General features: G+C 62.7%; 56 protein-coding genes and 2 tRNA genes (2 of these 58 cut by a window edge). 32 read left to right on the plus strand and 26 right to left on the minus strand.

Annotation, left to right across the window (positions count from 1 at the left end; all coding sequences use genetic code 11):
• The 6 genes from NKH23_RS10725 to NKH23_RS10750 form a co-directional block, all read left to right on the plus strand.
• Positions 1-64 carry the 3' portion of an enoyl-CoA hydratase gene (locus NKH23_RS10725; protein WP_352714780.1) on the plus strand. Its footprint begins 758 nt before the window's first position, so the window shows 64 of its 822 coding nt (coding positions 759-822); the start codon falls outside the window, past its left edge; it ends in the stop codon at positions 62-64.
• A 9-nt stretch (positions 65-73) separates the two neighbouring features.
• Positions 74-496, plus strand: a complete 423-nt coding sequence (locus NKH23_RS10730) for a VOC family protein (RefSeq protein WP_352910857.1) — start codon at positions 74-76, stop codon at positions 494-496.
• Between the two features lie 11 nt (positions 497-507).
• Positions 508-1,284, plus strand: a complete 777-nt coding sequence (locus NKH23_RS10735) for an AAA family ATPase (protein ID WP_353025886.1) — start codon at positions 508-510, stop codon at positions 1,282-1,284.
• Positions 1,281-1,802, plus strand: coding sequence for a CoA-binding protein (locus tag NKH23_RS10740; RefSeq protein WP_292654186.1), 522 nt, complete (start codon positions 1,281-1,283; stop codon positions 1,800-1,802). The genes NKH23_RS10735 and NKH23_RS10740 overlap by 4 nt, the downstream gene beginning before the upstream one ends.
• Positions 1,803-1,981: 179 nt before the next feature.
• On the plus strand, positions 1,982-3,262 hold the full coding sequence (locus NKH23_RS10745) for an O-acetylhomoserine aminocarboxypropyltransferase (protein WP_352714775.1): 1,281 nt from the start codon (positions 1,982-1,984) through the stop codon (positions 3,260-3,262).
• A 5-nt stretch (positions 3,263-3,267) separates the two neighbouring features.
• Positions 3,268-3,618: a cupin domain-containing protein gene (locus NKH23_RS10750; RefSeq protein ID WP_292654182.1), complete on the plus strand. Its 351-nt coding sequence runs from the start codon at positions 3,268-3,270 to the stop codon at positions 3,616-3,618.
• Positions 3,619-3,651: 33 nt separating this feature from the next.
• On the opposite strand, the gene NKH23_RS10755 is transcribed toward NKH23_RS10750, so the two are convergent.
• Entirely contained in the window at positions 3,652-4,899 is a 1,248-nt protein-coding gene (locus tag NKH23_RS10755; protein ID WP_353025860.1) for a cytochrome P450, read from the minus strand.
• Positions 4,900-4,995: 96 nt separating this feature from the next.
• Between NKH23_RS10755 and NKH23_RS10760 the strand changes: the two genes are divergently transcribed.
• Positions 4,996-6,099 (plus strand): NAD(P)/FAD-dependent oxidoreductase, encoded by a 1,104-nt coding sequence (locus NKH23_RS10760; protein WP_352910852.1) that lies wholly within the window; start codon positions 4,996-4,998, stop codon positions 6,097-6,099.
• 4 nt (positions 6,100-6,103) lie between these two features.
• Here NKH23_RS10760 and NKH23_RS10765 read toward each other — a convergent pair whose 3' ends face one another.
• Entirely contained in the window at positions 6,104-6,694 is a 591-nt protein-coding gene (locus NKH23_RS10765; RefSeq protein WP_353025862.1) for a hypothetical protein, read from the minus strand.
• Between the two features lie 348 nt (positions 6,695-7,042).
• Here NKH23_RS10765 and clpP point away from each other — a divergent pair, with 348 nt between their 5' ends.
• The 4 genes from clpP (at position 7,043) to NKH23_RS10785 (ending at position 12,415) form a co-directional block, all read left to right on the plus strand.
• Positions 7,043-7,672, plus strand: coding sequence for an ATP-dependent Clp endopeptidase proteolytic subunit ClpP (gene clpP, locus NKH23_RS10770; RefSeq protein WP_352516802.1), 630 nt, complete (start codon positions 7,043-7,045; stop codon positions 7,670-7,672).
• A 306-nt stretch (positions 7,673-7,978) separates the two neighbouring features.
• The gene (gene clpX, locus NKH23_RS10775; protein WP_006332719.1) at positions 7,979-9,253 is read left to right on the plus strand and encodes an ATP-dependent Clp protease ATP-binding subunit ClpX; all 1,275 of its coding nucleotides are present in this window, start codon (positions 7,979-7,981) and stop codon (positions 9,251-9,253) included.
• A 280-nt stretch (positions 9,254-9,533) separates the two neighbouring features.
• The gene (lon, locus tag NKH23_RS10780; RefSeq protein WP_352491903.1) at positions 9,534-11,945 is read left to right on the plus strand and encodes an endopeptidase La; all 2,412 of its coding nucleotides are present in this window, start codon (positions 9,534-9,536) and stop codon (positions 11,943-11,945) included.
• 197 nt (positions 11,946-12,142) lie between these two features.
• On the plus strand, positions 12,143-12,415 hold the full coding sequence (locus NKH23_RS10785; RefSeq protein WP_006201846.1) for an HU family DNA-binding protein: 273 nt from the start codon (positions 12,143-12,145) through the stop codon (positions 12,413-12,415).
• Positions 12,416-12,489: 74 nt separating this feature from the next.
• Here NKH23_RS10785 and NKH23_RS10790 read toward each other — a convergent pair whose 3' ends face one another.
• Complete coding sequence (locus tag NKH23_RS10790) at positions 12,490-13,512, minus strand: aldo/keto reductase (RefSeq protein ID WP_353034646.1); 1,023 nt, start codon at positions 13,510-13,512, stop codon at positions 12,490-12,492.
• Positions 13,513-13,698: 186 nt separating this feature from the next.
• On the opposite strand from NKH23_RS10790, the gene hxlB reads away from it, so the two are divergent.
• Both hxlB and NKH23_RS10800 read left to right on the plus strand, forming a co-directional pair.
• A complete protein-coding gene (gene hxlB / locus NKH23_RS10795) occupies positions 13,699-14,265 on the plus strand; it encodes a 6-phospho-3-hexuloisomerase (protein WP_352977416.1) in 567 nt (188 codons plus the stop codon).
• 5 nt (positions 14,266-14,270) lie between these two features.
• Positions 14,271-15,014, plus strand: coding sequence for a creatininase family protein (locus tag NKH23_RS10800; RefSeq protein WP_352977417.1), 744 nt, complete (start codon positions 14,271-14,273; stop codon positions 15,012-15,014).
• A 49-nt stretch (positions 15,015-15,063) separates the two neighbouring features.
• On the opposite strand, the gene NKH23_RS10805 is transcribed toward NKH23_RS10800, so the two are convergent.
• From NKH23_RS10805 to NKH23_RS10815, 3 genes are all read right to left on the minus strand, one after another.
• Positions 15,064-15,981, minus strand: a complete 918-nt coding sequence (locus NKH23_RS10805) for a carbohydrate ABC transporter permease (RefSeq protein WP_352977418.1) — start codon at positions 15,979-15,981, stop codon at positions 15,064-15,066.
• Between the two features lie 26 nt (positions 15,982-16,007).
• The gene (locus NKH23_RS10810; protein WP_352977419.1) at positions 16,008-17,129 is read right to left on the minus strand and encodes a carbohydrate ABC transporter permease; all 1,122 of its coding nucleotides are present in this window, start codon (positions 17,127-17,129) and stop codon (positions 16,008-16,010) included.
• An 83-nt stretch (positions 17,130-17,212) separates the two neighbouring features.
• Positions 17,213-18,889 (minus strand): ABC transporter substrate-binding protein, encoded by a 1,677-nt coding sequence (locus tag NKH23_RS10815; protein WP_352491909.1) that lies wholly within the window; start codon positions 18,887-18,889, stop codon positions 17,213-17,215.
• Between the two features lie 294 nt (positions 18,890-19,183).
• Between NKH23_RS10815 and NKH23_RS10820 the strand changes: the two genes are divergently transcribed.
• Genes NKH23_RS10820 through rbsK form a run of 3 tightly spaced genes read left to right on the plus strand, consistent with a single transcriptional unit; the run spans position 19,184 to position 21,672 of the window.
• Positions 19,184-20,242: an ABC transporter ATP-binding protein gene (locus tag NKH23_RS10820; RefSeq protein ID WP_352977440.1), complete on the plus strand. Its 1,059-nt coding sequence runs from the start codon at positions 19,184-19,186 to the stop codon at positions 20,240-20,242.
• Between the two features lie 31 nt (positions 20,243-20,273).
• The gene (locus tag NKH23_RS10825) at positions 20,274-20,726 is read left to right on the plus strand and encodes an RbsD/FucU family protein (protein WP_352977421.1); all 453 of its coding nucleotides are present in this window, start codon (positions 20,274-20,276) and stop codon (positions 20,724-20,726) included.
• A 4-nt stretch (positions 20,727-20,730) separates the two neighbouring features.
• A complete protein-coding gene (gene rbsK, locus NKH23_RS10830; RefSeq protein WP_352977422.1) occupies positions 20,731-21,672 on the plus strand; it encodes a ribokinase in 942 nt (313 codons plus the stop codon).
• A gap of 227 nt (positions 21,673-21,899) precedes the next feature.
• Here rbsK and NKH23_RS10835 read toward each other — a convergent pair.
• Positions 21,900-21,976: transfer RNA gene (locus tag NKH23_RS10835), tRNA-Asp, on the minus strand.
• Between the two features lie 217 nt (positions 21,977-22,193).
• Here NKH23_RS10835 and NKH23_RS10840 point away from each other — a divergent pair.
• Together NKH23_RS10840 and NKH23_RS10845 are read left to right on the plus strand one after the other, a co-directional pair.
• Positions 22,194-22,269: transfer RNA gene (locus tag NKH23_RS10840), tRNA-Val, on the plus strand.
• 815 nt (positions 22,270-23,084) lie between these two features.
• Positions 23,085-23,408, plus strand: a complete 324-nt coding sequence (locus tag NKH23_RS10845; RefSeq protein ID WP_352714752.1) for a hypothetical protein — start codon at positions 23,085-23,087, stop codon at positions 23,406-23,408.
• A 195-nt stretch (positions 23,409-23,603) separates the two neighbouring features.
• Here NKH23_RS10845 and NKH23_RS10850 read toward each other — a convergent pair whose 3' ends face one another.
• The 14 genes from NKH23_RS10850 to NKH23_RS10915 form a co-directional block, all read right to left on the minus strand.
• Positions 23,604-24,251: a GNAT family N-acetyltransferase gene (locus tag NKH23_RS10850; RefSeq protein ID WP_352714750.1), complete on the minus strand. Its 648-nt coding sequence runs from the start codon at positions 24,249-24,251 to the stop codon at positions 23,604-23,606.
• Positions 24,248-25,033, minus strand: a complete 786-nt coding sequence (locus NKH23_RS10855; RefSeq protein ID WP_352714748.1) for an SDR family oxidoreductase — start codon at positions 25,031-25,033, stop codon at positions 24,248-24,250. The genes NKH23_RS10850 and NKH23_RS10855 overlap by 4 nt, the downstream gene beginning before the upstream one ends.
• The gene (locus NKH23_RS10860) at positions 25,030-26,025 is read right to left on the minus strand and encodes an ABC transporter permease (RefSeq protein WP_031193507.1); all 996 of its coding nucleotides are present in this window, start codon (positions 26,023-26,025) and stop codon (positions 25,030-25,032) included. The genes NKH23_RS10855 and NKH23_RS10860 overlap by 4 nt, the downstream gene beginning before the upstream one ends.
• Positions 26,026-26,189: 164 nt before the next feature.
• Complete coding sequence (locus NKH23_RS10865) at positions 26,190-27,230, minus strand: sugar ABC transporter substrate-binding protein (protein ID WP_292663104.1); 1,041 nt, start codon at positions 27,228-27,230, stop codon at positions 26,190-26,192.
• Positions 27,231-27,269: 39 nt separating this feature from the next.
• A complete protein-coding gene (locus NKH23_RS10870; protein WP_352714746.1) occupies positions 27,270-28,034 on the minus strand; it encodes an ATP-binding cassette domain-containing protein in 765 nt (254 codons plus the stop codon).
• A complete protein-coding gene (locus NKH23_RS10875) occupies positions 28,031-29,197 on the minus strand; it encodes an ROK family transcriptional regulator (protein ID WP_352465582.1) in 1,167 nt (388 codons plus the stop codon). Before NKH23_RS10875 ends, NKH23_RS10870 begins: the two co-directional genes overlap by 4 nt.
• Positions 29,198-29,316: 119 nt before the next feature.
• The gene (locus tag NKH23_RS10880) at positions 29,317-30,072 is read right to left on the minus strand and encodes an ABC transporter permease (RefSeq protein ID WP_352714744.1); all 756 of its coding nucleotides are present in this window, start codon (positions 30,070-30,072) and stop codon (positions 29,317-29,319) included.
• Entirely contained in the window at positions 30,069-30,842 is a 774-nt protein-coding gene (locus NKH23_RS10885) for an ABC transporter ATP-binding protein (RefSeq protein ID WP_352714742.1), read from the minus strand. Before NKH23_RS10885 ends, NKH23_RS10880 begins: the two co-directional genes overlap by 4 nt.
• Complete coding sequence (locus NKH23_RS10890; RefSeq protein ID WP_352715220.1) at positions 30,842-31,870, minus strand: ABC transporter substrate-binding protein; 1,029 nt, start codon at positions 31,868-31,870, stop codon at positions 30,842-30,844. Before NKH23_RS10890 ends, NKH23_RS10885 begins: the two co-directional genes overlap by 1 nt.
• Positions 31,871-31,960: 90 nt before the next feature.
• Positions 31,961-32,398, minus strand: coding sequence for a VOC family protein (locus NKH23_RS10895; protein WP_023717347.1), 438 nt, complete (start codon positions 32,396-32,398; stop codon positions 31,961-31,963).
• Positions 32,399-32,400: 2 nt separating this feature from the next.
• A complete protein-coding gene (locus NKH23_RS10900) occupies positions 32,401-33,141 on the minus strand; it encodes a FadR/GntR family transcriptional regulator (protein ID WP_352714741.1) in 741 nt (246 codons plus the stop codon).
• A complete protein-coding gene (locus NKH23_RS10905; protein ID WP_352714740.1) occupies positions 33,138-34,574 on the minus strand; it encodes an FAD-binding oxidoreductase in 1,437 nt (478 codons plus the stop codon). Before NKH23_RS10905 ends, NKH23_RS10900 begins: the two co-directional genes overlap by 4 nt.
• Before the next feature lie 221 nt (positions 34,575-34,795).
• Positions 34,796-36,076: a M23 family metallopeptidase gene (locus tag NKH23_RS10910; RefSeq protein ID WP_352714739.1), complete on the minus strand. Its 1,281-nt coding sequence runs from the start codon at positions 36,074-36,076 to the stop codon at positions 34,796-34,798.
• A 115-nt stretch (positions 36,077-36,191) separates the two neighbouring features.
• On the minus strand, positions 36,192-36,659 hold the full coding sequence (locus NKH23_RS10915; RefSeq protein ID WP_352977424.1) for a peroxiredoxin: 468 nt from the start codon (positions 36,657-36,659) through the stop codon (positions 36,192-36,194).
• A 96-nt stretch (positions 36,660-36,755) separates the two neighbouring features.
• On the opposite strand from NKH23_RS10915, the gene NKH23_RS10920 reads away from it, so the two are divergent.
• Positions 36,756-40,133 carry a hypothetical protein gene (locus NKH23_RS10920; protein ID WP_352977425.1) on the plus strand — a complete coding sequence of 1,126 codons (3,378 nt, stop codon included), beginning with the start codon at positions 36,756-36,758 and terminating at the stop codon, positions 40,131-40,133.
• 150 nt (positions 40,134-40,283) lie between these two features.
• On the opposite strand, the gene tyrS is transcribed toward NKH23_RS10920, so the two are convergent.
• Positions 40,284-41,537 (minus strand): tyrosine--tRNA ligase, encoded by a 1,254-nt coding sequence (gene tyrS / locus NKH23_RS10925; RefSeq protein ID WP_353034649.1) that lies wholly within the window; start codon positions 41,535-41,537, stop codon positions 40,284-40,286.
• Here tyrS and NKH23_RS10930 point away from each other — a divergent pair.
• The 3 genes from NKH23_RS10930 to NKH23_RS10940 all read left to right on the plus strand — a co-directional run bounded on the left by NKH23_RS10930 (position 41,524) and on the right by NKH23_RS10940 (position 42,879).
• Entirely contained in the window at positions 41,524-41,709 is a 186-nt protein-coding gene (locus NKH23_RS10930; RefSeq protein ID WP_352977427.1) for a hypothetical protein, read from the plus strand. The genes tyrS and NKH23_RS10930 overlap by 14 nt on opposite strands.
• A gap of 116 nt (positions 41,710-41,825) precedes the next feature.
• Positions 41,826-42,554: a glycosyltransferase family 2 protein gene (locus NKH23_RS10935; protein WP_352977428.1), complete on the plus strand. Its 729-nt coding sequence runs from the start codon at positions 41,826-41,828 to the stop codon at positions 42,552-42,554.
• On the plus strand, positions 42,547-42,879 hold the full coding sequence (locus NKH23_RS10940) for a lipid-A-disaccharide synthase N-terminal domain-containing protein (protein ID WP_023717355.1): 333 nt from the start codon (positions 42,547-42,549) through the stop codon (positions 42,877-42,879). The genes NKH23_RS10935 and NKH23_RS10940 overlap by 8 nt, the downstream gene beginning before the upstream one ends.
• Positions 42,880-42,920: 41 nt before the next feature.
• Here NKH23_RS10940 and NKH23_RS10945 read toward each other — a convergent pair whose 3' ends face one another.
• Positions 42,921-43,571, minus strand: coding sequence for an FMN-binding negative transcriptional regulator (locus NKH23_RS10945; RefSeq protein WP_352977429.1), 651 nt, complete (start codon positions 43,569-43,571; stop codon positions 42,921-42,923).
• Between the two features lie 6 nt (positions 43,572-43,577).
• A complete protein-coding gene (locus NKH23_RS10950) occupies positions 43,578-44,252 on the minus strand; it encodes an alpha/beta hydrolase (protein WP_023674683.1) in 675 nt (224 codons plus the stop codon).
• A 237-nt stretch (positions 44,253-44,489) separates the two neighbouring features.
• Here NKH23_RS10950 and NKH23_RS10955 point away from each other — a divergent pair, with 237 nt between their 5' ends.
• From NKH23_RS10955 to sufA, 7 genes are all read left to right on the plus strand, one after another.
• Positions 44,490-45,653, plus strand: a complete 1,164-nt coding sequence (locus tag NKH23_RS10955; RefSeq protein WP_352977430.1) for a cysteine desulfurase family protein — start codon at positions 44,490-44,492, stop codon at positions 45,651-45,653.
• Positions 45,654-45,840: 187 nt separating this feature from the next.
• Positions 45,841-47,358 (plus strand): Fe-S cluster assembly protein SufB, encoded by a 1,518-nt coding sequence (sufB, locus tag NKH23_RS10960; protein WP_352977431.1) that lies wholly within the window; start codon positions 45,841-45,843, stop codon positions 47,356-47,358.
• Positions 47,359-47,388: 30 nt separating this feature from the next.
• Positions 47,389-48,144 (plus strand): Fe-S cluster assembly ATPase SufC, encoded by a 756-nt coding sequence (sufC, locus tag NKH23_RS10965; RefSeq protein WP_352977432.1) that lies wholly within the window; start codon positions 47,389-47,391, stop codon positions 48,142-48,144.
• A gap of 43 nt (positions 48,145-48,187) precedes the next feature.
• Positions 48,188-49,456: a Fe-S cluster assembly protein SufD gene (gene sufD, locus NKH23_RS10970; protein WP_352977433.1), complete on the plus strand. Its 1,269-nt coding sequence runs from the start codon at positions 48,188-48,190 to the stop codon at positions 49,454-49,456.
• Positions 49,457-49,507: 51 nt separating this feature from the next.
• A complete protein-coding gene (locus NKH23_RS10975) occupies positions 49,508-50,749 on the plus strand; it encodes a cysteine desulfurase (RefSeq protein WP_353025871.1) in 1,242 nt (413 codons plus the stop codon).
• A 5-nt stretch (positions 50,750-50,754) separates the two neighbouring features.
• A complete protein-coding gene (locus NKH23_RS10980) occupies positions 50,755-51,147 on the plus strand; it encodes an SUF system Fe-S cluster assembly protein (protein ID WP_352977436.1) in 393 nt (130 codons plus the stop codon).
• A gap of 110 nt (positions 51,148-51,257) precedes the next feature.
• Complete coding sequence (gene sufA, locus NKH23_RS10985; RefSeq protein ID WP_006206001.1) at positions 51,258-51,638, plus strand: Fe-S cluster assembly scaffold SufA; 381 nt, start codon at positions 51,258-51,260, stop codon at positions 51,636-51,638.
• A 181-nt stretch (positions 51,639-51,819) separates the two neighbouring features.
• Here the strand turns inward: sufA and NKH23_RS10990 are convergent, their stop codons facing one another.
• Positions 51,820-52,317 carry a GFA family protein gene (locus NKH23_RS10990; protein WP_352978867.1) on the minus strand — a complete coding sequence of 166 codons (498 nt, stop codon included), beginning with the start codon at positions 52,315-52,317 and terminating at the stop codon, positions 51,820-51,822.
• Between the two features lie 90 nt (positions 52,318-52,407).
• On the opposite strand from NKH23_RS10990, the gene NKH23_RS10995 reads away from it, so the two are divergent.
• Positions 52,408-52,731 carry a TfoX/Sxy family protein gene (locus tag NKH23_RS10995; RefSeq protein WP_023717364.1) on the plus strand — a complete coding sequence of 108 codons (324 nt, stop codon included), beginning with the start codon at positions 52,408-52,410 and terminating at the stop codon, positions 52,729-52,731.
• Positions 52,732-52,765: 34 nt separating this feature from the next.
• Here NKH23_RS10995 and NKH23_RS11000 read toward each other — a convergent pair whose 3' ends face one another.
• Positions 52,766-53,698, minus strand: coding sequence for a carbohydrate kinase family protein (locus NKH23_RS11000; RefSeq protein WP_353025875.1), 933 nt, complete (start codon positions 53,696-53,698; stop codon positions 52,766-52,768).
• A 278-nt stretch (positions 53,699-53,976) separates the two neighbouring features.
• On the opposite strand from NKH23_RS11000, the gene recA reads away from it, so the two are divergent.
• Positions 53,977-55,074, plus strand: coding sequence for a recombinase RecA (gene recA, locus NKH23_RS11005; protein ID WP_023717366.1), 1,098 nt, complete (start codon positions 53,977-53,979; stop codon positions 55,072-55,074).
• A 259-nt stretch (positions 55,075-55,333) separates the two neighbouring features.
• Positions 55,334-55,489: the start of an alanine--tRNA ligase gene (gene alaS / locus NKH23_RS11010; protein ID WP_353034662.1), read on the plus strand. The gene runs 2,511 nt beyond the window's last position; 156 of the gene's 2,667 nt are visible here — the first part of the coding sequence; its start codon is at positions 55,334-55,336; its stop codon lies off the right edge, out of view.

Here is a 55,489-nt window from a genome sequence, read left to right on the forward strand (position 1 = left end):
CGATGCGGAAGAGGGCATTGGCGCCTTCATCGGCAAGCGCAAGCCGGAATGGCCGGAGGAATAGGAGGCGGATATGGAACCGCGCATCTCCATCATCACCATCGCCACGGACGATCTCGACCGCGCCACGCGCTTTTATGAGGCGATGGGCCTGACCCGCCACGCTGGGATCACCGACGGCGTTGCCTTCTTCCAGATGGGCGGCGCCATCCTTGCCCTGTTTCCGCGCCCAAGCGCCGAGGAGGATTCAGGCGTGACCTTCGGCAAAGCGCCGTCGGCCGTTTACCTTGCCTACAACACCCGCTCCGACGCCGAGGTCGATGCAGTGCTGGCGCTGGCCGAGACGGCCGGCGGCCGTATCGTCAAGCCGGCGCAACGCGCCTTCTGGGGCGGCTGGTATGGCTATTTCGCCGATGCTGACGGGCATGTCTGGGAAGTGGCGCACAATCCGGCTTTTCCGATCGCGGAAGACGGATCGATTTCGCTGCCGGCTTGACGAGGTTCCCTCTGGCTCATCGCAAGCAACTGACGCGGCTGAAGGCGCCCTATCTCAAGCGTATCCTGATCGAGCCCGGCCGGGTCGTCGATTGGGAAAAATATCCCTGGAACCTGCCGATCTTTCACGGCCACGAATTCGAGCTCGAATTCACCACGCCGATCACCATCATCGTCGGCGAGAACGGCACCGGCAAATCGACATTGCTCGAAGCGATCGGCGCGCTGGCCGGCTACGATGAAGCTGGCGGCGGCAAGGGCTACATGCCGGTCGACCACTCCCGAGCCATCGACAAGAGCGGCGCGGCGCTGGCGGCAACGTTGCGTGGCCACTGGCTGCCGAAGGTCACCGCAGGCTGGTTCTTTCGCGCCGAATCCTTCTATTCGGTCGCCCGCTATCTCGATCAGGCTGCCATCGACGCACATGAGGCGCCGCCCGACTTCCTGTCCTGGTCGCATGGCGAGGGCTTCATCAGGTTCTTCGAGGAGCGCTGCCGCCGGCAAGGCATTTACATCCTGGACGAGCCCGAAAGCGCCTTGTCGCCGACGCGCCAGATCGAACTTCTCAAGATGCTGCGGCGGATGGACCAGTCCGGCACGGCACAGGTGATCATGGCCACGCATTCGCCGCTGCTGATAGCCTGTCCCGGCGCGCGGCTGTTCAGCATCAGCCGGTCCGGGCTCGATCCCACCGATTTTAGCGATACCGACCATTTCCGCATGATGCGCAATTTTTGCAATGATCCAGATGGTTTTCTCGCCGAAGCGCTGTATGAGGACGAGGCATGAACCACGACGCCTACGACAACGCCTATATCGCCGGCATCCTCAATTCGGTGAAGACCATCGCCATGGTCGGCGCGTCGGCCAATGACGTGCGGCCGAGCTATTTCGTGCTGAAATATCTGCTCGGCAAGGGGTTTTCGGTGTTCCCGATCAATCCCGGCCAGGCCGGCAAGGAGATCCTCGGCCAGATGACCTACGCCAGGCTCGCCGACGTTCCGGGACCTGTCGACATGATCGACGTGTTTCGCGCTTCCTCTGCCGTGCCGGGCATTGTCGACGAGGTATTGCGGCTCGATCCGCTGCCGAAGGTCATCTGGATGCAGCTTGGCATACGCCATGACGAGGCAGCCGCACGCGCCGAAGCCGCCGGCATCAAGGTGGTGATGAACCGTTGCCCCAAGATCGAATATGGCAAGCTGTCCGGCGAGATCGGCTGGACCGGCGTCAATTCAGGCGTGCTGTCCTCCAAGAAGCCGCTGATGCGCCCGGGGTTCCAGAGTTTCGGCGTTCGCCAGAAGTAGGTAGTGAATGGTGAATGGTGAATGGTGAATAGAAGGATTTTTCTGGAAGGCGGGCAAGGCGGCATATGAGCCGCTTGCAATCAGGGTGGGGCTGGCCGACTTTGCCATTCACCATTCACCATTCACCATTCACCATTCACCATTCACCATTCACCATTCACCATTGGGGGAGGTTTTCGATGGCCCGCACGCCCGGTTTCAATACGCTCGCCGTCCATGCCGGCGCCAAGCCGGATCCGGCGACAGGGGCGCGAGCGACGCCGATCTACCAGACGACCTCCTTCGTCTTCGACGATGCCGACCATGCCGCCTCGCTGTTCGGGCTGAAGGCGTTCGGCAACATCTACACCCGCATCATGAACCCGACCCAAGCGGTGCTGGAAGAGCGCATCGCGGCACTCGAAGGCGGCACGGCAGGCCTTGCCGTCGCCTCCGGCCATGCCGCGCAGGTGCTGGTCTTCCACAACCTGATGCAGCCCGGCGACAATTTCGTTTCAGCGACAAAGCTTTACGGCGGCTCGATCAACCAGTTCGGCCACGCCTTCAAGAATTTCGGTTGGCAGGTGCGCTGGGCCGACACCAATGACATGTCGACCTTCGAGAGCCAGATCGACGACAGGACCAAGGCGATCTTCATCGAAAGCCTGGCCAATCCGGGCGGCGTCTTCGTCGATATCGAGAAGATCGGCGACATTGCCCGTAAGCACGGCCTGCCGCTGATCGTCGACAACACGCTAGCCTCGCCCTATCTGCTGCGGCCGATCGAACATGGCGCCGACATCGTCGTGCATTCGCTGACCAAGTTCATCGGCGGCCACGGCAATTCGATCGGCGGCGCCATCGTCGACGGCGGCACCTTCGACTGGTCGAAGTCGGGCAAATATCCGATGCTTTCGGAGCCGCGCCCTGAATATGGCGGCCTCGTCCTGCACGAAACCTTCGGCAATTTCGCTTTCGCCATTGCCGCCCGCGTGCTCGGCCTGCGCGATATCGGCGCCGCGATTTCGCCGTTCAACGCGTTCCTGATCCTGACTGGCCTGGAAACCTTGCCGCTCAGGATGCAGCGCCATTGCGACAACGCGGCGGCGGTCGCCGGATGGCTCTCCAACCACCCCAAGGTCGCCTGGGTGTCCTATCCCGGCCTGCCCAGTGACAAGAACAACGCGTTGCAGAAGAAGTACTCGCCGCTTGGCGCCGGCGCGGTGTTCACCTTCGGGTTGAAGGGCGGCTACGCGGCGGGCATCAAATTCGTCGAAGCGCTCGAACTGTTCTCGCACCTGGCCAATGTTGGCGACACCAAGTCGCTGGTCATCCACCCGGCATCGACCACGCATCGCCAGCTTTCCGACGAGCAGAAGATCAACGCCGGGGCAGGGCCGGACACGGTCAGGCTTTCGGTCGGTATCGAGGATGTCGACGACATCGTCGCCGATCTGGAACAGGCTCTCGCCAAGGTTTGATCGCCATGACCAGGCCGAAATTTCTTTCCGTCGGCGTCGACACCGTCGAACCGGAGCTTGGCGCACCGGCGCCGGATCGCCTGATTTCGGGCGATCCGAAATTCCGCACCTGGAATGTTGAGGAGCAGGACGGCGGCCTCTATGCCGGCATATGGGAAGCGACGCCAGGCAAATGGCGCATCGAATATGATGAGTGGGAGTTCTGCCACATCCTTTCAGGGGTCTCGGTGATCGCCGAAGACGGCGGCGATGCGCGCACTGTCGGGGCCGGCGATAGTTTCGTGCTGAGGCCGGGCTTCAAGGGCAGCTGGGAAGTGCTTGAAACGACTCGCAAGGAGTATGTGATCAAGCTTTGATCACCCTGCGGCTGAGCCTGCCGGATCGAATGCTCAAAAGCGTACCGCGAGCGTTTCCAGCCCGTGGAAATGATAGCTGTCGCGGAAGCGTGGCTGTTCGGCGAGATGGAGCCGCGGCAAGCGCTCGAACAGGGTTTTCAGCGACACCTGCAGTTCGAGCCGGGCGAGCGGCGCGCCGATGCAGAAATGGATGCCGGCGCCGAACGATACGTTCTTCTGGTCGGCACGGTCCGGCCTGAAGGCGAGGGGCTCGGCAAACGCAGTAGGGTCGCGATTGGCCATGCCGAGCAACAGCCCGATCGTCTCGCCCGGCTGGACGATGATCCCCGGCCCGGCCTCGACCTCCTGATAGGCGTAGCGCGTGAACATGTGCAGCGGCGCGTCGAAGCGCAGGCACTCTTCGACCGTCGCGGCTGTTGCTTCCAGTGAGGCGAAGAAGCGGCGCGGGTCGCCGCCTTGCGCAAGGATCGAGCGCACCGCATTGCCGGTCTGGTGGACAGTTGCCTCATGACCGGCATTGAGCAAAAGGATTGCCGAGGACACCAGTTCGTCCTCCGACAGTTTCTGGCCGTCCTCCTGTGCCGCAATCAGCAGCGACAGAAGATCCTCGCCCGGCCTCTTTCGCCGCTCGGCGACGTAGCCGCGCAGAAAATCGGAAAAGTCGCGCGCGGCGCGATTGGCCGTCTCTTCGGTCTCGCGGGTGCGGCCATGCATATACATGGCGACCATCCGATGCGACCAGTCGAGCAGCTGCGGCCCCATGTCGACCGGCACGCCGAGCATTTCCGCAATGATGGTAATCGGCAAGGGAGCGGCGAACGCCGGCAGCAGGTCGACTCCTCCTGGTTCGAAACGGTCAATCAGTTCGTTGGCCAGCGCCTCGACGCGCGGCCTGAGCCGCTCAACCTGGCGCGAGACGAAGGCGCGGTTGACCAGCGTTCTGAGCCGTGTGTGGACGGGCGGCTCCAGCTCCAGCATCGAATTGGCCTCGACGCCGTCGAAGGCGCTGAGATGCGTGCGGTCCTGGCCGATGCCCCGGCTGTCCGGAATGCCGGCCGGGTTCTGCCGGCCGAAGCGGCGATCGCGCAACAGACGGTTGACGTCGTCGAAGCCGCCAAAGCACCAGAAACCAAATTCTTCCCAGACGAAGGCGTTCGATGCGCCGTGCAGGAAGGTGTAAGCTTCGTAAGGGTCCTGGAAAAAAGCCGGCTCGTGCGGATCGAGCCGCAGGCGACGCGTGGCTGGATCAAAGGCAAGGTAGGGCGGCTTCAATTCGGTCATGCCAGATCATTAGCGCGGCTTGCCAGTCTGGTGCCAGACCGTGTGTTGGCCCTCCCGAGAGGTGAGCCGCCGAAGCGGTTGCGGAAGGACGGTTTCATGAATGTGATCGTGGTCGGTGCGGGCATTGCCGGGCTTTCCACAGCGTGGTCTCTGGTCAAGGCCGGTCACCTCGTCTCGATCGTCGAGCAGGGACCGATTCCCAATCCGCTTGCAGCGTCGGGCGACCATCATCGCATTATCCGCCGCGCCTACCGGGCCGGAACGGGCTACGGCCGGCTGATCACCGAAGCCTACGAAGCATGGGACGAGATGTGGGCCGATCTCGGCGAAAGCCATCTCGATCCGCGCGGCTTCATCTGTATTTCGCGGGAGCCGGGAGATGAGGCGGAGGAATACCGCGAAGGCATGGAAGCCGGGAATTATCCGTTCGAATTGTTCGAACCGGACGCCGCGGTCGAACGCTGGCCGTTCCTGCAGCCCGGTTCGTTCCGCTATGCGTATTTTTCGCCGGACGGTGGCGCGTTGCACTGCCGCAAGATCGCCTGGGGCCTCGCCACGTGGCTGCGCGCGAATGGCGCCAATGTCTACGAAAACAGCAAGGTGGTCGAGATCGACGCCGACGCCGGACATGTCGTGCTTGCGAGCGGCGAAACGATGCAGGCCGACCGGATCATCGTCGCTGCCGGCGCCTGGGTGCTAAAACTGTTCCCGGAGCTGGATGGCCAACTGAAAACCTGGCGCACCGCGCTCGCCTATGTCGAACCGCCGGCGGATCTGAAAGCAGCTTGGCAGGCTGCACCCGTTGTCCTCGACATCGGCGGCAGCGTCGACGGCTATGCAATCCCGCCGACAGGTGGCGCCAGCATGAAATTCGGCTCGGGCCTGCACAGGGTGCCGACCAGCGATGCCGACTGGAACCGCCAGCCGGTGCCGGGCGAGGGTGAGGCGATCCGCAACCTGTTTTCGCCGCCGATTGCCCGCATCGCGGAATACAAGGTCACCGAAGTGGTCACCTGCGCCTACACCTTCACCGCCGACGAGAAGTTCCTGGCCCACCGGAAAGGCAAATGCCTGGTTATCTCGGCCTGCTCCGGCCACGGCTACAAGTTCGGCGCGGCAGTTGGCAGAAGGGTTGCGGCCTGCGTCGGCAATGGCGATGTCGACGGCCTGAAGAAATGGCTCAGGGCCGAGGCGGCCTGAGCGCCTAGTATCGGCAATGCCTCGGAATATGCACGCGCCGCCAGCTCGACGAGCCCTCCCTGACCACCACGCGGCGAGCCACTGTCTGGTAGGACGCCGGAATGTCGATGATGCGCCGCTGCTCCGGCCGCACCAGCACCTCTTCGGCGACGCTCTCGTATTCGGCGGGGAGGACAACGCGCCGCCGGCGTTCCGGCTCAACCACGACGATTTCGGCCACGCGTTCATAGCGCGCCCTGTGCCTGACCTTGCACAGCACCTTGCGGCCATTGATGATGCGCCATTCCCAGGAATAGCCGCTGTTATCGACCCTCACGGAGCGGTGGATGGTGCGGGTGATGGCGGGCACGATCTCGTAGCTGACGCGCGCCGGCGCGATCTGGACCACGCGCTCGCGCGTCCCGTAGATTGGCGCCTCGTATTCCACCTGCTGGCCGGCTGGGCTGACGAGCACGTCCTCGTAGAGCGTGTCGTAGACGGCCGGCCGGTTGACCTGCTCGTAGCATTCGACCGCGCGTCCGCCGGCAGCCGCCTCGGACGCCATGCCGAGAACGGTGATGCCGGTAAGGGCCAAGGAAGCAGTTTTCCTGATCATCGCACTCCCCCTTATTTGAACTGCGTGAAGCGGGTTCAACGTTGGATTGTAGGGCAAGCCGCGGCCGGAAAAAGCGGTTTCACCACTTTTCGTTAAGCGATGCGGTTAAGAAACTGCTAAACAACGGCCAGACATGAGCGCCCCTTCCCACCGCAGGAGAGGGGCTGCCGGCACGGCGACAGGCGAAACTGGTTTGGAAACCTTGATTCGACTTAACCGGATGGCTAGGAGAGGCGGCCTTGCGCTAGGGTGAGCCGGCATCCTATTTACACAATAACGATCCAGAACCGATTCTGCCCGATTGCAAATCTCCGGCGCCGGAATCCCATCCTCAAAAAGGGATAGTCCATGAAGAACCCCGTCGAAACCTACATGAACCTCGTTCCGATGGTGGTCGAACAGACCAATCGCGGCGAGCGGGCCTACGACATTTTCTCGCGGCTCCTCAAGGAGCGCATCATTTTCATCACCGGTCCGGTCGAGGACGGCATGGCGACGCTGGTCTGCGCGCAGCTGCTGTTCCTCGAGGCGGAGAATCCGAAGAAGGAAATCAACCTCTATATCAACTCACCCGGCGGCGTCGTCACCTCCGGCATGGCGATCTACGACACCATGCAGTTCATCAAGCCCGCTGTGTCGACGCTGTGCATCGGCCAGGCCGCATCGATGGGCTCGCTGCTTCTCACCGCAGGCGAGAAGGGCATGCGCTTTGCCACGCCGAACGCCCGCATCATGGTCCACCAGCCTTCCGGCGGCTTCCAGGGCCAGGCCTCCGACATCGAGCGTCATGCCCAGGACATCATCAAGCTGAAGCGCCGCCTCAATGAGGTTTACGTCAAGCACACCGGCAAGAGCTACGATGAGATTGAAAAAACGCTCGACCGTGACCATTTCATGACTGCCGACGAGGCCAGGGATTTCGGCCTCATCGACAAGGTCATTTCGTCACGTGAGCCGGTCGAAGGTATTGCCTTATAGGTCCGCGGTGGCCCCGCGGTGGCAATGAGTGGCGGGATCACGCGCTTTTGGCGCAGCTTGCGGCATTTCGGCCACAATTGGCTGTTCCCTCGACGGGTGCAATTGCCTACGTTAAGGCTATGTTGATTTTCGACGGCTTAGCTTTGCGCGTGGGGTTGTTCGAATCATTGCCCCGTTTTCCGATTTGTGTTTCGTACGGAATGCGTTGCGGGAGCCGGGGCACTGGCGGCAGCGGATTCCCGCGATAGATTGAATATACGCCCTTTCAACCAGACCATCGGCGGGCGGCCATGAAAGGACAGGAAAATGAGCAAGGTCGGCAACAACAGCGGTGATTCCAAGAACACGCTTTATTGCTCGTTTTGCGGCAAAAGCCAGCACGAAGTGCGCAAGCTGATCGCCGGGCCGACGGTGTTCATCTGCGACGAATGCGTCGAACTGTGCATGGACATCATCCGCGAGGAGAACAAGACCTCGATGGTGAAGTCGCGCGAGGGCGTGCCGACCCCGCAGGAAATCCTAAAAGTTCTCGACGACTACGTCATCGGCCAGCCCTACGCCAAGCGCGTACTGTCGGTGGCCGTCCACAACCACTACAAGCGCCTCGCCCATGCCGGCAAGAACAACGACGTCGAGCTGGCGAAGTCGAACATCCTGCTCATCGGCCCGACCGGTTGCGGCAAGACGCTGCTGGCGCAGACGCTGGCCCGTATCATCGACGTCCCCTTCACCATGGCCGACGCGACGACGCTGACCGAGGCCGGCTATGTCGGCGAGGATGTCGAGAACATCATCCTGAAGCTGTTGCAGTCGGCCGACTACAATGTCGAGCGCGCCCAGCGCGGCATCGTCTATATCGACGAGATCGACAAGATCTCGCGCAAGTCGGACAATCCCTCGATCACCCGCGACGTGTCGGGCGAGGGCGTGCAGCAGGCACTTTTGAAGATCATGGAAGGCACCGTTGCCTCCGTGCCGCCGCAGGGCGGCAGGAAGCATCCGCAGCAGGAATTTCTGCAGGTCGACACCGCCAACATCCTGTTCATCTGCGGCGGCGCTTTCGCCGGCCTGGACAAGATCATCTCGGATCGCGGCAGGAAGACCTCGATCGGTTTCGGCGCCATCGTCGCTTCGCCCGAGGATCGCCGCACCGGCGATGTTTTCCGCCTGGTCGAGCCTGAGGATCTCTTGAAGTTCGGCCTCATTCCCGAGTTCGTCGGCCGTCTGCCTGTCTTGGCCACGCTGGAGGATCTCGACGAGCCGGCACTGATCCAGATCCTGACCGAGCCGAAGAACGCGCTGGTCAAGCAGTATCAGCGGCTGTTCGAGATGGAAAATGTCGACCTGACCTTCCACGAGAACGCGCTCTCGGCGATCGCCAAGCGCGCCATCGAGCGCAAGACCGGCGCACGCGGCCTGCGTTCGATCATGGAAGCGATCCTGCTGGACACCATGTTCGAGCTGCCGGCACTAGAAGGCGTGCGCGAAGTGGTTATTTCGGAAGAGGTGGTGTCAGGCAACGCCAGGCCGCTCTACATCTATTCCGAGCAGAAGGAAAAGAAGGGCAACGTCAGCGCCTGACGTGAGCCGGCAATGGATTTTTCTGAAACGGCGCCGCAGGGCGCCGTTTTGCTGTCGCACACCGCGTATGGCGCCGCGTAATGGCCGCGGATTGGAGGGACGGACCGTGTTGACCCTTGATCTTTACCCCCTGTGCCTCCAACTAATGGCAGAAGGCCGTGGTGCCGAATTCTGTGCTGTAAAACTCCCGTCACAAACGGTGGTAGGCGGAACGATCCCCGGTCGTTAATATGAGATTCGCGGTTGGCCGATTGGCGGCCGCGACATGAAAGGTTGGACAATGGCCAAATTATCCAAGGCTCCCAGCGACGGCGTCTTTGCAGTCCTCCCACTGCGCGACATCGTGGTGTTCCCGCACATGATCGTTCCGCTCTTTGTCGGGCGTGAAAAGTCGATCAAAGCGCTGGAAGAAGTGATGGGTCAGGAAAAGCAGATCCTGCTCGCGACCCAGATGAATGCCGCCGACGACGATCCGGAGCCCGATGCCATCTTTGACATCGGCACGCTCGCCAATGTGCTGCAATTGCTGAAACTGCCGGACGGCACCGTGAAGGTGCTGGTCGAAGGCGCCTCGCGCGCGAAAATCGTCGCGTTCACCGACCGTCCCGACTTCCATGAGGCCCGTGCTGCTGCGCTGGTCGAACCGGATGAGGAAGAGGTCGAGGTCGAGGCGCTGGCGCGTTCCGTGGTCACCGACTTCGAGAACTACGTCAAGCTGAACAAGAAGATCTCGCCCGAAGTGGTAGGTGCCGCCAGCCAGATCGACGACTATTCCAAGCTCGCCGACACGGTCGCTTCGCATCTTGCCATCAAGATCCCCGAGAAGCAGGAGATGCTCGCCACGCTGTCCGTCAAGGAACGGCTGGAGAAGGCGATGGGCTTCATGGAAGCCGAAATCTCGGTGCTCCAGGTGGAGAAGCGCATCCGCTCGCGCGTCAAGCGCCAGATGGAGAAGACGCAGCGTGAATACTACCTCAACGAGCAGATGAAGGCGATCCAGAAGGAGCTCGGCGAGGGCGAGGACGGCCGCGACGAGGCCGCCGAGATCGAGGCGCGCATCAAGAAGACCAAGCTCTCCAAGGAGGCCCGCGAAAAGGCGGAAGCCGAACTGAAGAAGCTGCGGACGATGTCGCCGATGTCGGCTGAATCGACCGTCGTGCGCAACTATCTCGACTGGCTGCTGTCGATCCCGTGGGGCAGGAACTCCAAGGTCAAGCAGGATCTGGCCTTTGCCCAGAACGTGCTCGATACGGATCATTTCGGCCTCGACAAGGTCAAGGACCGCATCGTCGAATACCTCGCCGTGCAAAGCCGCCAGAAGAAGCTGAAGGGGCCGATCCTGTGCCTCGTCGGACCTCCCGGCGTCGGCAAGACGTCGCTCGGCAAGTCGATCGCCAAGGCGACCGGCCGCGAGTTCATCCGCATGGCGCTGGGCGGCGTGCGCGACGAAGCCGAGATCCGTGGTCACCGCCGCACCTATATCGGCTCGATGCCCGGCAAGGTCATCCAGTCGATGAAGAAGGCGAAGAAATCCAACCCGCTCTTCCTGCTCGACGAGATCGACAAGATGGGCCAGGATTTCCGCGGCGATCCGTCATCGGCTTTGCTCGAGGTGCTCGATCCCGAGCAGAACTCGACGTTCATGGACCATTACCTCGAGGTCGAATACGACCTGTCGAGCGTGATGTTCGTGACGACGGCGAACACGCTGAACATCCCTGCGCCCTTGATGGACCGCATGGAGATCATCCGTATCGCCGGCTACACCGAGGACGAGAAGATCGAAATCGCCAAGCGTCACCTGATGCCCAAGGTGATCCGCGACCACGCGTTGCAGCCGAAGGAGTTCTCCGTCGGCGAGGACGCGATCCGCGGCATCATCCAGACCTACACCCGTGAAGCGGGCGTCAGGAGCCTGGAGCGCGAGCTGATGAAGCTCGGGCGCAAGGCGGTGACCGAGATCCTGAAGACGAAGAAGAAGACGATCAACATCACGGCGGACAATCTTGCCGATTACCTTGGTGTTCCGCGCTTCCGCTTCGGCCAGGTCGAGAGCGACGATCAGGTCGGCGTGGTCACCGGGCTCGCCTGGACGGAAGTCGGCGGCGAGCTGTTGACGGTGGAAGGCGTCATGATGCCCGGCAAGGGCCGCATGACCGTGACCGGCAATCTGCGCGACGTGATGAAGGAATCGATCTCTGCGGCGGCCTCTTACGTCCGCTCGCGGGCCATCGATTTCGGCGTCGAGCCGCCGCTGTTCGACAAGCGCGATATCCACGTCCACGTGCCAGAGGGTGCAACCCCGAAGGACGGACCGTCGGCTGGCGTGGCGATGGCGACGGCGATTGTCTCGGTGCTGACCGGTATCCCGGTCAGGGCCGATGTGGCGATGACCGGCGAGATCACGCTGCGCGGCAGGGTGCTGCCGATCGGCGGCCTTAAGGAAAAGCTGCTTGCCGCACTCCGCGGCGGCATCAAGAAGGTGCTGATCCCGGAAGAGAACGCCAAGGATCTGGCGGAGATTCCGGAAAACGTGAAGAGCGGCATGGAAATCATTCCGGTCTCACGCGTTGGCGAAGTGTTGCGCCATGCGCTGGTGCGCATGCCGGAACCCATCCAGTGGGTCGAACCCGTTAATGCGCCGGCCGTGGTCGATGTCGGAGACGAGGCTGGTAAATCGCTAGCGCATTAGCTCTTGCTAAAGTTGCAATGCACAAAGAGAGAGCCGGGCCTTGAGCCCGGCTTTTTCATGTGAAGAACCCCGGATTTCCGGGCTTTTTTCGACTTTCTTGACGCTTTTCGACTTGGTTGCCGGAGCGCTTCTTTCTAAAGTCCGTTTCCTGCCGGATTGAGTCGAGTGTTCCGGTTTTCTCATGGAAGGGAATTTTTATGAACAAGAACGAACTGGTATCCGCTGTCGCCGATGCCGCGAGTATTTCGAAGGGTGACGCGCAGTCGGCGGTTGATGCGGTGTTTTCCGTCATCACCGGCGAACTGAAAAAGGGCGGCGATGTCCGGCTTGTCGGCTTCGGAAATTTCACCGTGTCAAAACGCGCCGCGTCGACCGGCCGCAATCCGCAGACCGGTGCGGAAGTGAAGATCCCGGCGCGCACCGTGCCGAAGTTCTCGGCCGGCAAGGGCCTCAAGGACGCTGTCAACTAAGCGCCTCCTTAAGTCTTTCAGAGAAAAGAAAAGCCGGCATATCCGGTTTTTCTTTTCTGTTGGAAAGGGCGGCGCTATGCCGTCGGCGCGTCAGTGCGCATCAAGCCTTCGTTCTTGAGATCGGCCCACAGCGCCGATGGCAGCTTCGCGTCGAGCAGCGAGCGATTGCTTTCGACTTCGCCCGGCCGCTGGCCGCCGGGGATTACCGAGACGACGGAAGGATGCAGCAGCGGGAACTGCAGCGCCGCCTCGATCAGGCGCACGCCGTGGCGCTTGCAGACGGCCTCGATGCGGGTAACGCGGTCGATGATGTCCTGCGGCGCCTCCGAATAATTGTAGTAGGCGCCGGGCTTCGGCCCGGTTGCCAGGATGCCGGAATTGTACGGCCCGCCGAGAACGATGCCGATGCCGCGTTGCTGGCATAGCGGCAGGAAAGACTGCAGCGCTTCCTGCTCCAGCAGCGTGTAACGCCCGGCAAGCAGGAACAGATCGAAATCGCCGCGCTCGGCCAGCGTCTGGGCAACCGGCCACTCGTTGATGCCGCCGCCGAACGCCTTGATCACGCCCTGGTCGCGCAATGCCAGCAATCCGTAGTAGCCGGAGCTCATGAATTCCTGGATGCGCTGGTCCGAGGCTTCCTTGCTGCCATGGGTGAAGATGTCGACATCGTGCACGAAGAGGATGTCGATGCGGTCGACGCCGAGCCGTTCCAGCGAGGCTTCGAAGGAGCGCATGACGCCGTCATAGCTGTAATCGTAGACCTCGCGGCGCGATGGGGTGTCGAAGAATTTGCCGATGCCGGTGCGCTGTTCCGGCGGGCAGGCGCGCATGATGCGCCCGATTTTGTTGGACAGCACGTAGTCGTCGCGCTTCTTCGAACGCAGGAACGGATTGAGCCGCGTTTCGGCAAGGCCCAGCCCATAAAGCGGCGCGGTGTCGAAGTAGCGGCAGCCGACCCGCCATGCCGTCTCCAGAGTGGCATTGGCATCCTCGTCGGAGACGGCGCGGTAGAGATTGCCGAGCGGCGCGGTGCCGAAGCCGAGCTCGGTGAAGTTGATGCCGCCATTGCCGATGCGGTCGAAATGCCGTGTCTTCATATGCTGCCGTTTCCTCGTTTTTGCGATTTGCCATGACACTATCACGGTTGCGGCGCATCAAAAGCACTGCGTGTCGTTGGACACCGATTTTCGTGGTGATAGCATGAATGAAAACAAGCTGTTCGAGGCAAATGTGAGCGAGATATTCAAGTGGTTCCCCGGCACCGGCAAGCTGGTGCAAATGTCATGACGGACGCCGGCGAAAACCTGTTTGGGATTGCGCTGAGCGAGCTTGGCACCGTGCTGGAGCGTATCGACGAAAGCCGCATCGACGCCGCTTGCGCCATCTTGGCCGGAGCTAGAAAGATCGTCACCTATGGCTGCGGCCGCGAGGCGCTGCAGGTCAAGGGTTTTGCCATGCGGCTCTACCATCTCGGCCTGCCGGTGTCGGTTGTCGGCGACATGACCACGCCGCCGCTGGGCGCGGGCGATGTCTTCCTCGCCAGCTCCGGCCCGGGCGAGACCTCGACCGTGCTGACCTTGATGCGGGTCGCACGCGATGCCGGTGCCGCCGTCCTGCTGCTCACCGCGCAAGCCGACAGCACTGCCGCAAAGCTGGCAGACTTCACACTGCTTATTCCTGCTCAGACCATGGCCGACGACCAGGGCCCGGAAAAGACATCCGTGCTGCCGATGGGCTCGGTTTTCGAAGGCGCGCTGTTCGTCCTCTTCGAAGTGATGGTGCTGAAGCTCAGGGATCTGACCGGCGTCTCGCCGGAAGCGATGCGCGCCCGCCACACCAATATGGAGTAGGTGTCATGCGCTACGAATTGATGCTGCCGCACCAGATCCGCAAGGCGATCGCCGAGAACCGGCCGGTCGTGTTGCCGCTCGGTGTGCTCGAATATCATGGCGAGCACATGGCCGTCGGAATGGACACGCTGGCGGTGGTCAAGAGCCTGGAACTGTTCGAAAAAGAAGCCGAGATCGTCATTCTGCCGCCCTTCTATTACGGCGCGGCGAGCTATGCGGTTGCAGCACCGGAAGGCAGTGGTTCGGTGCAGGTCGGTGGCAATGTGCTGGCGCCATTTGCGGAAGAATTGTTCTACAGCCTGTTGCGCATCGGCTTCCGCAACATCCACGCCATCATTCACCACCAGACCGAAAATTTTGCCGCCGGCATGCCAACCGATCTCGCCTTCAAGGCCGCCGGCCGGCAGGCGATCTTCCGCTTCCTGGAGAAAGAACGCGGCGAAGGCTGGTGGGGCTCTGCGGCGATGGCCGACTATTATGCCGAGCACGCCGAGGGCAGCAATTTCTTCAACTGGGTGCAGGTGCATCCGCTGATGCCGGCTTCAATGCACAGCCAGTACCCGTTCGATCATGCCGGCATCGGCGAGACGTCACTGATGCTGGCGCTGTGTCCGGAAGCGGTGGACGCCGGCCGTTTCGCCGACAACACCGGCTGGTACACGGCAAGCGCCTCCGAAGCCTCGGCGGAATTGGGGCAAAAAGGGGTTGCCATGATTCTCGATCATTTGCGGGCAACACTTTCGGGTTAGCCCGGTTTTCCCTTCTCCCCTTATTGTGGAGAAGGGAAGGCTGGCGCAGTTATTTCACTGCGCCCGCTGTCATGCCCATGATCAGGTAGCGCTCGAGCGCGATGCCGATGACGGCGAGCGGTGTGATGGCGGCGGTGGCAAGCGCTGCCATCGACCACCAGTTGATGCCTTGCGAGCCGGTTTGGCTCGCCACCATGACAGGAATGGTCTTGGCGTCGGTCGAGGTCAGGAGCGCGGCGAAGAAATACTCGTTCCAGCACAGCACCATTGCCAGGATGAAGGCGGCGACCATGCCCGGCAGCGCGATCGGCATGACGATGCGGAAGAACGCGCCCCAGATCGACAGGCCGTCGACAAGGGCTGCTTCCTCAAGCTCGACGGGAATGGAATTGAACTGGTCGCGCATGATCCAGATGACGATCGGCAGCACCATCAGCGTATAGAGCAGGATCAGCCCGACGCGCGTGTCGAGCATGCCGACTTCCCGGTAAAGCACGAGAAAGGGCAGCGCCAACACGACCGGCGGCAGGATCAGCTGCGACAGGAAGAAGAACGAGATGTCCTCGTTCTTGAACCAGGCGAAATGGTAGCGATAGCGGGTAAGTCCGTAGGCGGCGAGGCTGCCGATGATGATGGCGAGGCTCGATGCGCCGACCGAGGTGATCACCGAATTCATGAAGCGCTTGAGGAATTCCTCGCGCACCGTCGAGGTCTGGAAGATCGAGTCCGGTGAAAGGCCGAGCGAGCGCCAGCCTTTCCAATCCGGCTGGAAATCGACGAACGGGATCAAATGACCTTGAGTGACGTCGACCGCGGTCTTGAACGAGGTGGTTATCGTCCAATAGATCGGGAACAGGCAGATGAACGCCCAGAAGGCGAGCGCGCCGTAGATGAAGACGCGACTGGCGACGAAGCTCGCCGGCGAGCGGATCTCCGAGGCGACATATTCGGTGGTCTGGACGCTCATCTTGTTTCAATTCACCCGATCTTGCTTCAATTGACATTGCGCACGAAGCGGTTGGCAAATTTCAACAGCCACGTGACGAACACAACGATGATGACCAGATAGGCCATCGCCAGCATCGTGCCGTAGCCGACATTCGAGCGGTCGCGATACTCGCGATAGATGAAGCTCGACACGGAATCTGTCGCACCGCCCGGACCGCCGGACGTCACCGTGATGATGATGTCGGCAAGCTTCAGCTTGAAGATGATGCGCAGGATCACCGCCGTCACCGACACCGGCAGCATCAGCGGGAAAGTGACCTGCCAGAAGGTCTGCCAGGCGTTGGCGCCGTCGACCCGCGCGGCTTCGAGCACCTCGCGCGACATCGCCTGCAGCCCGGCCAGCAGCATGATCATCATGAACGGAATGAACGTCCAGGCGTCCAGCACCATGATCGCGATGCGCGCGGTGATCGGATCGGAGAAGAAGGCGGGATTTTCCCAGCCAAGATGGCGCGCCAGCGTCGCGGCCGGTCCGAAGCGGTACTCCATCAGCGATTTGCCGATCATCCACGACACCGCGACGGGTGACAGCATCAAGGGCAAGAGGAAGACAACGCGGAAGAATTTTCGCGCCCGGATCTGCGCGTTGAGCAACAACGCCAGGCCAAAGGCAATGATATATTCGACCGACACCGCCAGCACATAGAGCGCCATGTTGAACAGCGCGTTGCGGTAGTAGGGATCGCCCAGCATCTGCCAGAAATTGGCGAGCCCGTTGAACGTGCGGCCGCTGAAGGAACTGAGGTTCCAGTCGGTGAGCGCGATGTAGAAACCGAACAGGGTCGGGAAGATCACCATGGCGATGGTGAACAGCAGCGCCGGCAGCAGGAACAGGGCACGCTGGCCGTCCTCGCCGCGGGTCAGCACCTGGCCGGCGCCAATCGCCAGGCCCCACAGAACATAGGCATAGACGACGGGCCGCCAGGTCTCGAAGCCGATGGTGTCGGCTTCGGTCTTGTACAGGATCTCCAGCGCGATTACCGCCAGCAAGCCAAGCGTCGCAACGGCCATCAGCCCCCAGCCGAGCCGTTTGCGGCGAGGGGAAATCAGATCGGAAGGGACGGCATCCGCCGGCCACGGGTTTACGGTCGAAGTCTGGTCAGCCACAAATTTCGCCCGTTTGAAGGCTCATCGAGGAGCCGGAGCTGTCTGGTGTGGTCCGGCGCCGCCGGACCACGGTTTCACATAGCCTACATGCCGAGCGAGGCCTTGTAGAGCTTGATCTGGTTGTCGCGGCCGATCTGGTCGGTCAGCTTCTCCCAGGCCGCCGCAATGGCATCGGCGCCTTCCTGTGCCTTCATCTTGCCGGCGAAGGTGTTGGCCAAAATATCCTCGGCGGCGCTGTAGTATTGGAAGATGCCGGGGATGCGTGGCTCGATCGCCGCGTTCGGATGGTTGTAGCTGTCGGATTCCGACTTGAGGTACGAGGTGATGAACGCCTCATCGTAGCCGGCCGCCACCCACTCCGGAATATCGAAATGGCTGTTGCGGTAAGGCTGGAAGCCCGACGGATACGCCGCGCACCACAGTGACAGGTCCTTGCCGCCGAGATGGGCGGCGGCGGACCAGGCTGCCTTCTTCTTCTTCTCGTCGCTGTCGACGCGGGCCATGACATAGACGCCCCAGCCGAGATAGGCGCAGTTTGGCGCATAGTTCGGGCCGCTGGCGAGCTTGTCCCACTTGCCGGTCTTGGAATTATAGACATCGTCCGAGCCCGGCAGGATCGAGAAGCCTGTGACGTCGCCGACGACCGAGGAGTCGTTAGTCTTCGCATTCGAGCCAGCGTCTCCCCACCAAGCCAGCATCGAACCAGTGCCGCCCAGGAATTGGGAGAAACAGGTCTGGTTCGGGTCGGCATTGATTTGATCCTGCGGTTCGAAGGGCAGCGCGTCGATCACGTCCTGGATCGCCCGCACCCAAGCCGGGTTGTTGACGCGCGGCTTCATCGTATCGGCGTCGAACAGCCACGCCTTGTCATCAGGGTGCTTAGCATAAGCACTGGCACGGCTGCCGAGGAAGTAGAAGCCGAATCCACCCCATGCCTTGGGCGCGTCGAGGTAGCCGTAGACGTCCTGGCCCTTCATCTGCTTGCCCTTGAGGAACTTGGTCACGGCCTGCACCTGCTGCCAGGTCTTCGGCACGCCCCATTCCGTCAGGCCTGCCTTGTCGCCGCTATCGGCTTTCCAGGCTGCTGCCAGATCAGAGTCGGAGAACACGTCGGTGCGGTAGTTGAAGTTGTGCGCGTCTCCGTCGACGGTCACGCGATACTGCTTGCCGTTCCAGGTGCCGACCGGCGGCTTCAGATAGGCCACCAGATCGTCCATATCGATCTGCTTCCTTACCCAGTCGGGCATCTCGGAAGTGAGGCCCTTGCCGCAGACATCGCCTTCGAAAGGAGCGCCCATCTCGACGATATCAAAGTCGATTGTGTTCGTGGCGATAGCCTGCTGCAGGCGCGGATTGTAGTCCGCCTGTGCAAGGTCGATCCAGTTGATCTTGGCGCCGGTATAGGCCTCCCACGGCTTCAGGAAGCCGCGGAAAAGCACATTGTGCAGGTTCTGGTTGTTGAGGCCCATGAAGGAGAGCTCGACGCCGGCGAATTCGCCTTCCTTAACGTTGGCCTTGGTGGCTTCGAGGCAAAGCTCGCCGACCTTCTGGAAGTCGGCATCGGTCGGCTGACCTTTGCCGACGCCAGGGATCTGCAGGATCTTGGTGCGCAGCTCGCTGGCAGCCGAAGCCGGCCGCGTCAGTGCGCCGAGGCCGGCGCCGGATGCCGCGGCGATCGCGGCCATGCTGGCCGCCCCCTTCAGCACGTCGCGGCGGGTGGCCCCGGCGCGGACAAGTTGGTTATAAAGGCTGATTTTCATCTCGTTCCTCCCAGAAGGTCAATTGTGAATTGGTTCAGATGGTGGAGCGCCGATTATGTTCCCCAACGACAGCGACTCCCGTAAATAGCGGCCCGAATTCTCCCTCCCGCGACGCTTGGCATTCAGTGCCGGACAAGCGTACCGGTGCGCCCGGAACAGGGTCATAAGCCGGGCAGTTGTCACTATTCGCACAACGAAGTGCGGTGTCAACGTGAATGGGTTTTTTATCTATAAGAGACTGACTTGCCCTCGCCGTTTGCGTTGTTTAGCTTCACGGCAAATGAAGGGGGAATGATGGCTCAAGTCGCGATCCGCAATGTGGCCAAGGCGTTCGGAACCGTCAAGGTTCTGCACGATGTCAGCGTCGACATCGCCGACGGGCAGTTCGTGGTGCTGGTCGGGCCTTCCGGCTGCGGCAAGTCCACGCTGCTGAGGATGGTGGCCGGGCTGGAAACGGTCTCCGGCGGCACCATTGCCATCGGCGAGCGCGTCGTCAACCATCTGCCGCCGGCCAAGCGCGACATCGCCATGGTGTTCCAGAACTACGCGCTCTATCCGCACAAGACGGTCGAGCAGAACATGGCCTTTGCTCTCAAGCTGCGCAAAACCGACCCGGCGGTGGTCACTGAGCGCGTCAAGCGCGCGGCCGACATCCTCGACCTCAACCCCTACCTCAAGCGCTATCCGCGCCAGCTTTCCGGCGGCCAGCGCCAGCGCGTCGCCATGGGCCGCGCCATCGTGCGCAACCCGCAGGTGTTCCTGTTCGACGAGCCGCTCTCCAATCTCGATGCCAAGCTGCGTGTCCAGATGCGCACCGAGATCAAGGAACTGCACCAGCGGCTGAAGACCACCACCATCTACGTCACCCACGACCAGATCGAAGCCATGACCATGGCCGACAAGATCGTGGTGATGCGCGACGGTCGCATCGAACAGGTCGGCGCGCCGCTGGAATTGTTCGACCGGCCGGCCAACCTGTTTGTCGCCGGCTTCATCGGCTCGCCCTCGATGAACCTGCTCAAGGGCGTCGTGCGCAAGGGCGACAAGCCCGTCGTCGAGATCGCCGGGACGCCGTTCCCGATTGCGGCGAACAGTGCCGTGGAAGATGGCCGCAATGTCGTCTACGGCGTGCGGCCGGAGCATCTCGAAATCCATCCCGATGGTGTTCCGGCGAAGATTTCGGTGGTCGAGCCGACCGGTTCCGAGACTTTGGTGTTCCTGCGCTTCGGCGAGGGCGAGATGGTGGCGCTGTTCCGTGAACGCCACGACTTCAAGCCGGGCGACACACTGCACCTGAAACCGCGGCTCGACCAGGTGCATCTCTTCGACGCAGAGACCGGCAAGCGTCTCTGATTTCGCCCCAGCAAACTTCGCGAGGAATACCATGCTCAAAGGAATCAATCCCCTGCTCAATGCCGATGTGCTGCAGGCGCTGCGGGCGATGGGCCACGGCGACGATCTGATTATCGCCGACACCAATTTCCCGTCCGATTCGGTGGCGCGCCAGACTGTGCTTGGGCGGCTGCTGCGCATCGATGCATCGGCGGCCGACGTGGTCAAGGCGGTGCTTTCGCTCTATCCGCTGGACACCTTCGTCGACGACGCGGCCGCGCGCATGGAGATCGTCGGCAAGCCGGGCGAAATCCCTGTCGTGCAGCAGGAAGTGCAAAATGAGATCGATGCCGCCGAGGGCAAGGCCTGGCCGATGATCTCGGTCGAGCGCTACGCCTTCTACGAACGCGCCAAGAAGGCCTATTGCGTCATCCAGACCGGCGAGCGCCGCTTCTATGGCTGTTTTGCCTTCCGCAAGGGCGTCGTGCCACCGGATGCGGAGTAGCGGCATGCCGGGAAGACCGATCGTCATGAAGCCTATTGTCATATTGGGCGTCTTCGTCGCCGACACCGCCTACCGCGCCGCCCGCCAGCCGCGCATGGGCGAGACGATCCTGGGCACGTCCTTTACGCTCGGCCCGGGCGGCAAGGGCTCGAACCAGGCAGTGGCGGCCGGCCGGCTCGGCGCCGACGTCACCTTTCTGACCCGCCTCGGCGTCGATCCTTTCGCTGACATGGCGAGGCAGACTTGGGCGCAGGCCGGCGTAAAGAGCGCCGTCATCGACACGCCGGAAAGCTACACCGGTGCCGCCTATATCTTCATCGAGGAGACGAGCGGCAACAACGCCATCATCGTCAGCCCCGGTGCGGCGATGCTGATCTCGCCCGTCGATATCGAGGCAAATGCCGGCCTGATCCGCGCGGCCGGCGTCTTCGTCACCCAACTCGAACAGCCGATCGAGGCGGCGCTGCGGGCGCTGGAGATCGCGCGCGGGGCAGGGGTGACCACCATCCTCAACCCGGCGCCGGCGGCCAAGCTTCCGGACCGTAGCTACACGCTTTGCGACTATGTAACGCCGAACGAGACTGAGGCCGAGGAACTGACCGGCATCAAGGTGTCCTCCATCGACGATGCCCGCCGTGCCGCCGACAGTCTGCTGGAGAAAGGCGTTGGCGCGGTCATCGTGACGCTCGGCGAAAAGGGTGCGCTGCTGCATGCGGCCGATCGTTCCGAGCATGTCGCGGCGGTCGCCGCCGGCCCGGTCATCGAGACCACCGGCGCGGGCGACGCCTTCAATGGCGGCCTGGCTGCGGCGCTGTCGAGGGGGATGGAACCTTTGCGGGCGGTGCGCTTTGCCTGCGCCGTCGCCGGCATCTCGGTGACGCGTCCAGGCACCGCCCCGTCCATGCCGACGCTGCCGGAAGTCGAGGCGCTGCTGGCGAGGGGGTGAGCCCGTCGCTGCGGGATGAGACTGTGGCGGGAGCGAATGGGTTAGACTCGGCGCCTGTCCGAGAGATTATCGTCTTCAGGCTGGACCACAACAGGCTGGCAGGTCGATGGATGACGATCGATGCCATTCGAAGCAATGAACCTGGACTGGGTCACGAAAGAAGATGGTTTTGACAAATCAACGTCGACATTTCTCCGACATCAAGGGGACGTGACCCCAAGGAGAAATGGCGCGAGTGACGGGGCTCGAACCCGCGACCTCCGGCGTGACAGGCCGGCACTCTAACCAACTGAGCTACACCCGCGCATGGACGAGCACGTGTCAGCCGTGTTCGTCGTTGGGGCGGTGGATAAGGGGTAAGCCACCGGGTGTCAAGCGGACCCGAACAGCATAACAGCAAACAGCAGAAGGTTTTTTGACAAGCAGAACTTTGTTGCCGAAACCGGCTCCCGGCCAAGCCGCTGGCCGCTCATTTGGCCTTGCGAAGCCGGTCCTAACTGCTTAAAGGTCCGGCCCGGAGCGGGCGATTAGCTCAGTTGGTAGAGCGCTTCGTTTACACCGAAGATGTCGGCGGTTCGAGCCCGTCATCGCCCACCATTTTCCGCCACGTGTTTCAACCAGGCATGTTCGTGCCACGTCAGGCTCATACGCCTGCACTGCAGGCGACTCGTCCAACTGGCGATTGGTAGACGCAACCATCTGGTATCCTTTATCATTTCGCCAATCTGCATGCACCGGGCTACACTCCATCGCCCCAAAGCTGACCCGCCCGGCGCAATCTCTGATCGCCCGGCCGCATCGAAAAGACGCGGCAGGCTTCTTTCGTTGCCCGGATAAGAGTCAATTCCGGGCGTTGACCCTTCGCGATAATGTCGGCATGGCTTGGAGGTCGGAACGTGAAAGAATTCCCTCGCGAACCCGATAACATCTCAGTAGCACGTGCTCGTCAGACCACTGAACACGGAACCGCGCTGATTGAGGAACTTCGCTACACGATCGCCCTATCGCGCCGGCTGATCGAGGCGTCACATTCACTGCTGAAGAGGTCGCAGAGCCAAGGCAGGCGTGTCGAGGGTGATGGTATCGAGATTGGCTAACACGCACGTGGTTTGTCGACGCTAAGGTCCCCCGTAGTGCACATGGACCCTCGATACTGAGTTGTCCGCAGGCAAGCACCAGCCTCAACACAACCAATGGTTTCGTTGTCGTTACCGTATCTCCGCTCGCAAATGCTTCACGGTTCGGGTGACGCGGATGAGTCTACTAGGACTTTAGTCTGATTCAAACGGTCTTTCTGTTGGGACTTAAGTCTGGTCTGATGCCTCGCTATGCGGCAAACGATTGCCGAAAGTTAAAACTTACAGTAATTTAAGGGAGCACAAAAGAAAGCTAAATCTTACTTGCATATGGGCATGGGCGGAAGCGAAAATATTCCTGGGTGGCTTACGAGTCATCTTCCGAATGATCCTGTGATCGCAGGAGATCTCGCGGATAAGATATCGAAGGAGGCTGAAAAAAACCGGCTTCCAGGCGAACGGGTTGTGACAACCCGTAACGAAGAAGAAATCTTCAAGAAAGAAAAAGTTGAACCTTATCCCGACGCCACGGTTGCGGGAGTCTTTGCCAGCGGTTCATTCCTTGCGCTGTTGGTGTTAGCCATTTATCTGCTTTATGTGCTCTCGATTGTGGCCGGGGGAACGGTTACGGATGTTCCCCTTCCGCTCCCGCTGGACTAGTAGACGCTCCGCTAACACTCGAATTAGCCCGCACCGTGTTGATGCTGCGGACTTTTTTGGTGGTGGAACACGTGGTCCCGACGAAGGTTTCGTTCCCGCGGCAAAGGTGTTCACGCGGGGCAGCTGGCTGCTGCAGAACGGCAGCATCGTAGTTCTATAAGCCTCCCGGTAACCTGAGCGATTGCTTGCCGCAGCTCAGCCTGCAATCGCCGGAGCATGAGCAAGCCGTTTCGCCACATAAACACAACGCTTCGGCACCTGCACCACCTCAAATCCGATCGCCTTGTAGAACCTTACCGCATCATCGTTCTCCGGCATGACTTCGAGGTGGATGCCGGTCGAGCCTCTCGCGGCAAGGCGCTGCTCGAGGAAGGCCATTGCGCGCCTGCCGATGCCTTTCCCGCGCGCTTGCGGCAACAGGTCGATGTGGCCGTGCGACGGGTAGGCCGCCAGTGCAGGCGGGACAGCGAAAGCGGGATGATGGATCCTGTGCCGCGCCCAATCGCTGCCGCGCCAGTGTGAGCTGTCGGATCCCGGGTCGGCGACACGTCGCTGCAGGTCGGGATACCAGTCTGATGCCAGGCTGGCATTGAAAGCGGCTGTTTCGACTGCACCAAGCAGATAGCCGGCCGCACCTGCGGGACTATCGACAATGAAAGCCAGCTCGGGTTCGAGGACCTGATAGGGAATGGTGTAGAGGAGGCCGAGCAGGTCCGGGTCGTCCTCGCGGCCGCTGGCGTCCTTGCCGGCATCGCCGGTCTTGAGACAGATCATCGCAAGCGCTGCATGATCGGCGGCGGTCGCCCGGCGCAGGAAGAAACCGCCGCCGAAATCGAGGATCATGGCGGCAGCAGCCGGAAATCCTTGCCCTCGGGCAAAAGCTGCCCGCCGTCGACGATGATGGTCGTGCCGGTGATGTAGCTGGCGTCATCCGAGGCCAGGAACAGGAAGGCGTTGGCCACGTCGCGCGGGCTGCCGAGGCGGCCGAGCGGGATGGCGTCTTCCATGTTCTTGATGAAGGCCGCACCGCGATGCTGCTCTATGCCTTCGGTGAGGATGTTGCCGGGCTCGACGCCGTTGACTGTAATGCCGTAGCCCGAAAATTCGAGCGCAGCCGAACGGATCAGCCCGTTGATGCCGGCCTTGGTCGCAGAATAATGGCCGTGGCCGGGGCTGGTGACATGCGGGCCGGTGATCGAGGAGGTGAACAGCATGCGGCCAAAGTGCTGCGCCTTCATCGGCACCAGTGCGGCGCGCGCGGCGATGAAGCTGCCGCGCAAGTTCACTGCCATGACCCGGTCCCAGTCGTCGGGACTGGTGTTTTCCAGCAATTGCCAGGGATAGATGCCGGCATTCTGCACCATGATGTCGAGCCGGCCGTGACGGTCGAGGGCCAGCGCCACGGCGGCTTCCGCATCGGCCATCTGCGAAATGTCGGTGCGAATGAAGTGGGCGCCGACCTCATCTGCCGTTGCTTGTCCGGCTTCGGTCTCGGTATCGGCCAGCACCACCTTTGCGTCTTCCTCGGCAAAGCGCTGCGCGATCGCCTTTCCAATGCCGCGGGCGGCGCCGATGACCAGCGCCACCTTGCCAAAAAGTCTCCCGGTTTGCGGTAGGCTGCTCATGCGAGCCTCTGGCGGATTGTTTGCTTGAACGCGTCGAGCAGCACGGCGGCGAGCACCAGCAGGCCGTGGATCACCTGGGTGAAGTTGGCCGGCAGGCCCATCAGATTGATCGCCGTGTTGATGGCGGAGAGCAGCAGCACGCCGGCATAGACGCCGGGTAAGGTGCCGACGCCGCCTTTCAGGCTGACGCCGCCGATGACGACCGCGGCGAAGGCATTGAACAACAGGCCGACGCCGAGATTGGCGGTTGCGCCGGAGGTGCGGATCGCCAGCAGCCAGCCGGCAAGGCCGGCGATGGCGCCGGCGAGAACGAAGGCTATGACAAGGTTGCGGTTGACGCGGATGCCGGCGCGAAAGGTCGCCGTCTCGTTGCCGCCGATCATGACCAGGTGCCTGCCGAAGGGCGTCTTGGCCATGATCAGCGAGAACACCACGAAACACGCAATGGCGATCCAGGCAGTCAGCGGCAGGCCGCCCAGGCGCTGGATGCCGAACCAGCGGATCGCCGGCGCAAGGTCCTGCGCCGAGCGGCCGCCGGAGATGACCAGCACCAGGCCGCGCACCCAGATGTAGGAGGCCAGTGTGATGATGAAGGCGCTCATCTTCACCCTGACCACCAGATAGCCGTTGAAGGCGCCGATGAGGCCGCCGACGGCAAGCGCGATGAGCAGCGAAACCGGAACCATCAGCCATTGCGGCTGCAACTGGATGCCAAGGCCGATGCCCGACGAGCAGAACAGGATGCCGACCGCCATGGCGCTGAGCGCCGCCACCGATTCGACCGACAGGTCCATATGGCCGGCGATGATGACCAGCGCCAAGCCGATCGACATCACGCCGAGCACGCTCGACGCCTCGATGATGTTGGCGAAGATGCCGAGCTGAAAATAGTTCGGGATGAGGATGGAAAAGACCACCAGCACGAAGACCAGCATGAACCAGACGAGATTGTCGAGGATGAACTCGAGGGTTTGGCGCGTGCGGGGGTTCATCTGCGGATCCGGTTGGCGCATGGCCCCGAAAAAACCACTCGGTCTTCGGACTATCAGGCGCGGTTGAAAATTGCTGCAACGTTCCCGTGCGCGTCCGTTTGAACGCGCCGGGGCTGCAGGGCTGGGCTCCGGGCCGGCATGGCCCGGAGCTTCCGGCGAGTTCGCTATTCGACCGGCTTTATGGTTTCGGTCGGCGGCTTCATGTTGCCCCAGAAGGCCGGGTTATCGACATTTTCCTTGGTGATCGCAGCGCCGGGGATCTTGATGTTCGGCCCCCACGCTTCCTTGGTCAGGGTCGATTTCAGGCCAAGCACGTCGTATTCGCCGGGCTTGATCTCCTGCTTGTTGACCACCTTGTCCATGAACATGGCGACCGCCGCGGCCTGGGCGTAGAGCGGCTGCTCGACTTCGACATTGAGCCAGCCCTTGCGGATCAGGTCGAGGCCGACCGGAGCGCCGTTCGAGCTCATCAGCATGACGTCGCCCGGTTTCTTGCCGGCGGCCTCGAGCGAGGCGACGGCGGCGACCGAAAGATGCGCGGCATGGCTGAAGATCAGATCGATGTCGGGGTTGGCGAGCAGCTGGTCGTTCACGATGGTCCCGGCTGCATCCGCTGCCCATTGCATGGCCGGCAGCGAGATGATCTTGACGTCCGGGAACGCCTTCATTTTCTCCTCGAAACCCTTCTGGATGTCGAGCGTATAGGGATCGCCCGGATCGCCGAGCACCTGCAGGATCTTGCCCTTCACCGAGCCGTTCTTCGCGGTCAGGAGTTTTTGCGCCTGATCGGCGGCGACGTAGCCGATCTCGACGGTTCCGGCCACCGAGGTGAAGTCGGACGGGGTCGAGGTGATCTGGCGGTCGAACTCGACGACCGGGATGCCGGCGGCACGGGCCGCCTCGATCGACGGTTTCAGCGCATTGAAATCGACGGCGGCAAGGATGATGGCCGCCGGCTTCAGCGCGATGACGTCGTTCATCTGCGATTGCTGCGCGTCGGTCTTGTTGTCGGCGTTCAGCGTCTTCATCTCGTAGCCGACCTGCTTCAGGAACAATTCCAGCGCGCTCACCGAGCCGGTCTGGAACTCATCGAGCAATGTCGGCACCATGTAGTAGACGGTGCCCTTGGACTGGGCGAATGCCGGCGTGAGCGTGGCAAAGGCCAGTGCCAGGATACCGAAGACGGAAAGAAGTATTTTCTTCATGTCGTTCGCTCCTCTTGCGCCGGACCCCTCATTTGTCCCTCAGCTCGCCGGTCCGGCACCGGCGAGCGTCTCTCCGGTGATCATGTTGATCACCGCGTCGGGACTTGTTTTGTTGCGTGCGACATCGCCAGCCACGACGCCTTGCCGGATCACCACGATCCGGTCGGCGACCTGGAAGGCCTGCTGCATGATATGGGTGATGATGACGACGCCGATGCCCTGGCTCGCCACCTGGCGGATCATGTCGAGGCCGCGCCGCGTTTGCTCGACACCGAGCGCCGCGAACGGCTCGTCGAGAAGCACTAGCTTGCCGCCAAAATGCACGAACCGGTTAAGCTCGATGGCCTGCCGCTGGCCGCCGGAAAGATGCTCGACATTGGTGCGAAGCGAGGGAATGCGGGTGCCGGCGCTGGCCAGCGCCTTTTGCACCACCTGCTCCATGGCGCGCTCGTCGAGCACCGGAATGCCGAGAACCTTCCTGGTGATCTCGCGGCCCATGAAGAAATTGGCGACCACGTCGACATTGGTGCAAAGCGACAGGTCCTGGTAGACCGTCTCGATCCCCGCAGCCTTGGCCTCGGCGGGAGATTTGGCGAGGAATTCCTTGCCCTCGAACAGCATGCGGCCGGAGGTCGGCTCCAGGCCGCCGGCAATGATCTTGACCAGCGTCGATTTGCCGGCGCCGTTGTCACCCAGAAGCGCCACCACTTCGCCCTTGCCGATCGAAAAGCTGATGCCTTTCAGCGCTTCGATGGCGCCGTAATTCTTGGCTACGCTATCGAGCACCAGCAGCGGTTCGCTCATGCTGCGATCCCCTTGTTATGCAGGAGATCTCGCCCGCGTTCGCGTTCGGCGGTGAAGATCTGGCCGAAGCGTGGCGACAGCACTCCTGAGACGGCAAGCGCGGCGGCGCCGCGCAAGACCGCATGCTGGCCGCCGCGCGCGACGCTGACGCGGGGCGTCGTGCGGTCGCTTCGCGCCGAGACCGAATTGGGCAGGTGCGCAGCCGCGCCGGCAAGCCTTTCGAGCAGGTCGGTGGACGCCAGCCCGCCGAGGATGATGGTTTCGGGATCGAACAGGTTTTCGATGATGGTGACGGCGTTGCGGAAGATCGGCGCGATCTCGCTCACCCAGTCGGCGTCGGCGATGTTGCGGCGCCGCAGCGCCTCGAGCGAGAGATACCGTTCGAGGCAGCCGCGATTGCCGCACGGACAGGGCTCGCCGCCCGGCACCGCGGGAATGTGGCCGATTTCACCGGCGTTTCCCCAGGCGCCGCGCAATGCGGCCCCGTCATGCACCATGACGCCGCCGAGCCCAACGCCGAAATAGAGGTAGTAATATTCGGAATATGCCGTGCCGAGGCCGTAGAGGCGCTCGCCGATAGCAGCCGCCGCCATGTCGGTTTCGAAAAAGGCCGGCAGCCCGGTCGAGGCGGCCAGTCGTTCGCGCAGCGCCACATCTTTCCAGCCGGTCATGGTGGTCGGCCCGACAAAGCTCATGGACTCCACGCCGAATGGTCCGGGCAGCGCCATGCCGATGCCAAGAACGCGACCACCGGGCCGCAATGCGGTCAATTCGAGCACCATAGCGCCGATCAGCTCGAAAGCGTGGTCGGGCGTTGCATTTGGGGCTTCGCGGTAGGTGCTCTCGATGACATCGCCGCTCAGGTTGATCAGGGCGGCATTGATGCCCAGCGGGGTGACATGGATGCCGACCGCATAGCCGCCTTCCGGATTGATGCGCAGCGTTGCCGGCGGCAGGCCGCGGCCCTTGGGCTCTTCGCGCAGCGACAGCACGTAACCGTGTTCTTCCAACTCGCGAACGATGGTCGACACCGTCTGCACCGTGAGCCCGACCCGCCTGGCAATGTCGCCACGGGCGATCGGGCCATGAAGGCGGATCGATTCGAGCACGATGCGCCGGTTATACGGCCGCCCGAACTCCTGATTGGTTCCCCGCAGTGCCATGCCTTGCGCCCTCGAGAGAAGCCAGACTGGCACCGAAGATTTATTCAGTCAAATGGAATTCAAAAATAAATTACAGCCCGCGCACAGCGAACCTGGCGGATGGCCGCTCGACGGCATGATCAATAGCGGATGGCACGTCGCTCCAGCAGAACCACGATAGAGAACATCGCGATCGACAAGGACGACGACAGCACGATCGCCGCATAGAGCCGGTCCGACTGATAGTTGAAGGTCGCCTGGATGATGAGCGCGCCGAGGCCCTTATCCGACCCGATCCACTCGCCGACAATGGCGCCGATCACGGCCGTGGCCGAAGCAATTCTCAGCGAGGAGAACAGCATCGGCAATGCTCTCGGCAGGCGCAGGCTCCAGAAGATCTCCCAGCGCGTAGCCGATAGCACCCGGAACAGTTCGTGCTCGTTGTCGCTGGCCGAGTCCAGCCCGCGGATCATGTTGACCAGCGTCGGGAAGAAGCAGATCACCGCAGCGATCACGATCTTCGGCGTCATGCCGAGCCCGAAGATCAGGATGATGATCGGCGACAGCGCCAGGATGGGAATGGTGTTGAAGAACAGCACGATCGGAAAATAGGCGGCCTGCAGGATGCGGTTGTGCACGAACAGCACCGCCAGCAGCACACCGGCAAGATTGCCGATGACAAATCCCGCCAGCGCCTCGATCAGCGTCGGCCAGAGATTGCTGAGCAGCAAAGCAAGACTCTTCCGGAACACGCCTGATATGGCCGCTGGCGTCGGTACGATATAGGCCGGCACGCCGAGCCATGGCAGCAGGAACTGCCAGGCGAGCAGGATCGAAGCCGCGCCAAAAACGGGCAGGGCGACGGCCAGCGCCGATGGCAAGGGCGCCTGCCTCATGAGGCCTGTTCCAGCGCGCCGCGCAGTTCGGCCATCGCGGCAACGATCGCCGGATCCTCGCGCGAACAGCGGTTGCCCGCCTGCTTGAACGGCAGCATGTCCAGGTCCCTGGCCAGGCGGCCCGGATTGGCGGCGAGAACGATGACCCGTTCTCCGAGATAGGCGGCTTCGGCGATCGAATGAGTAACGAAAAGAATGGTCGTGCCGGTGCGCCGCCACAACGACAAAAGCTCGTCGTTGAGGCGGTCGCGGGTGATCTCGTCCAGCGCGCCGAAAGGCTCGTCCATCAAAAGCAGCCTGGGTTGCCCGAGCAGCGCCCGGGCGATCGCCACGCGCTGGCGCTGGCCGCCGGACAATTGGTGCGGCAGACGCTCACCGAACCCGGCTAGCCCCATCAGATCAAGCAGCTCGTCGGTTCGGTCGTCGATTGTCCGGGTCAGGCGTCCCTGTCCGATATCGAGCGGCAGGCGGACGTTGTCGCGCACGGTGCGCCAGGGCAGCAGGGTCGAGTCCTGGAAGACGAAACCGACGTCGCGCCGCGAACGGACCGCATGCGGTGTGTCGCCAAGCACGCTGATCGAGCCGCCGAGCGGATCGAGCAGGTCCGCGACTACCCGGAGCAGGGTCGACTTGCCGCATCCCGAAGGCCCAAGGATCGACAGGAAGGAGCCGACCTCGACCGACAGGTCGAGACCGGAGAGCACTTTCACCATCGGCTGCCGGCCGCCATAGCCGACATCCAGCCTGCGGGCTTCGATCGCGTTCGCCATCAAGCGGCGGGCGCGTCGAGCTTGGGTCGGTCGGCGGCCGACAATTCGAGTATCTTGGTGGTGTAGACATCGGCTGCCGCGGGCCGGCCGTTCGGGTATTGGCCGACCTTGTCCAGCAGTGCCAGCTGCTCCTCGATCGAGGCGGGATCGAAGGTTCCCCATCCGTCCTTGGCGGTTGCACCGTCGAAGGAAAGTTTCAGCACCAGATTGATCGTCTTCTGCTCCCAGCCGAGGTCCATTTCCGGATAGGCCTCGACCATCTTCTTGACTGCTTCCTGCGGATTGGCGTGCACCCAGCCCCAGCCCTTGGCGACGGCGCCGATGAATTTCGCCAGCGTTTCCGCATCCTGTTCGATCGCCGTGTCGGTAGCGAAATAGACGTCGGCATAGGAGTTCAGCCCGAGATCGCGCACCAGAAGATCGATCCTGTCGTCGCCGACGACGCTCAGTGCCTGGGTGTTGGTGATCCATCCGCCAATCGCGTCGACGTCGCCGCGCATCAGCGGTGCCTTGTCGAAGCCGACATTGACGACGGTGACCTCGGACGGATCAATGCCGTTCTTGGCCAGGATCTCATCGATGACGAAGCGCGCCGTCGGCTGGATGCCGATCTTCTTTCCCTTGAGATCGGCCACGCCGCGGATCGGCTTGGCAGGCTTCGAGGTGAAGGCATAGGGACCGGTGCGGAAACCGCAGGCGATGATCTTCACCGGCACGCCGCTGGCACGCGCCGCGTAGAGCTGCGGTGTTTCGGAAAACTGGCCGAGTTGTGCGGCGCCCGAAATCACCGGCGGCACCGTCGCCGCATTGGGGCCGCCGGGGCTGAATTCCACCTCGAGGCCCACGTCCTTGAAATAGCCGTTGGCGACGGCGGCGATGTCGCCGATCTGTCCGTTGGACATCAACCAATCATACTGGATGACGACCTTTCCGGCAGCCCTGGCGCCGGGCGTCAGCACGAGCTGCATTCCGGCCGAAGCTGCCGCGACGGCGGCGAAGCCGGCTTTCACGAAGCTGCGGCGGTTCATGTCGTAGTCTCTGTTCCCACTCATTTTTCGCTCCTGTTGCAAGACGTTCTCGTCTCTTCATTGCGCGCCGTTCCCGTGGCGCGGCGTCGTCTACGGCTGTTCGTCGTGGTAGTCGCCGGGGCCGCCGTCGAGCCAGGCGTATAGTTCCCAAAGCGTGTCGTCGGGATCGGTGAAATAGGCGCAGCGCGCATTCCAGACATAATCCTCCGGCGGGCCGTAGAAGGGCACGCCCTTGGCTGCCAGTTCGCCATGGAGCCGGTCGATCTCGCCGGGCGCGTCTAGCCTGACCGCCACGCAGACCTTGTGCGCCTGGCGCGGCGACCTCAATTTCGAGACGCCGGTGTGCCGGTTGATGTGGTCGATCTCCCACGCCGCCAGTGTGACGCCCTCGCCATGGAAGTCGGCAAAGCCCTCGGCGCGACGCCGCAGGCGAAAGCCGAGTTTCTCGACGTAAAATTCAACCGTCCGCTCGATGTTTTCGACGAGCAGGCAGACGTCTGAAATCGCATATGCGCCTCCGACCGGCATGGCTATCTCCCTGTGCTGTGCGCGGCGCGCGATGCCGGCAGCTTGACGCCGACGCGGTCGGCGGCGCCGATGATGTGGGCGCGCATCGCCGCCTCGGCGGCCGTGGGATCGCCCGCGACCAGCGCCTCGTAGATGCGCACATGCTCCCCGACATTGACTTCGACCAGGTCGTGCAGCGGATTGGTGAGACGCGCGTAGTGGATCGAGCGGCGGATCTGCTCGCAAACGAAAGAGATAAAGGTGTGGATGTAATTGTTGCCGGTTGCCCGCGCGATTTCGCGATGGAACAAAAGATCGGCGTCGATGCTACCCTCTTGCCAGCGCTCCTCGCCGCTCATCCGGTCGAGCGCCGCCTTGATCGCATCGAGGTGCTCCTGCCCACGCCGCTCGGCGGCGAGCGCGGCTGACTCGGCTTCCAGTATGCAACGCAGCTCAAACAGCCGCTCCATATTCCCGGTCGCTTTCAGCGCCTCGCCATCGATGCGGATCGACGCGCGCTGCTCCGGCGCCAGCACGAAGGCGCCGACGCCTTGCCGGGCTTCGATCATGCCATCGGCCCTGAGTTGAGCGATCGCCTCGCGCACCACGTTGCGGCTGACGCCGAATTTTTCCGAGAGCTGCTGCTCGGTTGGCAGCCGCGTGCCCGGATTGAGCTCGCCGGATTCGATCTCGCGGCTGAGGAATGCGGCGACGCGATGCGGCAGCGCCTCCACCGTGCCGATAGCGGCCAGTCTTTGCTTCATGGAAAGGTCTCCGTCGGTGGCAGCAGGCAGCCGGGATTCATCGATCCCTGAGGGTCGATCGTCGTTTTGAGGGCCGTGATGAGCCGGCGATGGGCAGGCGCCAGGCCGGCCCAGAAAGTGCGATGGCGGGTGCGGCCGATACCGTGCTCGGCACTGATCGAGCCGCCAAGCGCGCCGACGATCTGGTAGAGTCCGGCGGTGATCTCCGCGCCTTGGGCACGAGCTTCACCCTCGGCGAGCCCAGGTGGTGGCAGGACGTTGAAATGGATGTTGCCGTCGCCGGCATGGCCATAGGCCTGCGGCAGCCAACCGGGATGTTCCAGCGCCACGAATTGGCGGGCCTGATCGATGAGGGCAGGGATGTCCGATATCCTGACCGCAAGGTCGGTGCGCACATGGTAGCCGCGCTTTGCCTGGCCCTCGACCAAGCCCTCCCGGATGGCCCAGAACGCCCTGGCCTGCGCGATGCTTTCAGCAAGCACGGCCTCAGCAACCAGACCGCTCTCAATGGCGCCGGCCACGAAATCGACCAGCATGGAGCGCAGATCGACCGCAGCACTTGCGGAGAGTTCCATCACCACGTGGACGGGAGCTTCGACCGGCGAAACGACGTCTGCGTCGATCAAGCGCGCGAGGTCGATGCACTCCGAACCAATGATCTCGAAGGCAGAAATCAGATCGGATGAGGCCCGGCGAGCCTGCCTGAACAGGGTGATGGCCGCTTCGAACGAGGCGAGACCGAGATAGGCGGTCTCGACCCGGCTCGGTTTCGGAAACAGCTTGAGCTCGACGCCGGTGATGATGCCGAGCGTTCCTTCGCTGCCGATGAAGAGCTGCTTCAGGTCGTAGCCGCGATTGTCCTTGCGCAGGCCGGAAAAGCCGCTCCACAACTCGCCATCGGGCAGGACGACTTCGAGGCCGAGGATGAGATCGCGCGCCATGCCATAGCGCAGCACGTTGGTGCCGCCGGCATTGCTGGCCGCATTGCCGCCAATCTGGCAGCTTCCCTGTGCGCCGAGCGCCAGCGGAAACAGGCAATCCTGTGCCTCTGCCGCGTCCTTGATGCGCTGCAGGATGCAGCCGGCGTCGGCCTGCAGGATGAAATTGTCAGCGTCGACGAGACGGATGCCGTTCAACCGCTCCAGACTGACGACCACCGCGCCACGGCTGTAGATGTCGATCGCGCCCGCCACCAGCCCTGTGTTCCCGCCCTGCGGGATGATTCCGAGCCCAAGCGTACCGCAGAGCCGCACCACGGCCTGGACTTCGCTGACGGAAGCAGGCTTCAGCACCGCAAGGGCTCCGCCGCGATGATCCCCGGACCAGTCCAAGAGGTATTTCGCCATGCCGGCAGCGTCGGCAGCCACGCCGCTTTGTCCGACGGCGCCCTCCAGGGCATTCAGAATTTCAGGCGGGATACCATGAACGGTCATTACAAGCCTGTTGGGCCAAGGCATAGGCTTATACATATCATCCTACAACTATGCCGGAGTCAACGCTGTGGGCACAAGCCTCAAGGGCTGGAGCCGAATGTTTGCTGGGGAGAATGGAGCGAAGGGCGATCGCCCGAGGATACTTATGCGAGGCGCCTTGGTCTGGCTGCGCAGGCCCGATGCCGCTCAATTGCTGGGTCGTCTGAGGTGCAGCCCGGCTCCTAGAGGTACTGCGCGACCTTCTTGCCGACGGTCAGAAACCGTAGCGGGTCTATGGCCTCGCCGTTGTGGCGGACCTCGTAGTGCAGGTGCGGGCCGGTCGAGCGGCCGCTGTTGCCGGTCTTGCCGATGATGTCTCCGGCATCGAGCTTCTGGCCGACGGCGACGTCGATTTCGCTGAGATGCCCGTAACGCGTTACAAAACCGTTGCCGTGGTCGACCTCGATCATGCGGCCGTAGCCGCCGTTCCAGCCGGCCTTGACGACCACGCCGGCTGCCGTGACCTTGGCCGGCATACCGACCGGCGCCCTGAAATCCATGCCGGAATGCAAGGCGGCCGTGCCGAGGATGGGGTCGGTGCGCACGCCGAACGGGCTGGTGACGCTATGGCCGGGGGCGGGGTTGGCGAGCGGCAGCCGGCGCGCTTCCTTTTTAAGATGATCCAGCGCGTCAAGCGCTTCGTCCAACTCCTTGACTTTGCTGTCGAAGACCAACGAGCTGTCGAGCGGTATCAGCGGGCCGCCGACGTCGCTCTTTTCGAATTCGCTATCGACGGGCAGGCCGGCGGCCTCGAGCGCCTGCGAGATCGCGTCGGCGCTCTTGTAGGCATTGTCGGCAAGTGTGGCGATGCGCGTGAGCTGCTGGCTCTCGATGGCCTTCAGCGAGTTGTTGATCGAAACGAAGAGCTTGTCTGCCCGGTCGGCCGCACTTTCGGTCGGCAGCGGATCGGCGCGGGTCGACCACAGCGAGAACGGCCTCGTGTCGTTGCTGGCAGGGGGGGCAGCAAGGCTGGCGACGGAATAGGCCATCGGCTGGATGCTGCCGATCGCGTCGGCGTGTTCGTCCGGCTTTGCCGTCGGCACGGGCGGCGTTGCGACCTCATTTTCGGCTCGTTCGAGGATCGGGCCGAGGCGGCCGTGACGCAGGCTGAGCTGGCTCTGCCGTTCCAGCAGCTCGCTGACCTTGGTTTCCATCAGTTGCTGATCGAGAAGCTGGCGGCTGGTGATACGGTCGACCTGGCTGCGCAGTGCCGAGATGCGGTCTTCGTAGGCCTGCTGCATACGCGCCTGCCGCGCCGTCGTGGCGCCGATCAGATCGTCGCGCAGCACCAGATAAGAGGTCGCCAGCAGGTAGCCAATGACGACCGCCGCCAGCGCCGAGCCGCAAAATGCAGCCAGCCACGGGCGTATGGTGAAATGCCTTATCTGGTCGCCCCGGGCGATGATGACCGTGTGGGGCTCTTTGCGTCTGCCGAAGACCGCTGACTGACTGGCTACGTTCACGGGACCAAGCTTTCGTTACGACACCAACGACGAGCCTGATTACACATTATTAGGGTTAACAAAGTTTTGTCTTCGCGCAAAACGGGTATCGAATTGCAGCGGCCTGCCGCAGCTCTCAAATTGCGCGAACCGCCTCCAGCACGTCTTCGGCGTGCCCCTTGACGCGGACGTTGCGCCAGATCCTGGCGATGCGTCCGTCCCGGCCAATCAGGAACGTCGCCCGCTCGACGCCCATATAGGTGCGGCCGTAGAGCTTCTTTTCCACCCACAAATGGTAAGCCTCGATCACCTTGCGCTCTTCGTCGGCGACAAGGTCGATGCTCAGATCGTATTTCGCCTTGAATTTGTCGTGTTTCTTGACGCTGTCCGGCGACAGCCCGATGACGACGGCGCCGGCCTTTTCGAACTCCGGCTTCAACTGCGAAAAACCGATCGCCTCGTTGGTGCAGCTTGTGGTGTCGTCCTGTGGGTAGAAATAGAGTACGATGGGCTTTCCCAGCAGTGCGGCGAGATTGAGTGAACCGCCGCCGTCGCGCGGAAGATCGAATTGCGGGGCAACATCGCCCACGTCGAGGTCAGCCATACCGATGCCCTTGTTTGAGGTTACGCGCCAGGCTGCATCGATATAATGTCGAGCGGGGATTCGTCCACGATCGAATTCGTTTCAACGGAAGATTACGTGGATCAGGAGCTGCCGCAGCACGAGAAGATCAGGTTCAGGCGTGACGAGATCACCGACCTGGGAACCTTTCCGTCCGCGTGCCGCGTCCCGCCGCTCGGCCAGGCATCGATCGGTCGCGGCGTTCGTTTGATGGCGCGGCTGTTTGCCGGCCTCGTCGCCCTTGTGCTGCTGGCGGCCGCCGGCGTCTATGCGATCGGCGTGTCCGGCTTCGGCTCGGAGCGGCTTCGCGCGGAAGCCGAAACGGCAATCGAGAAATTGGCTGGCTTCGATGTCGACGTTGCCGTCGGGCCGGCACGGCTGACGCTTGACGGGTCGAGCTTCATTGCGCTGCAGGTCAGCGACGTCAGCCTCAAGACCGCCGACGGCAAACCGATGGCCGATGCGGGCCGGGTCCGCTTCGGCATCCGGCTGATCCCGCTGCTTTCGGGCGAGGTGCGGCTGACCAGCGCCCGGATTTCCGACGCGCACATCGTCATGGCGGCGATGCCGTCCGGCGGCGACTGGACGGCCGGGCTGCGCAACCAGGACGGCCTCATCGATCCGGAAAAACTTTCCGCCGCCGTCTTCGCCAACCTCAATCGCGCGCTCGATGCGGTGCGCGAGGATTCGATGCGCCAGATCGATCTGCGCAACGTCGAGCTGGCACTGGCCGAGACCGGATCGGTCAAGTCGGTCACCATCGCCGACGCCTCCGTCTCGCAGTCGGGACCGGGAAGCATGGAGTTTTCATCCGACGCGGATGTCGACGGCAGGGCGCTTACCATCGCCGCTTCCGCCACCCGCGATCCGGCGACGCGACGCATCACCACGCTGGACGCCAGCATCCAGACGGCGGATGCCGACGCTGCGGCAGCAGGTGGCAAATTGGGCGCGATCGCCTTGAAGCTGACGGGGTCGGAAGGAGCCGGCGAAAACGGCTCGCGGCTGACCGCTGGCCTGTCGCTGACCGGGTCGGTGCTCGATCTCGGTTCGCGCGGCCTGCTTCCGGCCGACATCGATCTCGATGCAACGCTCGTCGCCGGCTCGAACAAGATCCAGGTCGACAGTTTGCTGGTGAAAACCGGCCGCTCGACCTTCGATTTCGCCGGTTCGATCGGGCCGAAGCCGGCTACCGGCACAGCGGGCGAGGAGCCATCCTATCGTTACGACCTGACCAGCGACGGTTCGACCCTGGCGCCTTCGGATTCGCCGGAGCCGGCACTCGGCTTCATTGCCCGTATTGCAGGCGTCTACCAGCCGACGAGCCAAAAGCTGGTCGCCGAGCAGATCGGCGTCCGGTCCGGACCGGGCAGCGAAGTGCTGGGCACGGCTTCGGTTGCATTCGTGGCCAACCAGGCGCCGGGCATATCGGTGGCGCTCAACGTCCACGACATGCCGGTCTCGCACGTCAAGCAATTATGGCCATGGTTTTCGGCGCGCAATGCCAGGCTGTGGGTGCTTAAGAACCTGTTCGGCGGCCGCGTCGTCGATGGCAGCCTGCAATTTCAGGTCGTACCCGGACGGCTCGGCAACGGCGTGCCGCTTTCAGCCGATGAAGTGTTCGGCCGATTCCAGGTCGAAGGATCGCGCTTCGACACGGCCGGCCGCATTCCGCCGATCCGCGATGCCGTCGGCGTCGTCGGCTTCCACGGCAATGACGTCGACGTCGCGCTGTCCTCGGGCAGCGTCTATATGCCGAGCGGCCGCACCGTGGCGGCAAGCAACGGCACGCTCACCGTCAAGGCGGCGAACCATCCGCCGGTGATCGGCGCGCTCGATATCGATGTCGCCGGCGAGGCACCGGCAATCGCCGAGCTGGCATCCTACGACCCGATCAACGCCATGCGCCATGTCGGCCTGCTACCGGACGACCTGTCCGGCACGGTGACCGGCCACGTCAAGGCCGATATTCCGCTGCAGTCCGGCGTCGACTCGTCCAAACTCGATTGGCTGGTGGCGCTCGACTACAAGGACCTGTCGCTGGGCAAGCCGTTCGAGGGCCAGACGGTCAGCCATGCCGACGGCTCGATCACCGTCGCGCCCGACCGGGCGGTGATCTCGGCCAAGGCACTGCTCAACGGCATTCCGGCCGAACTCGACCTGATCGAGCCGCTCAAGGATGGCGGCCCGCCGCGCAGTCGCAAAGTGGCGCTGGTGCTCGACGACAAGACCCGCGCCACCGCCATGCCTGGCCTGTCGACGCTGCTTTCCGGAACCATCAAGGTGGCAATCGACAAGAGCGGCACCGGCAACCAGAACGTCTCGGCGGACCTGACCAATGCCAGGCTGGACATTCCCTGGGCCGGCTGGAGCAAGGGGCCCGGCATTCCCGCCAAGGTCGTCTTCGCCATGGCGAAGACCGGCGACACCACGACGCTGTCCAATTTCGAACTCGACGGCAAGAGCTTCTCCATCGACGGCAGCGCGGTGCTGGTCAACGGCGCCTTGTCCTCGGCCCGATTCAGCAAGGTCACGTTGAACAGGGGCGACGACGTCGCCGTCTCGGTGAAGCGGTCGGGCAAGGCCTATGCGGTCGAGGTCAGCGGTAGCGCGCTGGACGCACGCTCGCTGATCAAGCAATTCACGTCCGATGTCGACACCGCCACCAAGACCACCGGCGTCGATGCGATCTCGGTCAGCGCCGACGTCAGCTCCCTGACCGGCTTCCACGACGAGGTGCTGTCCAATCTGAAGCTCGACTATAGCGCCGCCGGCTCCCGGGTGAACGGGCTCAAGGTGAGCGCCACGGCAAGTTCGGGAGCCGCGATCACCGTCAGCAACACGACCGGCGGCGGCCTGCGCACGCTCAACATGAAGTCGGCCGACGCCGGCGCCATACTGCGCTTCCTCAACATCTACGAGCATATGGAAGGCGGCTCGATCACGCTGGCGCTCACTGGGGCCGGCGACGGTCCGATGAAAGGCCAGGTCGACGCCAAGGACTTCTTTATCGTCAACGAGCCGAAGCTCGCCTCAATCGTATCGACGACGCCGGCCGGCGACAGCCACAGCCTCAACGAGGCGGTCAAAGGCAATCTCGACACGTCGAGGGTGAAGTTCGAGCGCGGCTTCAGCGAGATCGACAAGGGCAGCGGCTATCTCAAGCTGCGCAACGGCGTGCTGCGCGGCTCGCGTATCGGCACCACCTTCCAGGGCACGCTGTACGACCAGAACAACAATATGGACATGACCGGCACGTTCATGCCGGCCTATGGCGTAAACCGCATTTTCGGCGAACTGCCGCTGATCGGCGCGCTGCTCGGCAACGGCCGCGACCGCGGCCTGATCGGCGTCACCTACAGACTCAGGGGTAACGCCAACAAGCCAATCCTCGACGTCAATCCGCTATCGGTAATCGCGCCCGGGATATTCCGGTCGATCTTCGAGTATCGCTGAGGCGGGTAGGTGGGCGGGTGAGGCGAAGAGGCCGCGTGAGGTGGTGTTCAGCGTAGCAGCGCCTAGAGGTAACGGCATGGATCCTAGGGTCTCCGCGACCCATTGCTTGTGCCCGTCCCGGCCCGGTTTCACCTGAATCTCAGCAGACGCTCAAACCGGCCGCACCAGAACGTGCTTCTTCTTGCCGAGCGACAGTTTTGCGACGTTTTCCGGCCCAAGATCCTGCAGCGTCACCATCCGGCGATCGTCGGCTACGGGCTGATCGTTGAGGCGCACGGCGCCGCCCTGGATATGCCGCCGTGCCTCGCCGTTGGACCCAGCCAGCCCGGCGGTGACGAACAGCGACAATATGCCGACGCCGGCTTCAAGATCGGCCCTGCCCACCTCGACGGTTGGCAGTGTTTCGGCGAGCGCGCCTTCTTCGAACGTCTTACGCGCCGTGTCGCTGGCCTCCTCCGCCGCCTCGCGGCCATGCAGCATGGCGGTGATTTCGGTGGCGAGGATCTTCTTGGCTTCGTTGATCTCCGAGCCGCCGAGCCGTCCGAGGCGTGCCATCTCGGCGAGCGGCAGGGTCGTGTAGAGCTTCAGGAAACGGCCGACATCGGCATCCTCGGTGTTGCGCCAATATTGCCAGAACTCGTAGGGGCTCAACATTTCCGCATCGAGCCAGACCGCGCCCGAGGCCGACTTGCCCATCTTGGCGCCGGAGGAGGTGGTGAGCAGCGGCGTCGTCAGCGCATAGAGCTGCGCGCCTTCCATCCGATGGCCGAGATCGATGCCGTTGACGATGTTGCCCCACTGGTCGGAGCCGCCCATCTGCAGCCGGCAGCCGAGGCGCTTGTAGAGCTCTACGAAGTCGTAGGCCTGCAGGATCATGTAGTTGAATTCGAGGAACGACAGCGACTGCTCGCGCTCCAGCCGGAGCTTGACCGAATCGAACGCCAGCATGCGGTTGACCGAAAAATGCCGGCCGACATCGCGCAGGAAATTGACGTAGTTGATGTCCATCAGCCAGTCGGCATTGTTGATCATGACGGCGTCGTTGGGGCCGCTGCCAAATTTGAGGTAGGGCGTGAAGTTGCGGCGGATGCCGGCGAGATTGTTCTCGATGTCCTGCGGCGTCAAAAGCTTGCGCGCCTCGTCCTTGAACGACGGATCGCCGATCATCGAGGTGCCGCCGCCCATCAGCGCGATCGGCCGGTGGCCGGTCTGCTGCAGCCAGTAAAGCATCATGATCTGGATCAGCGACCCGGCATGCAGGCTTCTGGCGGTGGCGTCGAAGCCGATATAGGCGCTCACCGTCTCCGTGGCGAAAAGCTGGTCGAGGCCGGCATCGTCCGAGGTCTGGTGGATGAAGCCGCGCTCGCTCATCGTGCGCAGGAAATCGGATTTGAAGGCGGACATTTTTCTTCCCGAAAGGCTTCCGGCCGAACGCGGCCCGGCTATGCATGAAGGCGGGCGTTTAGCACTCAAGCGCGATCAGCAAAAGTGGAATCCGGTTTTACGTCCGATCGCGCTTCGGATGGGTTTGCGCGATCAGCAAAGTGGAATCCGGTTTTTGCGTCCGCGCGGATAGCGTGCGGCCTGCTTGCGTCATTGTTTCGGCTGGCGTAATGAGGCGCCGCGCCAGCGGGGCTCTTCCTCTGGACCGCGCGGCATCGATCGAATGCCATATCCTGTGACAGAGTCGAGATGCCGGAGATATCCATCGTCATTCCTTGCCGGAACGAGGCGGCGAACCTGCCGCTTCTGCTCGACGAGATCGGCACTGCCTTGGCCGGGCGGGACTTCGAGGTCATTGTCGTCGACGACGGCTCGACAGACGATACGCCTTCGGTGCTTGCCGCAGAAGCAGCGCTTCGCCGGTTTCCGCTGCGCCATCTCAGGCATGAAAAATCCGCCGGCCAGTCGCTCTCGGTGCGCTCGGGTGCCTGGGCGGCGCGCGGCGATATCGTCGCCACCATCGACGGCGACGGCCAGAACGACCCCGGCTACATCCCAGTATTGATCGACGCGTTGCGGCAGGCTGGTCCCGACGTCGGGGCGGCGCAGGGACAGCGTCTGAAGCGCCGCGACAGCAAGATCAAGCAGCTGGCGTCGCGTTTCGCCAACGGGCTGAGAAAAGCCATCCTGCACGACGAGACGCGGGATACCGGCTGCGGCCTCAAGGCGATCCACACCGACATTTTGCGGAAATTGCCGTTCTTCGACGGCACCCACCGCTTTGTTCCGGCGCTGGTCATCCAGGAGGGCTACCGCGTCGTCCATTGCGACGTCGTCGACCGTTCCCGCCGTTACGGCAAATCGAATTACGGCATCTTCGATCGCGGCCTTCAGGGCGTGCTCGATCTTGCCGGCGTCTGGTGGCTGCGCCGCAGGCGCCGCAGAATGCCCAAAGTAGAGGAAATCAGGCATGGGTAACGTGCTTCAGGAATTGGCGACCTGGCTTCACGATGTTTTCGTCAAGCAATTCGATGCCTGGGTTCTGCTCGGCTTCGTCGCCCAGTTCTTCTTCACCATGCGTTTTCTGGTGCAGTGGGTGGCGTCGGAAAAGGCCAAGCGCAGCGTCGTGCCGATCGCGTTCTGGTTCTTTTCGCTGTTCGGCGGCGGCCTGCTGCTGGTCTACGCCATCCAGCGCCAGGATCCAGTGTTCATCGCCGGCCAGGCCATGGGCCTGTTGATCTATATCCGCAATCTCTGGCTGATCGCCAACGAGCGCAAGGCGGCGATGACCAAGGTCGATTGAGCCCGCCACCGGCCTGAAACCGGTCGAGCAAGCAATCCAGATTACTTGCCGTCCAGCCCGCCGTAGGACCTTACCAGCTGGACCATGTCGGCCGAGTTGGCAGTCTCGCTCTCGAGCCCCTCGGCGACACCGACGCGGTCGGCGGCCGGGCGGTTCTGGCTGACTTTCCATTTGCCGCTGATTTCGGTGATTTCGATTTCCAGGCCGACGATGCCCTTGATCTGCGACTGGATGAACGGTGCCGGCGCGTCGGTCACCGCCCATGGCGCCGAGCGGCTGCCCTCCTGCGACATCGTCAGATCGGAAATCTGCTCGGCCAGCCAATCCTGGTCTTCGATCACCGTGACGATGCCGCGCACCTGGACGATGGCGTAGTTCCAGGTCGGTACCACCTTGCCGGTTTCACGCTTGGTCTCGTACCAGGACGGCGTCACATAGGCATCGGCGCCCTGGAAGACGACCAGCACCGGCGCCAGGGGATTGTCGGCCAAAAGCCGCCATTGCGGATTGGCCTTGGCCAAATGGGCGCGCAGCCTGCCGTTCGGTGGCACATCGGGGGCAAGCAGGAAGGGAATCGCGTTGGCGACCGGCCCCTCGGCGCCGTTCGACACCAGCAGGCCAAGCGGATGCGCCCGGATCAGCCCGTGCAGGACCTCCTGCCGTGTTTCCTGGAAGTGAGGTGGTTGGTACATCGCCGATTATCTCAGCCGCTTCGGCCGTGGGTCGGAAAGTTCTCCGGCCAGCCGGCGATCGAGATAGTCCGCGCATTCCTCGATCAGAAGCTCGGCATGGTTGGCAAAGAAATGGTTGGCGCCGGGCAAGGTCTTCTGGGTGATGGTAATGCCCTTTTGCGTGTGCAGCTTGTCGACCAGCCCCTGCACGTCCTTGGGCGGCGCGACCTTGTCGGCATCGCCATGGATGATCAGGCCGGACGACGGGCATGGCGCCAGGAACGAGAAATCATAGGTATTGGGCTGCGGCGCGACCGAGATGAAGCCCTCGATCTCGGGCCGGCGCATCAGAAGCTGCATGCCGATCCACGAGCCGAACGAATAGCCGGCAACCCAGCAGCTCTTGGAATCCGGATGCAGCGACTGCACCCAGTCGAGCGCCGCGGCGGCGTCGGACAACTCGCCGGTGCCGTGGTCGAACTCGCCCTGGCTGCGGCCGATGCCGCGGAAATTGAAGCGCAGCGTGGTGAAATTGCGCTTCTGGAACATGTAGAAGAGGTCGTAGACGATCTTGTTGTTCATCGTCCCGCCGAACTGGGGGTGCGGGTGCAGGACGATGGCAATCGGCGCGCTCTTTTCCTTCGAGGGCTGATAGCGACCCTCCAGGCGGCCGGCCGGACCGGTGAAAATGACCTCAGGCATGAAATACTCCACTTGGCATAAATTGCGCGGCGCCCGGAACAACTTTCCCTAGGCCTTGACGCAGGGCGAGCGTCTTTCTAGAAGCTAGTTTAGAATTGTTCAAAACTGGGCGGCCAAAAACTGTGGCTCGGCCACCCGCGCCGCAAGCCGCGTAAATAGGACGTCTTGCCTTGCAATTTCAAGGAAATAACGCGCTATCTTCGCGGAACGGCTTTTGAAGGGACCAGTTGGACGGAAATGGCCGGAGCACGCGCCTATCTCGACTACAACGCCAGCGCGCCGCTGCTTACCTCGGCGCGCGCGGCCGTAATCGCTGCGCTTGACGTCGTCGCCAACCCGTCCTCGGTCCATGCCGAGGGCCGCGCGGCGCGGCGGCTGATCGAAGACGCCAGGCGCGACGTGGCGCGACTGGTCAGCGCCAAAGCCGAGCATGTCGTGTTCACCTCCGGCGCGACGGAAGCGGCCTCGACGCTGCTGACGCCGGACTGGCAGATGGGGCGCGGCGCCGTCCGCATGAGCCGGCTTTACGTGTCCGAGGCTGACCATCCCTGCCTGCTGAATGGCGGGCGCTTCCCTGCGGCGCAGGTGACGCGGATCGGCGTCGACGCCGACGGCATCGTCAGGTTCGACGCCCTGGCGGCAGCGCTCGGTGCGCATGACAAGGCCGACGGTTTGCCGCTGGTAGCGATCCACGCCGCCAACAACGAGACCGGCGTGATCCAGCCGATTGGCCGCATTGCCGAAATCGTCAAGGCGGCGGGTGGCATCCTGGTTGTCGATGCGGTGCAGGCGGCCGGCCGCATTCCGCTCGATATGTCAGCGGGTTACGCAGACTATTTGATTCTCTCGTCGCACAAGATCGGCGGTCCCAAGGGCGTCGGCGCCATTGTCGCGGCGTCAGACCTGATGATGCCAAAACCGCTGGTCAGTGGCGGTGGCCAGGAAAAAGGCCATCGCGGCGGCACCGAAAACCTGGCGGCGATTGCCGGGTTTGGCGCGGCCGCTAGCGAGGCGTCTGGCGGGTTGCAAACGATCGATGCGGTGCGGCAGCGTCGCGACGAAATCGAGGCGATCGTGAAAACGCTTGTTCCGGACGCCGAAATCTTCGGGACCGGCGCGCCAAGGCTTGCCAATACGACATTCTTCGCTATTGCCGGCATCAAGGCCGAGACGGCGCAGATTGCCTTCGACCTGGCCGGCGTGGCGCTGTCGGCCGGATCGGCCTGTTCGTCGGGCAAAGTCGGGCCGAGCCGCGTGCTGAAAGCCATGGGTTACGGCGACGGCTTTGGCGCGTTGCGCGTGTCCATCGGCCACGCGACCAGCGCTGAAGATATCGAGCTGTTTCGTTCGGCGCTGGCGACGATCGTCGCGCGGCGGGCAAACAGGGAAAAGGCCGCCTGAGCGCGGCAACGGAACATTTGGGCCTTGCGGCCTGGTAGAGCCGTGCGTTCGAATTTGGCCGGGTGAATTTCCGGCATGAACGCACTATATGAAACTTACGCCGCCTCGGATGCCCAAGGGTGCTCGCTTGCGGTGCCATAGTTTGAAAACTGCCGGGCCTTGACCCCGGCGTGGATGGAGAACGCTGATGCCTGCTGTGCAGGAGACGATCGATCGGGTCCGAAAGATCGACGTCGACCAGTATAAATACGGATTCCAGACCGAAATCGCGATGGACAAGGCCCCAAAGGGCCTGAGCGAAGACATTATCCGCTTCATTTCGGCGAAGAAGGACGAGCCGTCCTGGATGCTGGAATGGCGTCTGGAAGCCTATCGGCGCTGGGTGACGCTGGACGAGCCGAAGTGGGCACGCGTCCATTATCCGAAGATCGATTTCCAGGACCTCTACTACTATGCGGCGCCCAAGAGCACGCCGGGACCGACCTCGCTGAGCGACGTCGATCCCGAACTGTTGAGGGTCTACGAAAAGCTCGGTATCCCGCTGAGGGAACAGGAAATCCTCGCTGGCGTACAGAAGACCGATGCGTCGGAACTCGAGGAACCCAGCGACAATGTCTATAAATCCGGCCGCGTTGCGGTCGATGCCGTGTTCGATTCGGTGTCCGTCGTCACCACCTTCAAGAAGGAGCTGGCGCAGGCCGGCGTCATCTTCTGCTCGATCTCGGAAGCCATCCGCGAGCATCCGGAACTGGTGAAGAAGTATCTCGGTTCGGTCGTGCCGACCTCCGACAATTTCTACGCCACGCTGAATTCGGCGGTGTTCACCGACGGCTCCTTCGTCTTCGTGCCGAAGGGCGTGCGATGCCCGATGGAATTGTCGACTTATTTCCGCATGAACGAGAAGAACACCGGCCAGTTCGAGCGCACGCTGATCATCGCCGAGGAGGGGGCCTATGTCTCCTATCTCGAAGGCTGCACGGCGCCGCAGCGCGACGAGAACCAGCTTCACGCCGCGGTGGTCGAACTGATCGCGCTCGACGATGCCGAGATCAAATACTCGACGGTGCAGAACTGGTACCCCGGCGACGCCGAGGGCAAGGGCGGCATCTACAATTTCGTCACCAAGCGCGGCGACTGCCGCGGCCATCGTTCGAAGATTTCGTGGACGCAGGTCGAGACCGGCTCGGCTATCACCTGGAAATATCCGAGCTGCATCCTGCGCGGCGACGATTCCAGCGGCGAGTTCTATTCGATCGCCGTCTCGAACGGCTACCAGCAGGTCGATAGCGGCACCAAGATGATCCATCTCGGCAAGAACACGTCGAGCCGCATCATCTCCAAGGGCATTGCCGCCGGCTTCTCGCAGAACACCTATCGCGGCCAGGTCTCGGCACACCGCAAGGCGACCAACGCCCGCAACTTCACCAACTGCGACTCCCTGCTGATCGGCGACCAATGCGGCGCACACACTGTGCCCTACATGGAAGCCAAGAATTCGACGGCGCAGTTCGAGCACGAAGCCACCACCTCGAAGATTTCCGAGGACCAAAAATTCTACGTCATGCAGCGCGGCATTCCGGAAGAAGAGGCGATCGCGCTGATCGTCAACGGCTTCGTCAAGGACGTCATCCAGCAACTGCCGATGGAGTTCGCGGTCGAGGCGCAGAAGCTGATCGGGATTAGCCTCGAGGGCTCGGTCGGCTGACCGATAAAGAACTTTCAGGAAAGAATAAGAATGCTTGAAATCAGAAACCTCCATGCCCGCATCGTCGATGACGGCACCGAGATCATTCGCGGCCTGAACCTCACGGTCAGGGCCGGCGAGGTCGCCGCCATCATGGGGCCGAACGGCTCGGGAAAGTCGACGCTGTCCTACATCCTTGCCGGGCGCGAGGATTATGAGGTCACCGAGGGCGACATCCTCTACAACGGCCAGTCGATCCTCGAAATGGATCCGGCCGAGCGCGCAACCGCCGGCATCTTCCTCGCCTTCCAGTATCCGATGGAGATACCGGGGGTGGCGACGATGGAATTCCTGAAAGTGGCGATGAACGAGCAGCGCAAGGCGCGCGGCGAAGAACCGCTGAAGATCCCGGAATTCCTGAAGCGGGTGAAGGATGCCGCCGGCTCGCTGAACATGGACATGGCGATGCTGAAGCGGCCGCTCAATGTCGGCTTTTCCGGCGGCGAGAAGAAGCGCGCCGAGATCCTGCAGATGAAGCTGCTTGAGCCGAAACTCTGCGTCCTCGACGAGACCGATTCCGGCCTCGATATCGATGCGCTGAAGATCGTCGCGGACGGCGTCAACACGCTGCGCTCGCCGGACCGGGCCATCGTCGTCATCACCCACTACCAGCGCCTGCTCCAATACATCGTGCCTGATACGGTGCACGTGCTCTACAGAGGCCAGGTGATCAAGTCGGGCGACAAGTCGCTGGCGCTCGACCTCGAGGCCAATGGCTATGCCGGTGTGATCGGGCAAGCCGCGTGAGATGCCAGCAGGCCCGGAAGGCAAGCCAAACAAGGCGATACTGATGAATATGCACACGACACCCCAGCGAACATTGGCCGAAACGGCGCTGATCGACGCCTTCGGCGAGCGGCTGTCGCTGCTGCCCGGCGACGGCGCGGTGATGCTGAAGCGCGACGACGCCATCGAGGCGATCAAGGGCGGCCTGCCGACGCGGCGCATCGAATCCTGGCATTACACAGACCTGCGCCGGCTGCTGACCTCGGTGCCGGACTTCGATCCGGCAGCGGTCGCGAAAGCCATTGCGCCGATCGTCGAAGGCTCCAGCGTTTTGCCGGTGCTGAACGGCGTTTCGAGTACGAAACTGCCCGATATCGAAGGCGTTGCCGTGCAGCGCCTGTCGGAAAAGCTGACCGACGGCAGCATCGCCCCCGGGCTGGATTCCTATGGCAGCGACGATGCCATCGGCGCGCTGAACACTGCCTTTGTCGCCGACGGCTATTTCGTCGATATCGCTGACGGTACCCAACTGAAAAAGCCGCTCGAACTGCAGAATTTGCAGGCCGGTGGACAGACGCATGTACGCTTGGCCGTCCGTGTCGGTGCCGGCGCCAGGGCTGTCGTCGTCGAACGCCAGGCAGGCGAGGGGGCGGCGCTGGTCAGTTCGGTCAGCCAGCTTGTGCTTGGCGAGGGCGCCGAAGTGACATGGCTGGTCGTGCAGGAGCAGCCGGATACGGCAACGCATCTCGCTCAGTTCAAGGCGCATCTCGGTAAGAATTCGAAACTGACGCTGTTCGTGATGAATGCCGGCGGCAAGCTGGTCCGCCAGGAGGTCGTTGTGAAGACGACCGGCGAGGGCGCCGAATTCACGCTGCGTGGTATCAATCTGCTCGCCGGCGACACCCATACCGACGTCACCATGGTGCTTGACCACGCCGTGCCGCATACCGCCTCGACCGAAGTCATCCGCAACGTGGTGACCGGCAGCGCGCGCGGCGTCTTCCAGGGCCGCATCAACGTCCACCAATATGCGCAGAAGACCAACGCCAAGATGGCCTGCAACACGCTGCTTTTGTCGGACGACGGCGAGTTCTCGACCAAGCCGGAGCTCGAAATCTTTGCCGACGACGTCATCTGCGGCCATGGCGCGACCGTCACCGAGATCGACCACAGCCATCTGTTTTACCTGATGGCGCGCGGCATCGACGAGAAGACTGCGCGCGGCCTGCTGGTCAAGGCCTTCGTCGCCGAGGTGATCGAGGAACTGGATGACGAGGCCATCGTCGAGGCGCTGGAAGCACGGCTCGACAACTGGTTCGTGGCGCACGGGTAGGTGGCTGAGGGGTGCTGGACGGAATGAGGCGGTGCCTCGAGAGAGCTTGTGATGGACCAGAAAGTCGAAAACATCCCCTATGACGTCGAGGCGATCCGCCGCGACTTCCCGATCCTGTCGCGGCAAGTCTACGGAAAACCGCTGGTCTATCTCGACAATGGCGCCTCGGCGCAGAAGCCGCAGGCCGTGCTCGACGCTATCCAGCACGCCTATTCCCAGGAATATGCCAACGTCCATCGCGGCCTGCATTTCCTGTCGAATGCCGCGACCGACGCTTATGAGAAGGCTCGCGAGACGGTGCGCCGTTTCCTCAACGCGCCAAGCACCGACAACATCGTCTTCACCTCGAACACCACGGCGGCGATCAACACGGTCGCCTACGGCTTCGGCATGCCCAATATCGGCGAAGGCGACGAGATCGTGCTCTCGATCATGGAGCACCACTCCAACATCGTGCCGTGGCATTTCATCCGCGAGCGGCAGGGCGCCAAGCTGGTATGGGTGCCGGTCGACGATCTCGGCGTCTTCCACATCGAGGAATTCGAAAAGCGGCTGACAGACCGGACAAAGCTGGTCGCCATCACCCATATGTCGAATGCGCTGGGCACGGTGACGCCGATCAAGGAGATCGTGCGCATTGCGCACGCGCGCGGCATTCCGGTGCTGGTCGACGGCAGCCAGAGCGCCGTGCATATGCCGATCGACGTGCAGGATCTCGACTGCGATTTCTTCGTCTTCACCGGCCACAAGGTCTATGGCCCGTCGGGCATCGGCGTGCTCTACGGCAAGAAGGGTATTCTGGAGCGCATGCGCCCGTTCATGGGCGGCGGCGAGATGATCGAGGAGGTGACGCAAGACATCGTCACCTATAACGATCCGCCGCACCGTTTCGAGGCCGGCACGCCGCCGATCGTCCAGGCGATCGGGCTTGGTGCTGCGCTGGAATACATGGAAAAGATCGGCCGCGAGCGCATCGCCGCTCATGAGGCCGATCTGAAGGATTATGCGCATCAAAAACTGCGCGCCATCAATTCACTGCGCATCTTCGGCGATGCGCCGGGCAAGGGCGCCATCATCTCGTTCGAGCTGCAGGGCATCCACGCCCATGACGTGTCGATGGTCATCGACCGGCAGGGCGTGGCGGTCCGCGCCGGCACGCATTGCGCCCAGCCGCTGTTGAAACGCTTCGGCGTAACATCCACATGCAGGGCGTCGTTCGGCATGTACAATACCAGGGCCGAAGTCGATGCTTTGGCCGATGCGCTGGAAAAGGCGCGAAAGTTCTTCGGGTGACGATCATGGACGATGCCAGCCACACCGCCGAGACCGCTTCGGAAACGATGACCAATGCGGCGGTTTCCGGATCAACGATTCCCGCCGACGAACTGGCGCGGCTGACCGACGACATCGTCTCGGCGCTGAAGACGGTCTACGACCCGGAAATCCCGGCCGACATCTACGAACTCGGCCTCGTCTACAAGATCGACATCGAGGACGACCGCTCGGTCAAGATCGACATGACGCTGACCGCGCCGGGCTGCCCGGTGGCCGGCGAAATGCCGGGCTGGGTCGAAAACGCCGTCGGCGCCGTCGAGGGCGTCTCCGGCGTCGAGGTCAACATGACCTTCGACCCGCCCTGGTCGCCCGACCGCATGTCGGAAGAGGCGCAGGTGGCGGTGGGGTGGTATTAACATACGACCAGCCAGAGGCTGGCGCACTTGCGCCGGGTACAAAACTTCACCATTTTAGGTGAGGAATCATTCGGCAGGCCTTGAACCTGCGCGCAATGGAGAAGGAAAAAATGGGACGCTTCGCCGTCATCACGATGACCGAAAAGGCCGCCGACCGGGTGCGCGAGATCGTCGCGACCCGTGAGAATGCGCATGGCATTCGCCTTGGCATCAAGAAGGGCGGCTGCGCCGGCATGGAATATACGGTCGATCTGGTGACCGAACCCAACACCAAGGACGACCATATCGAGCGCGATGGCGCCCACGTCTATGTCGCGCCGGAGGCAGCACTTTTCCTGTTCGGCACCGAGATGGACTTCGAGCAGACGACGTTGCGCACCGGCTTCACCTTTCGCAACCCGAACCAGAGCTCGGCCTGCGGCTGCGGCGAATCGGTCGAGTTGAAGCCGGCCGACCTGAAGGCACTGGCCGAGGCACGCGCTTCCGCCTGAGGCTTTTCCTTCGCCGTCCCCGGCGGCAATCGCATACGGGAGCCCCCTCATCCGGCCCTTCGGGCCACCTTCTCCCCTCGGGGAGAGGTCGGATTGCCCCGAATTGCCCTTCGCAATTCGGTTGGCAATCCGGGTGAGGGGGCGCTTGCCCATACGCGATAGCGAACGGGGAGAAGAAACGCTAATCCACCCACATCCCCGTTCGCTTGTGCCAGTCTGCGATTGACTCCTCCGGGTAGACATCGAAAACCTTATCGCCCTTGCCGATGTCCGGCTCGACCCAATTCGCCTTGTATTTCAGCATCAGATGCACCTTCTCCGGCGGCTTCGGCAGGTCCGTGTCGATCGCCGAGGCGAAGGGATGCACCAGCTCCGGCCAGGTCGGGTCGTAGAGCCAGAGTGCCGTCCCGCATTTCGTGCAGAAGTTCCGCTCGCCCGTCGAGGTTTCGCGGTGCGGGTGCTCGTCGTCCTCGATCTCGGCCCGGTAGACGCCGAGATGGCGCTTGCCCTGGATTTTCAACGTCTCGTAATCGGCGCCGAGATTGATGGCAAAACCGCCACCGCCCTGCTGCTTGCGGCAGATCGAGCAGTAGCACAGCATGAACGGCACCGGCGTGTGGCTTTCCACCTCGAAACGCACGGCATTACACCGGCAGGACCCTTTGAGCAGAAGCGGCATGAGAAACTCCGACGAAATTGATTCTGAACTTGTCAGGATGGTTCCGGTTGCGTCGATGACAAGGGGAAATCCGGGTGACATGATCGACCCATGGACAATGAGCGCATAGAAGAGCTTTTCGAAGGCCTCGGCCCGGTCAGCATCCGCAAGCTGTTCGGCGGCAAGGGCATCTATTTCGACGGCGTCATCGTCGCCATCGTCATCCGTGGCGAACTGATGCTGAAGGCAGACGCCGAAAGCGCACCGGATTTCGAAGCGGCCGGCTGCCGGCAATGGACCTATACCGGCTCGCGCCACGGCAAGCTCGTGTCGATGCCCTATTGGAGCGTTCCCGACAGCGCTTTCGACGATCCCGACGAGATGGCGATCTGGGCGCGCCGGGCCTACGAGGCAGGACGGCGCGCCGGCAAATAGGCTGCGCCATGCTTCGGCAGTTCCGGGCCGCATTTCACGCCAGTTCGCGCGCCTCGGGCACGAGCGCCAGCGCCTCGGCAAAGCCAGCGCTGGTGAAGGCGGCGCTCTCGATGGCGAGCATAGCGGCGGCAACGCCTTCACGCAAAGCTTCGCGCAGTGTCAGGCCGCGTAGCAGGGCGGCGACCGTGGCGCCGGCCAGCGCGTCCCCGGCGCCGGTGGCATCGGTCCGCTTTTGTAGCGGCGGTGGCGAGATCGAGAACGCGCCCAATTCGCCGAAACCGAGCACCGGTCCGTCGCCGGCGGTGATCACGCCGCTCTTCAGGCCGGCGCGTCTCAGGCCGTCGACGATACCTTGATCGCCAGCATCGATGTCGGCGCCGGCGAGCACGCCGGCCTCGTGCCGGTTCATGAAGGCCATCGCCAGAAGGTCAAGCACCGGCGTCAGCCGCGCCGCTTTGCTGGGCGAGACTGCAAGCGCAAACACCGGCTTGCCGGCGGCGAGTGCCGCCAGCCGCTCCAGCGCGGAAGACGGCAGGTTGGCATCGCACAACACCGCGTCGGCCGAACCGATCGCTTCCCGCACCTTGGCGCGGCGGATCTGCTTGGGAAGCGCCAGCTCGTAGAGCACCAAGTCGGCAAGGCCGGCGATCAGCCGGCCGTCGCTATCGATCAGGATCGTATGGCTTGGCGTTGCCCGGTCGAGGAACACCGCCGACAGGTCGACAATGCCGGCCTCGGTGACGGCGCGTAAAACCGTGTCGCCAAGGGCATCGCCGCCGCGCACCGATAGCAACGAGGCCGAGACGCCGCGCCGCATCGCCCAGCGCAAGGCGTTGAAGACGGCGCCACCAACATGCTCGTGCATCGTGCCGGGGTTCAAGGCGGCTGGCACGAAGGCGCCGGCAACCCGGCCGCGCCGCTCGATATAGGCGCCGCCCACGGCCAGGATCGTCGGGGATTTCATCATGCCGGCAAAATGCCCTTAGCTGTTGCCCGGGAGGAGACTAGGTCGCCGGGCGGAACCCTGCAATCGCGGGTCCGATTCGGATGGTGACGGCAACGGCGCAGCATGCGAGGCGGGATATATCCGGAAGCAAAATTGCGAAACAAAAATAGAACAAATATGGATATCCATTATTTTTCAAGCCCTTGGTGCTCATTGACAAATGAGAACAAATGAGGTACATTCTTTTAAGGGATTGCGGGATTGTCCGGCCTCCATTGACGACCACGGGGTGATGTATCATGGCTCAGAATTCTTTGCGGCTTGTAGAGGACAAAGCGGTGGACAAATCAAAGGCTCTGGATGCGGCGCTGTCGCAAATCGAGCGTGCCTTCGGCAAGGGCTCGATCATGCGGCTCGGCGCGAACGAGCAGGTTGTCGAGATCGAAACGGTGCCGACCGGCTCGCTTGGGCTGGATATCGCGCTTGGCGTCGGCGGCCTGCCGCGCGGCCGCATCGTCGAGATCTACGGGCCGGAAAGCTCGGGCAAGACGACGCTGGCGCTGCACACAGTGGCCGAAGCCCAGAAGAAGGGCGGCATCTGCGCCTTCGTCGATGCCGAGCATGCGCTCGACCCGGTCTATGCCCGCAAGCTCGGCGTCGATCTTGAAAACCTGCTGATCTCGCAGCCCGATACCGGCGAGCAGGCGCTGGAGATCTGCGACACGCTGGTGCGCTCCGGCGCCATCGACGTGCTGGTGGTCGATTCGGTGGCGGCGCTGACGCCGCGGGCGGAAATCGAAGGCGAGATGGGCGATTCGCTGCCCGGCCTGCAGGCCCGCCTGATGAGCCAGGCGCTGCGCAAGCTCACCGCCTCGATCTCGCGCTCCAACACCATGGTCATCTTCATCAACCAGATCCGCATGAAGATCGGCGTCATGTTCGGGTCGCCCGAGACGACGACCGGCGGCAATGCGCTGAAATTCTATGCTTCGGTCCGCCTCGACATCCGGCGCATCGGCTCGGTCAAGGATCGCGACGAGGTCGTCGGCAACCAGACCCGCGTCAAGGTCGTCAAGAACAAGCTGGCGCCGCCCTTCAAGGTGGTCGAGTTCGACATCATGTATGGCGAGGGCGTCTCCAAGACCGGCGAGCTGGTCGATCTCGGCGTCAAGGCGGGCGTGGTCGAAAAGTCGGGCGCCTGGTTCTCCTACAATTCGCAGCGTCTCGGCCAGGGCCGCGAAAACGCAAAACTGTTCCTGCGCGACAATCCCGACACGGCGCGCGAGATCGAGCTGGCGCTGAGGCAGAATGCCGGGCTGATCGCTGAGAAATTCCTTGAAAACGGCGGCTCCGAAAGCAGCGACGACGGTTTCGAGGACGACGCCGGGGCGATGTAGGGCAAGCGACGCCTCGCGGAGCGTCAGCCAGGTTTCGATTTGATGTTTTGATTTTGAGTTTGCGTAATCGATGCGTTTCGAACCGCCGGCCCCGTGCCGGCGGTTCGCGTTTGACGGCGAGTCAGACGCATTTCAAAGCGCTGGTGAAAGCCGGGATTTGAGCCCATTTGGTGTTTCTGGACAGGCTGCGGTGCGACCGCTAAAAGGCCATGTCTATTTTCCGCCGGCAGCCGGCGGTTCTCTCGAAAAGGCAGTATTCATGAGTGGCGTCAACGAGATCCGGTCGGCATTTCTCGACTATTTTCGCAAGGAAGGTCACGAGGTCGTCGCGTCGAGCCCACTGGTGCCGCGCAATGACCCGACGCTGATGTTCACCAATGCCGGCATGGTGCAGTTCAAGAACGTTTTCACCGGT

The sequence above is a fragment of the Mesorhizobium sp. M1328 genome, assembly GCF_040318075.1.
GTDB lineage: Bacteria > Pseudomonadota > Alphaproteobacteria > Rhizobiales > Rhizobiaceae > Mesorhizobium.

What these genes read in the sequence shown, in the direction of transcription:
- NKH23_RS10730 (WP_352910857.1), top strand. Translation starts at nt 74, where the DNA reads ATGGAACCGCGCATCTCCATCATCACCATCGCCACGGACGATCTCGAC.
- NKH23_RS10740 (WP_292654186.1), top strand. Translation starts at nt 1,281, where the DNA reads ATGAACCACGACGCCTACGACAACGCCTATATCGCCGGCATCCTCAAT.
- NKH23_RS10745 (WP_352714775.1), top strand. Translation starts at nt 1,982, where the DNA reads ATGGCCCGCACGCCCGGTTTCAATACGCTCGCCGTCCATGCCGGCGCC.
- NKH23_RS10750 (WP_292654182.1), top strand. Translation starts at nt 3,268, where the DNA reads ATGACCAGGCCGAAATTTCTTTCCGTCGGCGTCGACACCGTCGAACCG.
- NKH23_RS10755 (WP_353025860.1), bottom strand. Translation starts at nt 4,899, where the DNA reads ATGACCGAATTGAAGCCGCCCTACCTTGCCTTTGATCCAGCCACGCGT.
- NKH23_RS10760 (WP_352910852.1), top strand. Translation starts at nt 4,996, where the DNA reads ATGAATGTGATCGTGGTCGGTGCGGGCATTGCCGGGCTTTCCACAGCG.
- NKH23_RS10765 (WP_353025862.1), bottom strand. Translation starts at nt 6,694, where the DNA reads ATGATCAGGAAAACTGCTTCCTTGGCCCTTACCGGCATCACCGTTCTC.
- clpP (WP_352516802.1), top strand. Translation starts at nt 7,043, where the DNA reads ATGAAGAACCCCGTCGAAACCTACATGAACCTCGTTCCGATGGTGGTC.
- clpX (WP_006332719.1), top strand. Translation starts at nt 7,979, where the DNA reads ATGAGCAAGGTCGGCAACAACAGCGGTGATTCCAAGAACACGCTTTAT.
- lon (WP_352491903.1), top strand. Translation starts at nt 9,534, where the DNA reads ATGGCCAAATTATCCAAGGCTCCCAGCGACGGCGTCTTTGCAGTCCTC.
- NKH23_RS10785 (WP_006201846.1), top strand. Translation starts at nt 12,143, where the DNA reads ATGAACAAGAACGAACTGGTATCCGCTGTCGCCGATGCCGCGAGTATT.
- NKH23_RS10790 (WP_353034646.1), bottom strand. Translation starts at nt 13,512, where the DNA reads ATGAAGACACGGCATTTCGACCGCATCGGCAATGGCGGCATCAACTTC.
- hxlB (WP_352977416.1), top strand. Translation starts at nt 13,699, where the DNA reads ATGACGGACGCCGGCGAAAACCTGTTTGGGATTGCGCTGAGCGAGCTT.
- NKH23_RS10800 (WP_352977417.1), top strand. Translation starts at nt 14,271, where the DNA reads ATGCGCTACGAATTGATGCTGCCGCACCAGATCCGCAAGGCGATCGCC.
- NKH23_RS10805 (WP_352977418.1), bottom strand. Translation starts at nt 15,981, where the DNA reads ATGAGCGTCCAGACCACCGAATATGTCGCCTCGGAGATCCGCTCGCCG.
- NKH23_RS10815 (WP_352491909.1), bottom strand. Translation starts at nt 18,889, where the DNA reads ATGAAAATCAGCCTTTATAACCAACTTGTCCGCGCCGGGGCCACCCGC.
- NKH23_RS10820 (WP_352977440.1), top strand. Translation starts at nt 19,184, where the DNA reads ATGGCTCAAGTCGCGATCCGCAATGTGGCCAAGGCGTTCGGAACCGTC.
- NKH23_RS10825 (WP_352977421.1), top strand. Translation starts at nt 20,274, where the DNA reads ATGCTCAAAGGAATCAATCCCCTGCTCAATGCCGATGTGCTGCAGGCG.
- rbsK (WP_352977422.1), top strand. Translation starts at nt 20,731, where the DNA reads ATGCCGGGAAGACCGATCGTCATGAAGCCTATTGTCATATTGGGCGTC.
- NKH23_RS10845 (WP_352714752.1), top strand. Translation starts at nt 23,085, where the DNA reads ATGGGCGGAAGCGAAAATATTCCTGGGTGGCTTACGAGTCATCTTCCG.
- NKH23_RS10850 (WP_352714750.1), bottom strand. Translation starts at nt 24,251, where the DNA reads ATGATCCTCGATTTCGGCGGCGGTTTCTTCCTGCGCCGGGCGACCGCC.
- NKH23_RS10855 (WP_352714748.1), bottom strand. Translation starts at nt 25,033, where the DNA reads ATGAGCAGCCTACCGCAAACCGGGAGACTTTTTGGCAAGGTGGCGCTG.
- NKH23_RS10860 (WP_031193507.1), bottom strand. Translation starts at nt 26,025, where the DNA reads ATGAACCCCCGCACGCGCCAAACCCTCGAGTTCATCCTCGACAATCTC.
- NKH23_RS10865 (WP_292663104.1), bottom strand. Translation starts at nt 27,230, where the DNA reads ATGAAGAAAATACTTCTTTCCGTCTTCGGTATCCTGGCACTGGCCTTT.
- NKH23_RS10870 (WP_352714746.1), bottom strand. Translation starts at nt 28,034, where the DNA reads ATGAGCGAACCGCTGCTGGTGCTCGATAGCGTAGCCAAGAATTACGGC.
- NKH23_RS10875 (WP_352465582.1), bottom strand. Translation starts at nt 29,197, where the DNA reads ATGGCACTGCGGGGAACCAATCAGGAGTTCGGGCGGCCGTATAACCGG.
- NKH23_RS10880 (WP_352714744.1), bottom strand. Translation starts at nt 30,072, where the DNA reads ATGAGGCAGGCGCCCTTGCCATCGGCGCTGGCCGTCGCCCTGCCCGTT.
- NKH23_RS10885 (WP_352714742.1), bottom strand. Translation starts at nt 30,842, where the DNA reads ATGGCGAACGCGATCGAAGCCCGCAGGCTGGATGTCGGCTATGGCGGC.
- NKH23_RS10890 (WP_352715220.1), bottom strand. Translation starts at nt 31,870, where the DNA reads ATGAACCGCCGCAGCTTCGTGAAAGCCGGCTTCGCCGCCGTCGCGGCA.
- NKH23_RS10895 (WP_023717347.1), bottom strand. Translation starts at nt 32,398, where the DNA reads ATGCCGGTCGGAGGCGCATATGCGATTTCAGACGTCTGCCTGCTCGTC.
- NKH23_RS10900 (WP_352714741.1), bottom strand. Translation starts at nt 33,141, where the DNA reads ATGAAGCAAAGACTGGCCGCTATCGGCACGGTGGAGGCGCTGCCGCAT.
- NKH23_RS10905 (WP_352714740.1), bottom strand. Translation starts at nt 34,574, where the DNA reads ATGACCGTTCATGGTATCCCGCCTGAAATTCTGAATGCCCTGGAGGGC.
- NKH23_RS10915 (WP_352977424.1), bottom strand. Translation starts at nt 36,659, where the DNA reads ATGGCTGACCTCGACGTGGGCGATGTTGCCCCGCAATTCGATCTTCCG.
- tyrS (WP_353034649.1), bottom strand. Translation starts at nt 41,537, where the DNA reads ATGTCCGCCTTCAAATCCGATTTCCTGCGCACGATGAGCGAGCGCGGC.
- NKH23_RS10935 (WP_352977428.1), top strand. Translation starts at nt 41,826, where the DNA reads ATGCCGGAGATATCCATCGTCATTCCTTGCCGGAACGAGGCGGCGAAC.
- NKH23_RS10940 (WP_023717355.1), top strand. Translation starts at nt 42,547, where the DNA reads ATGGGTAACGTGCTTCAGGAATTGGCGACCTGGCTTCACGATGTTTTC.
- NKH23_RS10945 (WP_352977429.1), bottom strand. Translation starts at nt 43,571, where the DNA reads ATGTACCAACCACCTCACTTCCAGGAAACACGGCAGGAGGTCCTGCAC.
- NKH23_RS10950 (WP_023674683.1), bottom strand. Translation starts at nt 44,252, where the DNA reads ATGCCTGAGGTCATTTTCACCGGTCCGGCCGGCCGCCTGGAGGGTCGC.
- NKH23_RS10955 (WP_352977430.1), top strand. Translation starts at nt 44,490, where the DNA reads ATGGCCGGAGCACGCGCCTATCTCGACTACAACGCCAGCGCGCCGCTG.
- sufB (WP_352977431.1), top strand. Translation starts at nt 45,841, where the DNA reads ATGCCTGCTGTGCAGGAGACGATCGATCGGGTCCGAAAGATCGACGTC.
- sufC (WP_352977432.1), top strand. Translation starts at nt 47,389, where the DNA reads ATGCTTGAAATCAGAAACCTCCATGCCCGCATCGTCGATGACGGCACC.
- sufD (WP_352977433.1), top strand. Translation starts at nt 48,188, where the DNA reads ATGAATATGCACACGACACCCCAGCGAACATTGGCCGAAACGGCGCTG.
- NKH23_RS10975 (WP_353025871.1), top strand. Translation starts at nt 49,508, where the DNA reads ATGGACCAGAAAGTCGAAAACATCCCCTATGACGTCGAGGCGATCCGC.
- NKH23_RS10980 (WP_352977436.1), top strand. Translation starts at nt 50,755, where the DNA reads ATGGACGATGCCAGCCACACCGCCGAGACCGCTTCGGAAACGATGACC.
- sufA (WP_006206001.1), top strand. Translation starts at nt 51,258, where the DNA reads ATGGGACGCTTCGCCGTCATCACGATGACCGAAAAGGCCGCCGACCGG.
- NKH23_RS10990 (WP_352978867.1), bottom strand. Translation starts at nt 52,317, where the DNA reads ATGCCGCTTCTGCTCAAAGGGTCCTGCCGGTGTAATGCCGTGCGTTTC.
- NKH23_RS10995 (WP_023717364.1), top strand. Translation starts at nt 52,408, where the DNA reads ATGGACAATGAGCGCATAGAAGAGCTTTTCGAAGGCCTCGGCCCGGTC.
- NKH23_RS11000 (WP_353025875.1), bottom strand. Translation starts at nt 53,698, where the DNA reads ATGATGAAATCCCCGACGATCCTGGCCGTGGGCGGCGCCTATATCGAG.
- recA (WP_023717366.1), top strand. Translation starts at nt 53,977, where the DNA reads ATGGCTCAGAATTCTTTGCGGCTTGTAGAGGACAAAGCGGTGGACAAA.